The organism is Streptomyces herbicida (assembly GCF_032656585.1).
Lineage (GTDB): Bacteria > Actinomycetota > Actinomycetes > Streptomycetales > Streptomycetaceae > Streptomyces > Streptomyces herbicida.
Genome location: NZ_JAUYWJ010000012.1, coordinates 172,429 through 227,142 on the forward strand (window position 1 = coordinate 172,429; position 54,714 = coordinate 227,142).

Annotated in this window: 55 protein-coding genes and 1 pseudogene (2 of these 56 cut by a window edge); 21 read left to right on the forward strand and 35 right to left on the reverse strand. The window is 71.4% G+C overall.

What is annotated here, in order from left to right; all coding sequences use genetic code 11:
• Positions 1-767 carry the 5' portion of a bile acid:sodium symporter family protein gene (locus Q8A52_RS25330; protein ID WP_316755757.1) on the reverse strand. The gene continues 244 nt to the left of window position 1, outside the view, so the window shows 767 of its 1,011 coding nt (coding positions 1-767); its start codon is at positions 765-767; the stop codon falls past the left edge of the window.
• A 165-nt stretch (positions 768-932) separates the two neighbouring features.
• On the opposite strand from Q8A52_RS25330, the gene Q8A52_RS25335 reads away from it, so the two are divergent.
• The 3 genes from Q8A52_RS25335 to Q8A52_RS25345 all read left to right on the forward strand — a co-directional run bounded on the left by Q8A52_RS25335 (position 933) and on the right by Q8A52_RS25345 (position 4,627).
• Entirely contained in the window at positions 933-1,811 is an 879-nt protein-coding gene (locus tag Q8A52_RS25335; protein WP_316755501.1) for a LysR substrate-binding domain-containing protein, read from the forward strand.
• 428 nt (positions 1,812-2,239) lie between these two features.
• Positions 2,240-2,746 carry a hypothetical protein gene (locus Q8A52_RS25340; protein ID WP_316755503.1) on the forward strand — a complete coding sequence of 169 codons (507 nt, stop codon included), beginning with the start codon at positions 2,240-2,242 and terminating at the stop codon, positions 2,744-2,746.
• A gap of 54 nt (positions 2,747-2,800) precedes the next feature.
• A complete protein-coding gene (locus tag Q8A52_RS25345) occupies positions 2,801-4,627 on the forward strand; it encodes an AMP-dependent synthetase/ligase (RefSeq protein WP_316755506.1) in 1,827 nt (608 codons plus the stop codon).
• A 7-nt stretch (positions 4,628-4,634) separates the two neighbouring features.
• Here the strand turns inward: Q8A52_RS25345 and Q8A52_RS25350 are convergent, their stop codons facing one another.
• Genes Q8A52_RS25350 through pqqA form a run of 8 tightly spaced genes read right to left on the reverse strand, consistent with a single transcriptional unit; the run spans position 4,635 to position 16,287 of the window.
• Positions 4,635-6,665, reverse strand: coding sequence for a PQQ-dependent sugar dehydrogenase (locus Q8A52_RS25350; protein WP_316755508.1), 2,031 nt, complete (start codon positions 6,663-6,665; stop codon positions 4,635-4,637).
• An 11-nt stretch (positions 6,666-6,676) separates the two neighbouring features.
• The gene (locus tag Q8A52_RS25355) at positions 6,677-12,073 is read right to left on the reverse strand and encodes a glycosyl hydrolase family 28 protein (RefSeq protein WP_316755510.1); all 5,397 of its coding nucleotides are present in this window, start codon (positions 12,071-12,073) and stop codon (positions 6,677-6,679) included.
• An 11-nt stretch (positions 12,074-12,084) separates the two neighbouring features.
• Positions 12,085-12,870, reverse strand: a complete 786-nt coding sequence (locus Q8A52_RS25360; protein WP_316755512.1) for a heparin lyase I family protein — start codon at positions 12,868-12,870, stop codon at positions 12,085-12,087.
• 4 nt (positions 12,871-12,874) lie between these two features.
• On the reverse strand, positions 12,875-14,059 hold the full coding sequence (locus Q8A52_RS25365) for a glycoside hydrolase family 88/105 protein (RefSeq protein ID WP_316755514.1): 1,185 nt from the start codon (positions 14,057-14,059) through the stop codon (positions 12,875-12,877).
• Positions 14,056-15,138, reverse strand: a complete 1,083-nt coding sequence (pqqE, locus tag Q8A52_RS25370) for a pyrroloquinoline quinone biosynthesis protein PqqE (RefSeq protein ID WP_316755516.1) — start codon at positions 15,136-15,138, stop codon at positions 14,056-14,058. Before pqqE ends, Q8A52_RS25365 begins: the two co-directional genes overlap by 4 nt.
• Positions 15,135-15,389 carry a pyrroloquinoline quinone biosynthesis peptide chaperone PqqD gene (pqqD, locus tag Q8A52_RS25375; protein WP_316755518.1) on the reverse strand — a complete coding sequence of 85 codons (255 nt, stop codon included), beginning with the start codon at positions 15,387-15,389 and terminating at the stop codon, positions 15,135-15,137. Before pqqD ends, pqqE begins: the two co-directional genes overlap by 4 nt.
• Entirely contained in the window at positions 15,386-16,123 is a 738-nt protein-coding gene (pqqC, locus tag Q8A52_RS25380) for a pyrroloquinoline-quinone synthase PqqC (protein ID WP_316755519.1), read from the reverse strand. The genes pqqD and pqqC overlap by 4 nt, the downstream gene beginning before the upstream one ends.
• A 23-nt stretch (positions 16,124-16,146) precedes the next feature.
• Positions 16,147-16,287, reverse strand: a complete 141-nt coding sequence (gene pqqA / locus Q8A52_RS25385) for a pyrroloquinoline quinone precursor peptide PqqA (RefSeq protein ID WP_316755521.1) — start codon at positions 16,285-16,287, stop codon at positions 16,147-16,149.
• A 305-nt stretch (positions 16,288-16,592) separates the two neighbouring features.
• On the opposite strand from pqqA, the gene Q8A52_RS25390 reads away from it, so the two are divergent.
• Positions 16,593-17,429: an aldo/keto reductase gene (locus Q8A52_RS25390; RefSeq protein ID WP_316755523.1), complete on the forward strand. Its 837-nt coding sequence runs from the start codon at positions 16,593-16,595 to the stop codon at positions 17,427-17,429.
• A gap of 127 nt (positions 17,430-17,556) precedes the next feature.
• On the opposite strand, the gene Q8A52_RS25395 is transcribed toward Q8A52_RS25390, so the two are convergent.
• Complete coding sequence (locus tag Q8A52_RS25395) at positions 17,557-18,168, reverse strand: hypothetical protein (protein ID WP_316755524.1); 612 nt, start codon at positions 18,166-18,168, stop codon at positions 17,557-17,559.
• A 202-nt stretch (positions 18,169-18,370) separates the two neighbouring features.
• Between Q8A52_RS25395 and Q8A52_RS25400 the strand changes: the two genes are divergently transcribed.
• Positions 18,371-19,063, forward strand: a complete 693-nt coding sequence (locus tag Q8A52_RS25400; protein WP_316755526.1) for a glycoside hydrolase family 75 protein — start codon at positions 18,371-18,373, stop codon at positions 19,061-19,063.
• A 60-nt stretch (positions 19,064-19,123) separates the two neighbouring features.
• On the opposite strand, the gene Q8A52_RS25405 is transcribed toward Q8A52_RS25400, so the two are convergent.
• Complete coding sequence (locus Q8A52_RS25405) at positions 19,124-19,825, reverse strand: SDR family oxidoreductase (protein WP_316755528.1); 702 nt, start codon at positions 19,823-19,825, stop codon at positions 19,124-19,126.
• 72 nt (positions 19,826-19,897) lie between these two features.
• Between Q8A52_RS25405 and Q8A52_RS25410 the strand changes: the two genes are divergently transcribed.
• Complete coding sequence (locus Q8A52_RS25410; protein WP_316755529.1) at positions 19,898-20,311, forward strand: glycosyltransferase family 39 protein; 414 nt, start codon at positions 19,898-19,900, stop codon at positions 20,309-20,311.
• Between the two features lie 481 nt (positions 20,312-20,792).
• Positions 20,793-20,939, forward strand: coding sequence for a hypothetical protein (locus tag Q8A52_RS25415; RefSeq protein ID WP_316755531.1), 147 nt, complete (start codon positions 20,793-20,795; stop codon positions 20,937-20,939).
• A gap of 15 nt (positions 20,940-20,954) precedes the next feature.
• On the opposite strand, the gene Q8A52_RS25420 is transcribed toward Q8A52_RS25415, so the two are convergent.
• A complete protein-coding gene (locus tag Q8A52_RS25420) occupies positions 20,955-21,848 on the reverse strand; it encodes a class I SAM-dependent methyltransferase (protein WP_316755533.1) in 894 nt (297 codons plus the stop codon).
• A 125-nt stretch (positions 21,849-21,973) separates the two neighbouring features.
• Between Q8A52_RS25420 and Q8A52_RS25425 the strand changes: the two genes are divergently transcribed.
• On the forward strand, positions 21,974-22,744 hold the full coding sequence (locus Q8A52_RS25425; protein WP_316755535.1) for a phytanoyl-CoA dioxygenase family protein: 771 nt from the start codon (positions 21,974-21,976) through the stop codon (positions 22,742-22,744).
• A 24-nt stretch (positions 22,745-22,768) separates the two neighbouring features.
• Here the strand turns inward: Q8A52_RS25425 and Q8A52_RS25430 are convergent.
• Together Q8A52_RS25430 and Q8A52_RS25435 are read right to left on the reverse strand one after the other, a co-directional pair.
• A pseudogene (locus Q8A52_RS25430) lies at positions 22,769-23,329 on the reverse strand (glycoside hydrolase family 6 protein); the annotation flags it as partial.
• Between the two features lie 86 nt (positions 23,330-23,415).
• Positions 23,416-24,384, reverse strand: coding sequence for a helix-turn-helix transcriptional regulator (locus Q8A52_RS25435; RefSeq protein ID WP_316755537.1), 969 nt, complete (start codon positions 24,382-24,384; stop codon positions 23,416-23,418).
• Between the two features lie 40 nt (positions 24,385-24,424).
• On the opposite strand from Q8A52_RS25435, the gene Q8A52_RS25440 reads away from it, so the two are divergent.
• Positions 24,425-24,904: a hypothetical protein gene (locus tag Q8A52_RS25440; protein ID WP_316755539.1), complete on the forward strand. Its 480-nt coding sequence runs from the start codon at positions 24,425-24,427 to the stop codon at positions 24,902-24,904.
• Positions 24,901-25,368, forward strand: a complete 468-nt coding sequence (locus tag Q8A52_RS25445; RefSeq protein WP_316755541.1) for a hypothetical protein — start codon at positions 24,901-24,903, stop codon at positions 25,366-25,368. The genes Q8A52_RS25440 and Q8A52_RS25445 overlap by 4 nt, the downstream gene beginning before the upstream one ends.
• Here the strand turns inward: Q8A52_RS25445 and Q8A52_RS25450 are convergent.
• Both Q8A52_RS25450 and Q8A52_RS25455 read right to left on the reverse strand, forming a co-directional pair.
• Complete coding sequence (locus tag Q8A52_RS25450; protein WP_316755543.1) at positions 25,337-26,095, reverse strand: class I SAM-dependent methyltransferase; 759 nt, start codon at positions 26,093-26,095, stop codon at positions 25,337-25,339. The genes Q8A52_RS25445 and Q8A52_RS25450 overlap by 32 nt on opposite strands.
• 5 nt (positions 26,096-26,100) lie before the next feature.
• Positions 26,101-26,406 carry a 4a-hydroxytetrahydrobiopterin dehydratase gene (locus Q8A52_RS25455; protein WP_316755544.1) on the reverse strand — a complete coding sequence of 102 codons (306 nt, stop codon included), beginning with the start codon at positions 26,404-26,406 and terminating at the stop codon, positions 26,101-26,103.
• An 882-nt stretch (positions 26,407-27,288) separates the two neighbouring features.
• Between Q8A52_RS25455 and Q8A52_RS25460 the strand changes: the two genes are divergently transcribed.
• From Q8A52_RS25460 to narJ, 4 genes are all read left to right on the forward strand, one after another.
• Positions 27,289-28,137: a helix-turn-helix domain-containing protein gene (locus Q8A52_RS25460; RefSeq protein ID WP_316755546.1), complete on the forward strand. Its 849-nt coding sequence runs from the start codon at positions 27,289-27,291 to the stop codon at positions 28,135-28,137.
• Between the two features lie 96 nt (positions 28,138-28,233).
• A complete protein-coding gene (locus Q8A52_RS25465; RefSeq protein ID WP_316755547.1) occupies positions 28,234-29,097 on the forward strand; it encodes a helix-turn-helix domain-containing protein in 864 nt (287 codons plus the stop codon).
• A gap of 18 nt (positions 29,098-29,115) precedes the next feature.
• Positions 29,116-29,922 (forward strand): SAM-dependent methyltransferase, encoded by an 807-nt coding sequence (locus Q8A52_RS25470; protein WP_316755550.1) that lies wholly within the window; start codon positions 29,116-29,118, stop codon positions 29,920-29,922.
• Positions 29,923-30,048: 126 nt separating this feature from the next.
• Positions 30,049-30,525: a nitrate reductase molybdenum cofactor assembly chaperone gene (gene narJ / locus Q8A52_RS25475; protein ID WP_316755552.1), complete on the forward strand. Its 477-nt coding sequence runs from the start codon at positions 30,049-30,051 to the stop codon at positions 30,523-30,525.
• Between the two features lie 4 nt (positions 30,526-30,529).
• Here the strand turns inward: narJ and dnaK are convergent, their stop codons facing one another.
• The 6 genes from dnaK to Q8A52_RS25505 all read right to left on the reverse strand — a co-directional run bounded on the left by dnaK (position 30,530) and on the right by Q8A52_RS25505 (position 38,642).
• Positions 30,530-32,392, reverse strand: coding sequence for a molecular chaperone DnaK (gene dnaK, locus Q8A52_RS25480; protein WP_316755554.1), 1,863 nt, complete (start codon positions 32,390-32,392; stop codon positions 30,530-30,532).
• Between the two features lie 130 nt (positions 32,393-32,522).
• Positions 32,523-32,948, reverse strand: a complete 426-nt coding sequence (locus tag Q8A52_RS25485) for an OsmC family protein (protein WP_316755556.1) — start codon at positions 32,946-32,948, stop codon at positions 32,523-32,525.
• Positions 32,949-33,013: 65 nt separating this feature from the next.
• The gene (locus tag Q8A52_RS25490; protein ID WP_316755558.1) at positions 33,014-34,813 is read right to left on the reverse strand and encodes a vWA domain-containing protein; all 1,800 of its coding nucleotides are present in this window, start codon (positions 34,811-34,813) and stop codon (positions 33,014-33,016) included.
• A complete protein-coding gene (locus Q8A52_RS25495; protein WP_316755560.1) occupies positions 34,810-35,871 on the reverse strand; it encodes an ATP-binding protein in 1,062 nt (353 codons plus the stop codon). The genes Q8A52_RS25490 and Q8A52_RS25495 overlap by 4 nt, the downstream gene beginning before the upstream one ends.
• A gap of 79 nt (positions 35,872-35,950) precedes the next feature.
• Positions 35,951-38,071 (reverse strand): phage holin family protein, encoded by a 2,121-nt coding sequence (locus Q8A52_RS25500; RefSeq protein ID WP_316755561.1) that lies wholly within the window; start codon positions 38,069-38,071, stop codon positions 35,951-35,953.
• A 169-nt stretch (positions 38,072-38,240) separates the two neighbouring features.
• Positions 38,241-38,642: a hypothetical protein gene (locus Q8A52_RS25505; RefSeq protein ID WP_263214422.1), complete on the reverse strand. Its 402-nt coding sequence runs from the start codon at positions 38,640-38,642 to the stop codon at positions 38,241-38,243.
• Positions 38,643-38,727: 85 nt separating this feature from the next.
• Between Q8A52_RS25505 and Q8A52_RS25510 the strand changes: the two genes are divergently transcribed.
• The gene (locus Q8A52_RS25510; RefSeq protein WP_316755563.1) at positions 38,728-39,501 is read left to right on the forward strand and encodes an MBL fold metallo-hydrolase; all 774 of its coding nucleotides are present in this window, start codon (positions 38,728-38,730) and stop codon (positions 39,499-39,501) included.
• On the forward strand, positions 39,498-40,139 hold the full coding sequence (locus Q8A52_RS25515) for a DedA family protein (protein ID WP_316755565.1): 642 nt from the start codon (positions 39,498-39,500) through the stop codon (positions 40,137-40,139). Before Q8A52_RS25510 ends, Q8A52_RS25515 begins: the two co-directional genes overlap by 4 nt.
• A gap of 118 nt (positions 40,140-40,257) precedes the next feature.
• Here the strand turns inward: Q8A52_RS25515 and Q8A52_RS25520 are convergent, their stop codons facing one another.
• The 4 genes from Q8A52_RS25520 to Q8A52_RS25535 all read right to left on the reverse strand — a co-directional run bounded on the left by Q8A52_RS25520 (position 40,258) and on the right by Q8A52_RS25535 (position 44,795).
• Positions 40,258-41,340 (reverse strand): MBL fold metallo-hydrolase, encoded by a 1,083-nt coding sequence (locus tag Q8A52_RS25520; protein WP_316755567.1) that lies wholly within the window; start codon positions 41,338-41,340, stop codon positions 40,258-40,260.
• Positions 41,337-42,584 (reverse strand): aminotransferase class I/II-fold pyridoxal phosphate-dependent enzyme, encoded by a 1,248-nt coding sequence (locus Q8A52_RS25525; RefSeq protein ID WP_316755569.1) that lies wholly within the window; start codon positions 42,582-42,584, stop codon positions 41,337-41,339. The genes Q8A52_RS25520 and Q8A52_RS25525 overlap by 4 nt, the downstream gene beginning before the upstream one ends.
• 46 nt (positions 42,585-42,630) lie before the next feature.
• Positions 42,631-43,800, reverse strand: coding sequence for a hypothetical protein (locus Q8A52_RS25530; RefSeq protein ID WP_316755571.1), 1,170 nt, complete (start codon positions 43,798-43,800; stop codon positions 42,631-42,633).
• Between the two features lie 200 nt (positions 43,801-44,000).
• The gene (locus Q8A52_RS25535; RefSeq protein ID WP_316755573.1) at positions 44,001-44,795 is read right to left on the reverse strand and encodes an RNA polymerase sigma factor SigF; all 795 of its coding nucleotides are present in this window, start codon (positions 44,793-44,795) and stop codon (positions 44,001-44,003) included.
• 252 nt (positions 44,796-45,047) lie between these two features.
• Between Q8A52_RS25535 and Q8A52_RS25540 the strand changes: the two genes are divergently transcribed.
• On the forward strand, positions 45,048-45,428 hold the full coding sequence (locus tag Q8A52_RS25540; RefSeq protein ID WP_316755574.1) for a DUF2795 domain-containing protein: 381 nt from the start codon (positions 45,048-45,050) through the stop codon (positions 45,426-45,428).
• Positions 45,429-45,498: 70 nt separating this feature from the next.
• Positions 45,499-46,035 carry a type 1 glutamine amidotransferase domain-containing protein gene (locus tag Q8A52_RS25545; RefSeq protein WP_316755576.1) on the forward strand — a complete coding sequence of 179 codons (537 nt, stop codon included), beginning with the start codon at positions 45,499-45,501 and terminating at the stop codon, positions 46,033-46,035.
• 19 nt (positions 46,036-46,054) lie between these two features.
• Here the strand turns inward: Q8A52_RS25545 and Q8A52_RS25550 are convergent, their stop codons facing one another.
• Genes Q8A52_RS25550 through Q8A52_RS25560 form a run of 3 tightly spaced genes read right to left on the reverse strand, consistent with a single transcriptional unit; the run spans position 46,055 to position 48,748 of the window.
• Positions 46,055-46,354, reverse strand: coding sequence for a DUF6158 family protein (locus tag Q8A52_RS25550; protein ID WP_316755578.1), 300 nt, complete (start codon positions 46,352-46,354; stop codon positions 46,055-46,057).
• Positions 46,355-46,376: 22 nt separating this feature from the next.
• Complete coding sequence (locus tag Q8A52_RS25555; RefSeq protein ID WP_316755580.1) at positions 46,377-47,996, reverse strand: ABC-F family ATP-binding cassette domain-containing protein; 1,620 nt, start codon at positions 47,994-47,996, stop codon at positions 46,377-46,379.
• Between the two features lie 41 nt (positions 47,997-48,037).
• On the reverse strand, positions 48,038-48,748 hold the full coding sequence (locus tag Q8A52_RS25560) for a histidine phosphatase family protein (protein ID WP_316755582.1): 711 nt from the start codon (positions 48,746-48,748) through the stop codon (positions 48,038-48,040).
• A 69-nt stretch (positions 48,749-48,817) separates the two neighbouring features.
• On the opposite strand from Q8A52_RS25560, the gene Q8A52_RS25565 reads away from it, so the two are divergent.
• The 3 genes from Q8A52_RS25565 (at position 48,818) to Q8A52_RS25575 (ending at position 51,481) form a co-directional block, all read left to right on the forward strand.
• Positions 48,818-50,323: a bifunctional phosphatase PAP2/diacylglycerol kinase family protein gene (locus Q8A52_RS25565; protein ID WP_316755584.1), complete on the forward strand. Its 1,506-nt coding sequence runs from the start codon at positions 48,818-48,820 to the stop codon at positions 50,321-50,323.
• Positions 50,324-50,446: 123 nt separating this feature from the next.
• Positions 50,447-51,268, forward strand: coding sequence for a class I SAM-dependent methyltransferase (locus Q8A52_RS25570; RefSeq protein ID WP_316755586.1), 822 nt, complete (start codon positions 50,447-50,449; stop codon positions 51,266-51,268).
• 42 nt (positions 51,269-51,310) lie between these two features.
• Entirely contained in the window at positions 51,311-51,481 is a 171-nt protein-coding gene (locus tag Q8A52_RS25575; protein WP_316755588.1) for a hydrophobic protein, read from the forward strand.
• A gap of 19 nt (positions 51,482-51,500) precedes the next feature.
• Here Q8A52_RS25575 and Q8A52_RS25580 read toward each other — a convergent pair whose 3' ends face one another.
• The 6 genes in view from Q8A52_RS25580 to Q8A52_RS25605 are tightly spaced (at most 17 nt apart) and all read right to left on the reverse strand, a layout consistent with a single transcriptional unit that may run on beyond the window.
• Positions 51,501-51,764 (reverse strand): gas vesicle protein K, encoded by a 264-nt coding sequence (locus Q8A52_RS25580; RefSeq protein WP_408649246.1) that lies wholly within the window; start codon positions 51,762-51,764, stop codon positions 51,501-51,503.
• Positions 51,765-51,781: 17 nt separating this feature from the next.
• Positions 51,782-51,973, reverse strand: a complete 192-nt coding sequence (locus Q8A52_RS25585) for a gas vesicle protein (RefSeq protein WP_316755592.1) — start codon at positions 51,971-51,973, stop codon at positions 51,782-51,784.
• Positions 51,970-52,743, reverse strand: coding sequence for a GvpL/GvpF family gas vesicle protein (locus tag Q8A52_RS25590; RefSeq protein ID WP_316755759.1), 774 nt, complete (start codon positions 52,741-52,743; stop codon positions 51,970-51,972). Before Q8A52_RS25590 ends, Q8A52_RS25585 begins: the two co-directional genes overlap by 4 nt.
• A gap of 5 nt (positions 52,744-52,748) precedes the next feature.
• Complete coding sequence (locus Q8A52_RS25595; protein WP_316755594.1) at positions 52,749-53,096, reverse strand: gas vesicle protein; 348 nt, start codon at positions 53,094-53,096, stop codon at positions 52,749-52,751.
• Entirely contained in the window at positions 53,093-54,229 is a 1,137-nt protein-coding gene (locus Q8A52_RS25600; protein WP_316755596.1) for an SRPBCC family protein, read from the reverse strand. The genes Q8A52_RS25595 and Q8A52_RS25600 overlap by 4 nt, the downstream gene beginning before the upstream one ends.
• Positions 54,226-54,714, reverse strand: partial view of a DNA primase gene (locus tag Q8A52_RS25605; RefSeq protein ID WP_316755598.1) — the 3' portion only. It continues 177 nt past the right edge of the window; 489 of the gene's 666 nt are visible here — the last part of the coding sequence; its start codon lies beyond the right edge, outside the window — the gene reads right to left on this strand; its stop codon occupies positions 54,226-54,228. The genes Q8A52_RS25600 and Q8A52_RS25605 overlap by 4 nt, the downstream gene beginning before the upstream one ends.

The following is a 54,714-nucleotide window of genomic DNA, read 5'->3' on the forward strand; positions in this document are numbered from 1 at the left end:
TCCTCCCTCCCGAAGCGCAGCGCCTTGGCGCCGTACCAGGTCAGGGCGAGCATCACGGCGAGCAGCACGGCCTCGACGACGAGCAGTCCGCCCAGCCGCGCAGGGCTCACCCGGTGCCAGATCCCCTGGACCATGCCCTCGCTGAACGCGGTGTAGACGACGAGCAGGATCGAGCCGCGGTCGACCAGGCCGAGCACCTTCTTGTGGCGGGCGATGAAGTCGCCGATCCACGGGCGCAGCACCTGGCCGGCGAGGAACGGCACCAGCAGTTGCAGCACGATCTTGATCAGGGAGTCGGCGGAGAATCCGCCGCCGCTGCCGCCGAGCAGCGCCGCCGCCAGCAGCGGGGTGAGCACGATGCCGACCAGGGAGGAGAAGGAGCCGGCGCAGATGGCGGCGGGCACATTGCCGCGGGCGATCGATGTGAACGCGATCGACGACTGGATCGTCGAGGGCACGAGGGTGAGGAACAGCAGCCCCTGGTAGAGCGGCTGGGTGAGCAGCACGGGCACGAGTGCGCGGGCGGCCAGACCGAGCAGCGGGAAGATCACGAAGGTGCAGGCCAGGACGGTGACGTGGAGCCGCCAGTGGCGCAGCCCGTCGAGCGCCTCACGCGTGGACAGCCGGGCGCCGTAGAGGAAGAACAGGAAGGCGATCGCGGCGGTGGACGCGCCGGAGGCCACGTCGGCGGCCGTACCCCGGGCCGGGAAGAGCGCGGCGATGCCCACCGTCCCGAGCAGCAGCAGGATGTACGGGTCGATCGGCATCCGACTCGGCCGGCGCAGGCGTTTCACGGTGCTCCACTTGCAGTACGTCTCGTGAGGGTCCGGATCGGGGCCGCAGGGCCCTTCTCCATCGTCCTCTCCCGGCCGCCGATCGGGAATCCGGCATACCACTCTGACTGTCATCACGTTCCGCGATAGCCTGGGGGTGTGTACGACCCCTCCCAGCTGCGGACCTTCCTGGCGGTCGCCCAGACGCTCAGTTTCACTCAGGCCGCCAAGCGGCTCGGGCTGCGCCAGTCCACGGTGAGCCAGCATGTGCGCCGCCTGGAGGACGCCGCCGGGCGGCAGCTGTTCGCCCGGGACACCCACTCCGTGGAGCTGACCGAGGACGGCGAGGCCATGCTCGGTTTCGCCCGCCGGATCCTGGAGGTGCACGAGCAGGCGACGGCGTTCTTCACGGGCACCCGGGTGCGCGGGCGGCTGCGCTTCGGCGCGTCGGAGGACTTCGTCCTGACCCGGCTGCCGGAGATCCTGGAGGGCTTCCGGTACGACCATCCCGAGGTCGACCTGGAGCTGACGGTGGAGCTGTCCGGCACGCTGCACGAGCAGCTGACCGCGGGGAAGCTCGACCTGGTGCTGGCCAAGCGCAGGCCGGAGGATCCGCGCGGCGAGCTGGTGTGGCACGACGAGCTGGTGTGGATCGGCGCGGACCGGCTCCGCCTGGACCCCGACCGCCCGGTCCCGCTGATCGTCTATCCCCCGCCCGGCATCACCCGGACGCTGGCCCTGGAGGCGCTGGAGCGGCAGGGCCGGCCGTGGCGCATCGTCTGCACCAGCGGCAGCCTCAACGGCCTGATCGCGGCGGCCCGTGCGGGTCTCGGCGTGATGGCGCACTCCCGGGGACTGGTGCCGCCCGGCCTGTTCCGGGTGCCCGACCGGGCCGGCCTGCCGGAGCTGGGCAAGGTGGACTTCGTACTGGTACACGGCCGCCGCCGGGCCTCCGCGGAGGGCGCGGCGAACGCACTCGCGGCGGCCGTCCTGGCAGGCGGCGACCGCCTGCATCCGCGTCAGCGCGCCGGCCGCTGACACGTCAGCTGCCTCTGCCTGACGCGACGCCGGAAGGGCGTGGACTCACGCGATGGACCTCCAGGCGGCACGGGGGCCGCAGACGTAGGCACACGGGCGCGCCACGCTCCTGGGCGGCACCGTGACTGCATTGAGAACCTGCCGGTGAGCCTGGTGGCGGTGTGGCTGACGATACGGATGGTGCCGGAGTCGCGGGGGGCCGCGGGGCATGCGCGTCGACTGGGCGGGGACGGTGGCGTTCGCGGCCTTCGCCGGCGGGACGACGTACGCGGTGGTGCGGGCCGGGGAGGACGGCCGGATGGCGTCGGCGACGTTCGACTCGTTCGGGTTCGCCGCGCCGGCCCTGGTGGTCTTCGTGCTGGTGGAGCGGCGGGCGGCGCATCCGCTGCTGGATCTGTCGCTGCTGCGCAGGCCCGGCCTTCGGGGGCGTGAGAGCGGGCGCCTTCGCCTTCAACGGTGTGGCGGTCGGCGGGACGCCGTATCCGTCCCTGTGGATGCAGACCCTGCTCGGGATGAGCCCGGTGCGCGCCGGGCTGACGCTGCTGCCGCTGACGTTCGCCTCGATGGTGGTGGCGGTGCTGGTGGTGGCGGTGCTGGTGGGTCGGGCTGCTGCACGGGGTGCCGGCCGGGCTGACCATATCGGCGGCGGGCTGCTCCTCGTCGACTCCGGGAGCCTCTGCCAGGACGTGCTGGACGGGGGCGCCGACTGGACCGCGCTGGTGCTGGGCTCCCCTGCTACTGACCGCGCAGGGGCGGGCGTGCGCCGTAATCGGGTCGTACAGATTCAGTGGAGATTGCGACGCCGAAACTTACTGAAGCGTAAGTATTCTGTCCGACCCTTCCCCATGTGCGCGCATTTTCCAGACGTCGGCCGGACCATTCGTGAACATTGCTCGATTTCGCACCCCCTCCCATACCGCGTCCCCGTGGGGTAGCTTTCACGGCGCTACGCGGAGCGCGACTGAGGAGCGAGGAGCGGGGAGCGGGGTTTGCACGAGTTCACCAACCCTCCGTTGGCATCGCCGCCACCGGTGGGCGGTCTGGCCGACGCGGTCTTCGAGCATGCCCTCGAGGACCCGCTGCACGTCGCCCTGGGCCGCAAGGACGAGCTCGGGCAGTGGCGGGACGTGACATCCGCCGAGTTCCGGGACGAGGTCCTCGCCCTCGCCAAGGGGCTGCTCGCCCGCGGCATCAGGTTCGGCGACCGGGTCGCCATCATGTCACGCACCCGTTACGAGTGGACTCTCTTCGACTTCGCCCTGTGGACGATCGGCGCCCAGGTGGTGCCGGTCTATCCCACCTCCTCCGCCGAGCAGTGCTTCTGGATGCTGTACGACGCCGAGTGCACGGCCGCGATCGTGGAGCACGAGGACCACGCGATGACGATCGCCACCGTCATCGACCGGCTCCCCCAGCTGCGCCAGCTGTGGCAGCTGGACTCGGGCGCGGTGCAGGAGCTGTACGACGCCGGTGCGCACCTCGACGACGAGATGGTGCACCGGCACCGGCAGGCGGTGACCCCCGACTCCATCGCCACGATCATCTACACCTCGGGCACCACGGGCCGCCCCAAGGGCTGTGTCCTGACGCACGGAAACTTCATGTTCGAGGCGGACACGATGATCGGCCGCTGGGAGCCGGTGTTCCACTCGAAGAAGGGCGACGAGGCATCGACGCTGCTGTTCCTGCCGCTGGCGCACGTCTTCGGCCGGATGGTCGAGGTGGCCGCGATCCGCGGCGGGGTGCGCTTCGGACACCAGCCCCAGCTGAACGCCGCCGCTCTGCTGTCCGACCTGGCGGCCTTCAGGCCGACCTTCATCCTCGCCGTGCCGTACATCTTCGAGAAGGTGTTCAACGCGTCCCGCCGCAAGGCCGAGAAGGAGGGCAAGGCCGGGCCGTTCGAGAAGGCCGTCGAGATCGCGGTGAAGTACGCGGAGGCGGTGGAGGCCAAGGCCTGGGACACCGGGCCCGGCCCCTCGGCGGGTCTGCGCATGCAGCACCAGCTCTTCGAAAAGCTGGTCTACTCGAAGGTGCGCGCGGCGATGGGCGGCCGTATCCGCAACGCGATGTCCGGTGGTTCGGCGATGGACCGCCGCCTCGGCCTGTTCTTCGCGGGTGCGGGCGTGCAGATCTACGAGGGCTACGGCCTCACCGAGTCGACCGCGGCAGCCACCGCCAACCCGCCCGAGCGCACCCGCTACGGCACGGTCGGGCAGGCCGTCCCGGGCACGACGGTGCACATCGCGGACGACGGGGAGATCTGGCTGCACGGCGGCCATGTCTTCCAGGGCTACCTCAACAACCAGAAGGCCACCGACGCGACGCTGCACGACGGCTGGCTGGCGACCGGCGACCTGGGCTCGCTGGACGATGACGGCTATCTCACCATCACCGGCCGCAAGAAGGAGATCCTGGTGACCTCCGGCGGCAAGAGCGTGTCGCCCGGCGTGCTGGAGGAGCGGGTCCGCGACCATCCACTGGTCAGCCAGTGCATCGTGGTCGGCAACGACCGCCCGTACATCGCCGCCCTGGTCACGCTGGACACCGAGGCCGTGGAGCACTGGCTGCAGATGCGCGGCAAGCCGCAGCTGAGCGCGGCCGAGCTGGTGCGCGACGCCGACCTGGAGACGGAGGTGCGGCGCGCGGTGGTCGCCGCCAACACCCTCGTCTCGCAGGCCGAGTCGATCCGTACCTTCCGTATCCTGGCCCAGCCGTTCACCGAGGAACACGGCCTGCTCACCCCGTCGTTGAAGCTGAAGCGCAAGGCGATCGAGAACGCCTACGCCAACGAGGTGGAGGCCCTCTACCGGGCCTGACGCGCCGTCAGCCGATGGTCACGCGGAAGAGCTTGTCGGATCCGTCCGCCGCGCCTCCGTTGTTGTCGCAGTTGGTGGTCGACAGCCACAGCTGGTCGGAGCCCGGGACCTTGGTGACCGTGCGCAGGCGGCCGTAGGTGCCGACGTAGTACGCGGTCGGCGTGCCGACGCTCTCGTTGTCGCCGTTGATCGGGATGCGCCACAGCCGCTCGCCGCGCAGGGACGCCATGTAGATCACATTGCGGACGATCGCGATGCCGCTCGGCGAGGCCTCCGAGACGTTCCAGGTGGCCTTGGGGTTGGTCATGCCGGAGACGCCGCAGCTGCCCTCGCAGGTCGGCCAGCCGTAGTTGGCGCCCGGCTTGATCAGGTTCAGCTCGTCCTTGGAGCTGTTGCCGAACTCGGCCTCCCACAGCCGTCCGTTGCGGTCGAAGGCGAGGCCCTGCGGATTGCGGTGGCCGTAGCTGTAGACGTAGTTGCCGAACGGGTTGCCGGGGGCCGGCCTGCCGTCCGTCGTCATGCGCAGGATCTTGCCGTTCAGGGAGTTCTTGTCCTGGGCCAGGTCCGGCGTCTGGGCCTCGCCGGTGGAGACGTACAGATAGCCGTCGGGGCCGAAGGCGAGGCGGCCGCCGTTGTGGTAGCGGTTCTTCTTGATGCCCTGGAGCAGGACCGTGTAGTTGCTCAGCGAGCTGCCGTTGTACGTCATGCGGACGACCCGGTTGCCCTCGGACGCCGTGTGCATGAAGTAGACGTAGTGGTTGCTCTCCCACCTGGGGTCGACGGCGACCCCGAGCAGACCGCCCTCACCGTTGGTGGTGACGGCGTTGGGAACCGTGCCGACCTCGGTCTTCGCGCCGTCCTTGGTCAGCTTCCGGACGCGGAAGTCGTCCCGCTCGGTGACCAGGGCGGACTGGCCGTCGGGCATCCAGTAGGTGCCCCAGGGGATGGTCCAGCCGGTGGAGAGCGTGGCGATGGAGGACGGGACGCCGCCGTCGGTGGCGCAGGCCTTGGTGGTGAAGGTGACCGTGTTGCCCGGCTGGGAGACATTGCCGGCCGCGTCACGGGCGACGGCGTTCAGCGAGTACGGGCTGTTGCAGGCGAGGCCGGTGAGCGTGGTCGAGGTGCCGCCGGTGACCGTCTTGTAGACGGTGGACCCGCTGCGGATGTCGTATGCGGTGACCCCATGGTCGTCGCTCGAGGCGCCCCAGCTGAGGTCGACCGAGTTCGCCGTGACGTTGGCCGTGGACAGTGTGCCGGGCGCGGTCGGCGGTGAAGTGTCGGAACTGGGCTTCGTCGTGCAGTCGACGACGGGACTGGCCGGCGAGGTGTTGCCGGCCGCGTCCCGGGCGATGACGGTGAGGTTGTACGTGGTGTTCGGGGTGAGCCCGGTCAACGCCTTGCTGGTTACGCTCCCGGGGGCCTCACTGATCTTGTTGCCGTGCTCGTAGATGTCGTACGCCGCCACACCCACGTTGTCGGTGGACGTGCCCCAGCCGAGGGTGAGGCCGCTCTCGCCGATGTCGGAACAGCTGGGCAGGCCGGGGCGGGTGGGGGCCTGGGTGTCGGCCGCGGCGGCGAGACTGATGCGGTCGAGGTTGGGGCCGCCGTTGGCGGTGGTCGCGGTTGCGCGAATCTTGTTGGTCCCTGCCGAGAGGGGGATGCTGACGCTCCTGGTCGTCCAGGTGTTCCAGTCGGCGGTGGCCGGGAAGGAGACGCCGGACGCGACGACCGTGCCACCCACGGAGATGTCCATGGGCCGGTCGGTGGTTGTTCCGTTGGCGAAGCGCAGGGTGAGCGACGAGGTGCCCGCGGCGGCCGCGTTCACCGTGAACTCCACGTACGAGCCTTTGACGTTGGTGTAGTCGACGAAGCCGGTGCCGGTGTAGCCGGTGTGGTTGGTGGCCACGGTGCCCTGCGAGATCAGGGCGTCCTCCGCCTGGTGGTCGGTGGCCGCGAGGGCGGTGCCCTGGCTCAGCCCGGCAAGCGGCAGCGCGAGCGCCACGGTCAGGCCGTACGGCAGAACTCTCTTGAGACGCATGGGTGTTCCCCTCAGCCCGTGTACTGGGCGAAGACCTTCAGGTAGTCGTACGGCTGCTGCGACACGCCGCTGCAGGAGTCGCCGTCGGTGCCGGAGCCGCACGCGCGGTCGCGGTTGACGGACCAGTAGGTGAGGCGTGCGATGTGGTGCTGCTGGGCGTAGGCGAGCATCGTCTTGAAGTCGGCGACCCGGACGCGCTCGCCGGAGTCGTCCGTCTTCCCGTTCATGGACGACAGCCCCGTGTGGGCGTAGGCGGTGGCGTCGCCGTAGCCGTACGCCGCCTTGACCCGCGCCTTGAGGCCTTCCATGGCCCGGGTGGTGAGGGTGCCCATGTTGGTGGTGCCGCCGCCGAAGTCGAACGGCATGATGCACCAGACGTCGTTCGCAAGCCCGGAGGCGGCCGCCCGCTTGATCATGTCGACACCGGTGGAGTCGGGGCCGCCGGTCGTCGTGCCGAAGGTGATGACGGTCTTCAGGCCGGGGTTGTCGGCCTTGACCTTCTTCAGCGCGTCGACGACGCGTTGCCGCACAGTGGCGCTCGCCCACTCGGTGTTCTCGATGTCGATGTCGAGGGCCTTCAGCCTGTAGGCGTTGATGACCTTCTGGTACGCGCCGGCGAGCGCGGAGACACTCGAGCACTTCTCGCCGAGCTTGGCCCCGCTCCAGCCTCCGACGGAGACGATCACGTCGCCGCCTGCCGACCGGATCGCGTTGATCTTCGCCTGGTCGTCGCCGCCGGTCAGCGGGCGCGAGCCGTCCCACTTGGGGTTGCAGGTGCCGTCGGAGAGGACGAACGCCAGCGTGAACCACTTGACCCCGGTCGCCGACATGACCGCGGTGGGGCTGGGCGGGTTGCCCCAGCCGAGATACTCGTAGGGGGCGACCGCGAAGCCCGGTGAAGCCGCCGCCGTCCGCGTGGAGGCGACCGGTTCGACGCGGATCAGCCGGGTCTCGCCCGGGCGCAGGGTGGCGCTGTAGGAGTCGGCGATCGCGCCCTTGCGGGAGCCGGACCAGAGGTCGGTGACATCGCCGGAGCCGGTGAAGCCGACCTGGGACCAGTTCACACTGACCGTGACGCGGCCGGAGGTTCCGGTGTTGAACAGCGCCACCACGTAGTCACCGCTGTTCTCGCGTTTGCTCCAGACCTGCTTGACACCACTGTTCACAAGCCGTTTCGCGGCGACGCCGTCCTGGTCGACGCCGATGAGCCGGTCGTTGGTGAGCATCGCCTCGTCGACGGAGTCGAGGTGGGTGAGGTCGGTGCCGAGCAGCAGGGGCGCGCCCGCCATCGCCCACAGGGTGAAGTGCGAGCGCCGCTGGTCGGCGGTGAGCCCCACCTGATCGCCGTTGCCGATCTCCAGCGAGTCCAGATCGTTCCAGCCGCCGGGACCGGCGTACGGCTGCCAGTTGGCGGCCGAGGTGAAGCGGCCGGACACATGCGACCAGTCGGTGAGCGGGTAGCCGCTGCCGCTCGCGCCGGGCCCGCAGTAGCACTCCACGTCACCCTGGGTGCGCCAGCTGTTCGCCAGCTTCCGCCAGGTAGCGGCGTTCGCGATCGGCAGGTTGTTGGAGAGGGCGAAGGTGATGGGCCGCCCGGTGGCGCGCAGGGCCTTGTCCCAGGCCTGGACGTCCGGGACGTCCTGACTGCCCACGCCGTCGATCTTCAGATAGTCGACTCCCCAGGAAGCGAACTGCCGTGCCCAGGAGTTGACGAAGTCCTGAGCGCCCGGCTTGGAGTAGTCGATGTAGTACATGTTCTTGCAGTTGTAGTTCTTCTCCGTCTTCGAAGTGTCCGCAATGTCCTTCGCGTGATACGGAGTCCCTTCGATCGGCGTATTCGCGATGACCGCGTTCTTGGCGATGCCCGGGGTGACGTAGAAGCCGAACTTCAGCCCCTTGGAGTGGACGTAGTCCGCGAGCGCCTTGATCCCGGACGGGAACTTGGCGCTGTCCACGGCCCAGCGGCCGTAGGAATCGACGACGAAGCCGTTGGAGTCGCACTTCTGCCAGAAGTCGTCGAGGTTGACGTGGACAAACCCGTGGCCCCTCAGCCCGCTCGCCACCAGCGCGTCGGCCTGTGCCTTGATCTTCTCCTCGGTGGGCCAACGGCGCACGAAGCTCCAACTGCTCCAGCCCATGGCGGGTCGGAAGGACTGGCCGTTGTCCGACTTGGTGGTGAAGGCCGCCGGTGTGGCGTAGGCGGTGCCGATCCACGCCTCGTCGATCCGCAGCCGCTTGTAGCGGGTGGTGTCGGTCGAGGCGGCCCAGGTGGAGTCCACCTCCAGGCGTACATAGCGGGCATTGGCGGAAGTGAGGTCGATGCCCTGGATGCCGCGCCGGCTCGGGAGCTGCCCGGTCTTCACCGCGCTCCCCCAGGTCGAGCCGTCGTTGCTCAGGAAGACCTTGTAGTCCTTGATGCGGGCTGACTGCTCGGTGGCGGAGCGGGCGTAGGCGACCGAGTCCTCCCGCTGGTTGAGACCGATGTACTGCACCTTCTGTGCCGCGCCGAGGTCGCAGGTGAGGTTGACGGGCAAGGTCTTGTCGTTGTCCCAGTAGGTGGAGTGGTCGCCGTCGCCGGCGGCGGAGCCGGTGTGGCCGCTCGCCGAGGCGCCGGCGGAAACCTTGACACCCGTGAGGATGCCCTGGCGGCCCGCCGTGGTGACCTTGAAGACGGTGTCGTACGGGTCCCAGTTGCCGAGGCCGGTCAGGGTGAGCACGCCGCCGGACTGCGACCACGAAACCGCCGTTCCCGTACGGAGGTCGGTGACCGAGGCGATGCGGTAGCCGTTGTCGCGGATCCGCAGGGTGGCAGTGCTGGGCGGAGTCAGGACGTGGATGTACTGCCTGTTCTGGTCCGTCTTGGCGATCGTGGTCACGCCGTGCGCGCCGTCGTTCCAGAAGCCGGGTTTGAGGCCGCCGTACAGATAGCCGCCGCCCTCGGTGCCGTGCAGGGACTCCCAGATGGGGTCGAGATAGGTGTTCGCGAAGTTGTTGAAGGCGGCCTGGTTGGCCGGGAACTTGCCGTTGACCTGGGCGGTCTCGGCCATCAGCGCCTTCACCGACGAACCGGTGTTGGTGACGAGCCGACCGAGGGTGAGCATACGGTCGACCGAGGGGTTGGAGCCGTCGTACCACCAGGCGCCGGACGAGGGCAGCTTGAAGTCGGCCTCGGTCAGACGCGGTTGAGCCGTGTATACGGCCTGCGGGTAGTCATAGGCGGGCGTCATCCCCGTCTTCTGCTCATTGCTGATCATGTCCATGATCGGCGTGTCTTCGTTGTTGTTGCTGAGCGTGTAGTGCGGGCGCTTCTGATAGATCTGCGCGTAGAGGTTGTGGCTCTCCCAGTACGCGTTGTCGTTGTCGATCCAGAAGCCACCGAGGTCGGGATAGCGGTCCATGACCTCGAAGAAGTTGTCGTAGCTGAACTGCCCGAAGCCTTCGCGGGTGGTCAGGTCGACGTTCTTGCCCTTGTAGGCGGAGTAGGCGGCCGAGTCCAGCCACTCGTGGCCGCCCTCGTCGTGCCACTGGGGGTCGTCGGTCATATAGAGGATGACCTTCATGCCCTTGGCCTTGGCGGCGGTGATCAGCTCGCCGAGGAAGTCCCGCTTGGTGGAGCAGGAGCCGGGGATCCTGGACGGCCAGGGGCGGGCGTAGCCCAGTCGGCTGTGGAACGTGGCCAGGACGAGGTACTGCGTATGCAGCTTGCGCGCCTCGTTCACCCAGTAGTCCGGCGTCCAGCCGCCGCCGGTGGCATCGTGCTCCCAGGCGCCGCAACCGGTGTGGGCGGGAGCGGTGCGCAGGCCCCAGTGCAGGAAGAGGCCGCCGACCGAGTTGCGCAGGAAGTCCTGGCGGGGGTTGTCGAGGTCCAGGGGCCTGGCCGAGGCACCGCAGTTCTCGGTGGACCCGGCGGACGAGATCCGCAGCGCGCCGCCGGAGGTGTTGTGACTGCCCGTCAGACAGTAGCCGCTGACGTTCTGAAGGCCCGCGTCGTGCGGGGAGTTGCTGCCGCGCTGGGCGGTGAAGCGGGTGAAGCGGATGTTGCTCGCCGCGTTGGCGATGACCGCGGGACGGCCGTCGTTCGCGGCGAACTTCACGGAGCTGTCGCTGAAGGTGACGTCGTCCGCGTTGTGCAGGTACCAGCCGTAGGCCGGACGCGTGCCGATGGCCTTGGGGTTGTAGTCCTTCGGGTCGTTGCTCGGCACGCCCGTGGACATGGTGCCGTTGCCGCCGGGCACGGTGATGTCGACGTGGCGGAACGTGATGCCGCTGATCCGGTGGCCGTTCTCGCCCCACAGCGTCGGGCTGAAGGAGGGGCTGCTCCCGGTGGCCGTGATGTTGTCGTACGTCACGTTGCTGATCGAGCCGACGCCGGGGCTGTTGCCGCACCGCTTGCGTGTGCCGATCTTCTGCATGATCGGCGAGTGGACGTCGGTCATGGTGATGTCGCGGTAGTGGACGTCGGAGATCTTCGCTCCGTCCATGGACACCATGCCGAGCCCGGACTTGTCGGCGCCCTCGATGCGAATCTTCGCGAACTGGTAGTCGGTGAAGTCGCCGCAGGTCTCGGAGCCGAACATCAGGGCGTTGCAGCACCGCGCCGACAGAGAGGAATCGCTCACCCGCACATGGCCGTTGGGCAGCTTGGCGCCGAGGGCGTAGTCGCTCTTGAAGACCAGGGCGTCGTCATTGGCCTTGATGTCGGCGTTGGTGACCGTGACATCGGTGGTGGAGATGATGTTCCAGCCGTCGCGGTCGCTCGCGGTGTCGATGGTGAGACGGTCCGAGGTGACGTTCCTGCAGCCGTTGACGAGAGCCGCGAAGTGGCCGCCCCGACGCAGGGTGAGCCCGTCGCCGAGGCGCAGCCCGTCGCACCTCGTCAACGAGATGATCTTGTCGGCCTCGCCGGACCTCGGGTTGCCGGTGATCAGGTTGCCGGCCCCGTCGATGACCCCGCCGCCGACGAAGCCGATGTTCGTGAGCCGGTCGCCGTAGATCATCGCGTTGTGGAAGTGGCTGTGCCCGTAGTCCTGGTACTTGTCGTACGGGTTGGACTCGGGCGGGTCGTAGGTGTCCGCGGAGGAGCCCTGGATCGTGGCGCCCGTGTCGACCTGAAGCGTCACGTTGCTCTTCATGTGGATGGTGTTCTTGGACCTGTAGGTGCCGGCCGGGAAGCGGACGGTGCCACCACCGGCCGAATTGGCCGCGGTGATTGCCTTGTTGACGGCGGGGGTGTCATTGGCGGATCCGTTGCCCTTGGCGCCGTAGTCGCGCACGTCGAAGACGGCGGCCGCGCGGGACGACGGCTGCGGGGCCGCGAGGGCCGCGGGGTGGGCGAGGCCGAGGACCACGGCGAGGACGAACAGGACGATCGCCGCCGCACCTCTTCGGTGGGGGGTGCTGGAAGACATGTGACGGCTCCTCAGACGAGTTGGTAGCCGCGGAGTTTGGTGAGGAGCAGGTAGGTGTCCTGCAGGGAGCCGGAGGTGTCGCCGAGGGAGCGGTAGATGCCCCACTTCGGACGGACGCGGTCTGCGAGGAAGGTGTCGACGCCGGTCCTGGCCTTGTCGACGACGGTCGTGGAGCCGCTCTTGAGGATCCAGCGGACCGAGCCGGCCGAGCCGTTGCCGACCTTGATCCGGAAGTCGACGTCGGTCCATTTGTCGTGCAGCGGCGCGAGGTCGGCGCGGCCGACGAGGATGTCGTCGACGGCCAGCTTGAGCTCGATGGTCTGCACCCCGTTCACTCGGCGCAGGGACTGCACGACGATCGGCAAGGTGCCGTTGCCGGGCTGCTTCATCTGCATGATGTGGGTGAAGCTGGTGGTCGCCTTCAGCGAGGCCGGGATGTACATCGAGTAGGCGATCCGCCAGGTCTGGCCCTGGGTCCACTTCAGATAGCTGCTCGCGCTCGTGCGCAGTCCGGTGACCTCCTGGCGCTGGCGGTCGGTCGAGGTGTCGCGGTCGACCTTGTGCATGGTGAAGCGCCAGTTGTCCCCGGTGGTGTAGATGTGCGGCCGCCCGGCGGGGTGGGAGTCGGCCCGGTCGTCCTCGACGGTCTCGAAGGCGCCGAGGCCGTCGTGGCTCGCCGAGGGCGACCACTTCAGCTGCCAGGACGCGGCCGAGACGGGTGGGGCGGGCAGGCCGACCGCGGCTCCGGTGGCGCCGCCGAGTGCGGCACCGAGCACCGCCCTTCTGGATGTGCTCATGACACTAATCTCCTCGCAGTTGCTCGTTCATGATCAGAAAGGCCCCGAGGCCGTGGAAGTCGTTCGTGGCCCGGGTGCGGGCGACGTAGTACGCGTAGTCGCCGACGTTCGTGCCGATGGAGATGTCGGCGAGGTTCGTGCGGCCGTCCGCGCCGATCTCGACCTTCGCCAGCACGCCCTGCTGGCCGCGCCGGGCCACAGCCGCGAAGTGCCGGTCCAGATAGCCCTGTTGAGCGCCCCGGGACAACGCGTAGGTGAACATGCTGGAGCAGGACGTCTCGGTCCAGTTGTCGGCGCGTCCGCCCTTGTCGACCACCTGGAACCAGCGTCCGGTCGCCGGGTCCTGGTACTTCTCGAGACCGGCCGCGAGCCGCCGGAAGATGTCGAGGAGCTGGGGCCTTCGCGGATGGCCGGCCGGGATCGCGTCGAGCACATCGACGATCGCCATCGAGTACCAGCCGATCGCCCGGCACCAGTGCTCGGGCGCGAGCCCGGTGTGCGGGTCGGCCCAGCTCGCCGTCCTCGACTCGTCGTAGGCATGCTTGAGCAGCCCGTTCGCCACCTGGAGATGGCGGCCGTAGACGGCGAGTTGCCCCGCCGCCTCGTCGTTCGTGTACGTGCTGTCGCCGAACTCCCTGCCGTACTCGACGAGGAACGGGTTCACCATGTAGACGCCGTCGGCCCAGAGTTGATGGGCGCGGCTGCTGTTGTCGGCGTGCCAGAAGCCGCCGTCGGCGGTGCGCGGGTAGCTACCCAGGCGGTCGCGGATCTTCTTCGCCGCCTTGCGGTAGCGGTCCTGGCCCGTCTCGTGGTGCAGGATCACCAGCAGCCGGCCGGCCTGCATGCTGTCCAGGTTGTTGAAGGACTGGCCGATGGAGCCGTCGCTCTTCACGAAGCGGTCCACGTAGCTCTTCAGGTAACTGAGGTAGCGCGCGTCGTGGGTGCGCTTGTAGGTGAGGTACTGGCCGTAGAGGTAGAGGCCCACCGGGTACGACCAGCCGCCGAGGGTGGCCGGTGTGTAGCGGGCCATGGTGGAGTCGACCACGGCCCTGGACCAGTCGGTGGCGGCGGCAGGCCGGTGCGGGGCGGGGGCGGCGACGGCCGGGGGGACGGCGGCGGGCAGCGCGGCCAGGCCACCCGTGGTCAGCGCGAGTGCCGTCAGCACCGCCCGCAGACGTCGGCGTCTCATGTTCCTCCTTCGCGATAGGCGTATGCGAGGACTCGGCCTGCGTCCGCGAGACGCACGAGGTCGCGTACGAGGTGATGGTCGGGGGCGTGCCGACAGGCGGGGTCGGTGCGGGCGGCGTCGCCGGTGAGCGCGTACGCCTGGCAGCGGCAGCCGCCGTGGTCGGTGCTGCGCAGGGCGCAGTCACGGCAGGGATCCCGCATCCAGGACTCGCCGCGGAACGCGTTGAAGGCCGTCGACTGCCGCCAGATCCAGTCGAGCGGGCGGTCCTTCACATTCGGCGGGTCGAGGCCGGGGAGGGCGGCCGCAGCGGGGCAGGGCAGGGTCGTGCCGTCGGGGGCGACGGTGAGCGAGACCCTGCCCCAGCCGCCCATGCAGGGCTTGGCCGTGGCGTCCACGAGGTCGGGCGCGACCCATACCAACTCCGGACCGTCACGTAGCCGTTGACGCCAGTCGGCCACCGTGTCGCGGGCCCGCCGGGTCTGCTCGGGGGTCGGCAGCAGGACGGTCCGGTTGCGCAGCGCCCAGCCGTGGAACTGGGTGTTGGCGAGCTCGATCCGGTCCGCGCCCCAGGCCACGCCGAGGGCGATCAGGTCGTCGAGGGCGTCGAGATTGCCGCGGTGCAGGACGACGTTGAGCCCGAAGGGAACCCCTGCCGCCCGGATCAGCCGGGCGGCCCGCTCCTTGGCCGCGAACGAGCGGGCGCCCGCGATGCGTTCGGAGGCCACCGGGTCCGCGTGCTGGACGGAGAGCTGGACGCTGCGCAGTCCGGCCTCCACGAGTGCGGCCAGCCGCCGCTCGCCGAGTCCGAGCCCGCTGGTGACGAGCTGGGTGTACAGGCCCGCGGTGTCGGCGGCGGCGACGATGTCCGGCAGATCGCGCCTCAACAGCGGTTCGCCGCCCGACAGGTGGGTCTGGACGACACCCAGGGCAGCCGCCTGCCGGAACACGCCGGCCCATTGCTCCGCGGTCAGCTCTTCTGACCGACCGACCAGTTCGACGGGGTTGGAGCAGTACCCGCAGCGCAGCGGGCAGCCATGGGTGAGCTCCGCGAGCAGGGCCCACGGGGGATCCGGGGTCATGTCAGCCAGCCCTCCTTCCGCAACGCGGCGAGAAAGCAGGGGACTTCGACGGCGACCGGTGCCCCGGGGTATCCCCCGCGCAGTTCGGCGACGATCTCGCGCACTTCCCGGCTGCCGTCGCACAGCCGGAGCACGCCGCCCGCCCGGCCGTGCAGGACGACCACGCGTTCGGGCAGCAGCAGGAGATCGGTGCCGCGCACCCGGTCGTGGCGCAGCGTCACGCCCCGGGACAGGACGGGACGCCAGGTCATGGCCCGCCCCCGGTGCAGCTGTCTCCCTTGTCGACGGAGTCCAGCAGCGCCCACAGCACGTCGCACTTGAAGTCCAGTGCGGCCACGGCCCGTTCCTGCTGCTCACGGGTGCGGGCCCAGGAGTGGACGAGGGCGAGGGCCTCCTCGCCGTCGCGGGCGCCCTGGCCGACGCGGGTGCGGAAGTAGGCGAGGCCGGCCGGGTCGATCCACGGGTAGTGGCGTTCGAAGGCGGCGATGCGGGTGCGCATCAGGTCGGGCGCGGACAGCTCCGTCAGGGAGGCGGCGACGGCCTCCAGCGCGGGACGCCGACGGCAGAAGGTGACGTACCCCTCGACCGCGTGGCGCACCCCGGGCAGCACCCGGGAGGTGTCCCACAGTTCGTCCCGGGTGAGGCCGGCCGCCTCACCGAGCCGCAGCCAGCGTTCGATGCCGCCCTCGCCCTCGGCCGTGCCGTCGTGGTCGCGGATGCGGCGCAGCCAGGCGCGTCGGAGCGCGGGACGGTCGAGTTTGGCGAGGACGAGGGCGTCCTTGACGGGGATGTGCCGTTGGTAGTGGAAGCGGTTGGCGATCCAGCGGCGCAGTTCACCGGGGGTGAGTTCGCCGCGGTGCATCCGCAGGTTGAAGGGGTGGCGGTCGTGGTAGCGCTCGGCGGTGACGGCGCGCAGCCGCCGGGTGAACTCGGCGGCCGGCCACGGGGGCGCGGTGCCGTCGGCGCGTACGGGTGTCGCGGTCATGGTGCGATTCGCCGTGCCTCGGGTCAGCGGTCGCCGAGGGCGTAGGCGGTCACTTCGAGTGCGGTTTCCACGATGGTGTAGCCAGGGCTTTGCCAGACGTTTTCATCCGATGTCTCCTGAACGGTCCGTTCCGTCTGGCAGGCCTCGGGCAGGGTCTCGTTCATGTGTACGTACCTGCTTTCCTGAGGGTGGGGTTCTCAGTTGCGCAGAAAGGCGCCAATGGCGTCGATGTTCACATGCATGCACGCAGTTCATCGACACGTTCAACGGTGCGATACAGAGTCCCGGGATGACAGGCCGCGGTCAATGGTCCGGACCGATAACGTCGGATGCATTTCCAGCCATCCTCCGTCTCCGAAACTGACTCGCCGGTCAGTTCGGGCGGATTCGGCGGTCAGGAATGCATTGGGGCCCGTGATCGTTGACGATGGTGGTACCACCTGTCGACAAACCGAAGGATCAAGAGCTCGTGAGCAGCAAGGTCCCCCCGATCATCCTCAACAACGGCGTCGAGATGCCCCAGCTGGGCTTCGGCGTCTGGCAGGTGCCGGACGACGAGGCCGAGCGTGCCGTCGCCACGGCGCTCGAGGCCGGGTACCGCAGCATCGACACAGCGGCGATCTACGGCAACGAAGAGGGCACCGGCAAGGCGATCGCCGCCTCCGGCCTGCCCCGCGAGGAAGTCTTCGTCACCACCAAGCTCTGGAACAGCGACCAGGGGTACGACGCCACGCTGCGCGCCTTCGACGTGTCCCTGGAGAAGCTGGGTCTGGACTACCTCGACCTGTACCTGATCCACTGGCCGCTGCCGTCCCGGGGCAAGTACATCGAGAGCTACAAGGCTTTCGAGAAGCTCCTCGCCGACGGCCGGGTCCGTGCCATCGGCCTCTCCAACTTCCTTCCGGAGCACCTGGAGCGCCTGCTGGCCGAGACCTCGGTCATCCCGGCGGTCAACCAGATCGAACTCCACCCGCATCTGCAGCAGCACTCGGCCCGCGAGTTCCACGCGGAGCAGGGCATCCACACCGAGGCCTGGTCCCCGCTCGGCCAGGGCAAGGGGCTGCTGGAGGTGCCGGCGATCGTCGCCATCGCCCAGAAGCACAACCGCACCCCGGCCCAGATCGTGCTGCGCTGGCACCTCCAGCAGGGCAACATCGTGATCCCCAAGTCCGTGACCCCGTCCCGGATCAAGGAGAACATCGACGTCTTCGACTTCAGCCTGGACACCGAGGACCTCGCGGCGATCAGCGCGCTGAACGAGGACCGGCGGCTGGGTCCGGACCCGGCCACCTTCGACATGGGCTGAGGCCCGCCGTCGGCCCGGGCCGAGCCCCGCTTCCGTACGACCGTGTGCCCCGCCGGGCGGCCTTCTCCGCCCGGCGGGGCACACGCGTCACGAGGCGAGGCGCCGGTCAACCGCCCAGCACAGGGCCTCAGTCGGGGTGCACGTCCGCGTGGACGACCTCGAACTCCTCCAGCCCGGTCACGGTGACATGCGCCTTGGCCGTCCCTTCGTGCCGGGCCATCGCCTGGGCCGAGCGGGAGGCGGCCATGGACTCGTGGTCGACGAACAGGATGTGGACCATGCCGCGTCCGCGGTCCCGGTCCACGAACAGGGAGGCCCTGGCCAGCCCGTGGAGGGTCTCCATCCGGGGCAGCACACTGGCCCGGAACGTGTCGGCGACCAGGTCCGTGTCCGCGGGCTCGAACTCCAGCCTGGTGATGCGCAGTCCACCGGCCGTCCTCGGTATCTGCTGCGCGTGGAAGACCGCCACCTCGTAGTTGTCGACCGACACGGTCCCCGCGAACGGTTCCAGGAGGGAACCGCGCCGCTCGCGCATCACCTCGTTGCTGTTGCGCCTGGCCTCCTCGGAGTCCCACCAGCTCGCGGCGAAGAGCTTGCCCAGCTCCCGGTCCACGAAGACGCCCGCACCGCGGTAGCCCGGACGCTCTTCCAGCAGGTCCCGTCCCGCCGTGTTCAGGGCTCTGACGGCCGTATCGATCTTCGCGGGATCGCCGGTCACGTAGACGGTCCGTACGAACATGACGCCTCGCCTCCCAGAAGCCGTGTGCATGTCGGGCGCAATTCCGGAATGGCCGATATCGCCAGTGTTCTCTGGCGGGCAGATCACCGCAAACGGCACACGCAACACCCGTTCGCGCCACAGGACTTGACGGGGCCACGTAAAGAGCGCCAAGTTGTACGGACCCGGTAAGGAAAGTTTCCTAACAGAAGGGTCCCCCACAGTGCGCGTTCGAACACTGACCCTCGCCGCGGCCTCCGGGGCCGCACTGCTCGCCGCCGGTGTGCTCCCCGCAAGCGCCTCCGGCACCACCCCGAGGTCCGCCCAGGAGGGCTCGGTCAGCGCGGCCGATCTGCTCGCCAAGGTGAAGTCCTGTTCGCAGATATCCAACGGCAAGTACAAGACCGACGACGAGACCTCGGCCAGCATCCCCGTGTGCGGCAAGAACGGCGCGGTGTTCTGGAAGGCCGACATGGACATCGACTGCGACGGCCAGCGCACCACCAACTGCAACGAGGACCGCGACCCCTGGTACCAGGACGACACGGCCTTCCACCAGTCCAACGGCAAGCCCCTGAAGGCCGAGTCGCTGCCCTATGTCGTCGTGCCCAGCTCCAGCAGCATCTGGAACTACTCCAGCGCCGGCATCAAGGGCGGCGGAGTGGTCGCCGTCATCTACAACAACAAGGTCGAGTACGCGGTCGTCGGCGACACCGGCCCCACGAAGATCATTGGCGAGGCCTCGTACGCCACCGCCAAGGCGCTCGGCATCGACCCCGACCCGGCGACCGGCGGTGTGGACTCCGGCGTGACATACATCCTGTTCAAGAACTCCAAGGTCTCCCCCATCGAGAGCCACAGCGCGGCGGTGACTCTCGGCGACCAGCTGGCGAAACAGTTCCTGCAGAACAACTGAGCCGGGAGGGGAGAAGAGCCCGGTACCGCGCCTGGGGCGGTACCGGGCTTCCCGCGTACGTCAGTTGGGCTGCCCGACCGGCCGGACGACCACGGTGTTGACGTCGACGCCGTCGGGCCGGCGGATCGCCCAGACGACCGTGTCGGCGATCTGGTCGGCGGTCAGGAGGTGGCCGGGCGGAAGGCTGCCCAGGCCGTCCCAGAACGGGGTCTCCACCCGCCCGGGGGCGACCAGGGTCACGCCCACGCCCCACTCGGTGACCTGGCGCCGGGTGTTCTCGGCGAGGCCGGTGACCGCCCATTTCGTGGCGCCGTAGAGGTTGCCGGGCGTGTTGACGAACCCGGCGACGCTGCCGACGAGGACGATCCTGCCCCGGGTCTCCTTCAGAGCGCCGACGGAGGCCCGGATGAGGAGGGCCGGGCCGAGCACGTTGGTCAGCACCATGTCGGTCCACCCGGCGGGATCGCCCTCCGCGACCGAGTCGTGAGTGGCGGAACCCGCGTTGGCGACGACCGTGTCGAGCCGCCCGAACTCCTTCAGCGTGGCGGCGACGGCCGCCTGCACGTCGTCGTACTCGGCCGTGTTTCCGACGATCGTCAGCAGCCCGTCCGGGTTGCCGAGCCCCTCGGCGAACTCGCGCAGCCGCGGCTCGCCCCGGCCGGTGACGGCGACCCGGTGTCCGGCGTCCAGCAGCTGCCGGGCGACGGCTGCGCCGATGCCGCTGCCGCCGCCGGTGATGAGCGCGACCGGAGAGTCGGTCATGGTTACCCCCTGTGTTTCGGTGAACCAGGGGAGTTCATCATTTGGAGCGCTCTCGAAGTCAAGGGCGGCAGCTTGCGCGGTACGGCACCGACGGGAGGTACTGCCGAGGGCACGGCCGCCCTCCTCGGGCTGCGTGAACACGTCCTGCTCGCGCGGCTGTGCGCCAGGCGGCGAGCGGGACTGGCGGCCGGGCTGGTGTTCGCGGTCCTGCCGCCGGTCCAGCGGTACGCGCAGGAGGACCGTTCGTACGCACTGGTGTGCGCGCTGGTCCTGTGGGCGTCGTATCTGCTGGTCCGGGCGGTGGAATCCGGCACCGGGCGGGCCTGGGCCGCCTACGGCACGGTCGTGCTGTCCGCCTGTCTGCTGCACGAGTTCGCGGTTCTGGCGGGGCCGCGCACGCGGTGGCCGTCCCCCGCACGGCCCGCCGCGACTGGGCGTGTGCCGCGCTCTTCGCCGGTGCGGGCGTGGCTCCCCTGGCCGCGGTGAGCATGGGCCAGTCGGAGCAGGTGGCCTGGATAGGCGGCCCCCGGGCGGACGCGCTCGTGGGATTCGCCGGGCTCGCGCTGCTCGGGACGGGGCCAGGCGGGCACGGCGCTGCTGGTCGGCGCGGCGCTGGACCGACTGCTGCGTGCCCGAGGCCTGATCCGGGCCGGGGCGGCCCTCGCCGCGGGGGCCGCCGTCGTCGCGCTGCTGCCGGTCACCCTGAGTCTGCGCACCCCGCACAGCCGCGTCGACGACGTGACCGCCGTGGCCGCGGCCGTCCGCGCGGCGGGCGAGGGCGCCGACGGGATCCTGTACTCGCCGTCCCGGCGCCGGGTGTGGTCCCTGGTCGACCCGGATTCCTTCCGCGGGCTGCGCGATCTCGCCCTGGACCGCGGCCCGGCGGACTCGGGGCACGCTGTACGGCACCGAGGCCGCCCCCTCCGTCGTCCGGGCCCGCGTCCTCGCCGCCCGGCGGATCGTCGTCATGCGCGACCCGGCCGGGCAGCCGCTGGACACCACCGCCCAGGAGGAGACGAAGCGGCAGGTGCTCGCCACGCACGTCGACGAGTGCGGCACCCGGACGGTGCGGGGTGCGCGGGTGAGTGTGTACGCGCGCCCGGGGCGGTGCTGAGCCGCCGCCCGGCGACTACACGGGCCGTACGGCCGTGTGCACCGTGTACGCGGACAGCACGAACACATCCGGCCGCCGGTGCACGCCCGCCGGGTCGGCCGGGTCGAGGAGCCGGTCCAGCGTGGCACGGTCGTCGGCGTCGAGGGCGTCGGCGGCGGCCTCGCGGAAACGGGAGAGGGTCGCGGCGACGTGGGCGCGGGCCCGGTCCGAGGCGGGTGCGGGCAGGTCCAGCAGGAAGCTGCGGGTGCGGGTGTGTTTCAGACCTGCGGCCGCGAGCAGGGCGGGCCAGTCCTCGGTCTCGGCGACGGCGCCGGGCAGGTCGGCCCGCATCCGTGCGAACCACTCCTCCTCGAGCACATCGAGCCGCGCCTGCAGCCCCGGCCGCCCGATGCCGATGTCCCGGGGCAGGAAGCGGGAGGGCAGCCCGCCCTCCAGGAGGGCCAGGGTGCCGCCGGGGGCGAGCCGGGCGGCGAAGGCGGCGAGCCCGGCTCGCTGGTCGCCGAGGTGGTGCAGGCTGCGGCTCGCCCACAGCAGGTCGGCCGGGTAGTCCAACTCGTCCAGCACACCGGGGAGTTCACCGGCCAGGGTGCCGAAGCGGTCTCCGACGCCCTGGCGGGCGGCGCGGTCACGGGCCCGCTCCAGCAGCGGCTCGGCGCCGTCCACGGCCATGACCCGCGCGCCCGGGAACGCCTCGGCGAACAGACACGACACGACACCCGGCCCGCTGCCCGCGTCCACGATCAGCCCCGGCTCGGTCACCTCCTTCGCCAGCCAGGCCATGGCCCGCTCGTACACGGGGGCGAGCAGCTCCGCCTGCGCCTCCAGGTGCTGGGCCATGGCCGCCCAGTCGATGTAGGTGTCCTGGTGGCCGTGGCCGTGGTCGTGCTCGTGATGGTGGTGGTGCGCCATGATGGTCAGCCTCTCGTCCGGGGTGAGGCCAGCGTGCGCCGACGCACCGGACCGGGGCCAGCTCTGTTGCCGGGGCGGCAAAAAACGGAGTGCGCCCGGCAACGGGAGTCGCCGAGGATGATCCGATGGACAACGAGCTGGTGAAGCGGTTCCTCCAGGACGGGTTCGTGAAGATCGAGGGCGCTGTCCCGAAACGCGTCGCCGAGGACTGCACGGGCCTGCTCTGGCGGGAGACGGGGTACGACCCGGACGACCCCGGCACCTGGCAGGACCCGGTGGTGTGGGTGGCCGGTATGGCCCAGGGACCGTTCGCGGCCGCCGCCAACTCCCCCGTACTGCATGAGGCGTTCGACCTGCTGGTCGGTGAGCGGCGCTGGGCCCCGCGCTATTCGCTGGGGAGCTTCCCGTTGCGCTTTCCGCACGCGGCGGAGCCGGACGACGCGGGCTGGCACATCGAGGGCAGCTATCTCCCGGAGGGTGCCACCCTGTGGCACACCAACCTTCGCTCGAGGGAACGTGCGCTGCTGATGCTGTTCCTGTTCAGCGAGGTGGCCGAGGAGGACGCCCCGACCCGGATCAGGGTCGGCTCGCATCTCGACGTGCCGCCGGTCCTGGAGCCGTACGGCGATGCCGGCGCCTCGTTCCTGGAACTCGGACCGCAGGTGGCCGCGGCCTCCGCGCACCGACCGCTCACGTGCGCCACCGGCAGCCCCGGCGACGTCTACCTCTGCCACCCGTTCCTGGTGCACGCCGCCCAGCCGCACCACGGGACCCGGCCCCGGTTCATGGCTCAGCCGCCGCTGTACCTGGAGTCGCCGCTGGAGCTGGACCGACCCCACGGCGACCACTCGCCGGTGGAACTCGCGATCCGCCGGGGCCTGTCCCTGGAGGGCTGACCCCGGCGGATCACGGTCACCGCGTCACGGCAGCGGCGGGTAGGCGTTCTGCATCAGCTGCTGGAACTGGGCGCAGAACCAGTGCCCGGACAGCGGCGCGTTCGGCAGGGCGCCCGACATGTTGTTGCCGTTGCGGGCGTTGCCCGTGTACGTCGGGTCGCACATGCGGTCGAAGCCCTTGCCCTCGTCATTGGGGACGGCGGTGCTGGAGCCGTCGGACTCGCCCGGCGGCTTGATCCACACATAGGCGTCGATGCCGGTGGCCGGGGAGGCCTGCGGGCGCTCGCCGAGGCCGGGCGCCGGACTGGTTGCACCAGTTGCCCAGGTGGATACGGCGGTCGTAGCGGCCGCCGTCGACGTAGGCGTCCACGCTGGTCTTCGGGCCGGGTTCGGACGGACGCGCGGAGCCGCCCCAGCCGTTGCGGGAGGTGTCGATCAGCATGCTGATACGGAGTTGAAGCCGACCGAGACCAGCTTGGTGCGGAAGGCCTGGGCGAAGGAGAGCTCGTCGACGTAGCGGTTCCAGTCGACCCACTTCGACTGGCGGACGGTGTTGCCGTTGACCGTGTCGTCGACGGTGAAGTTGTTCTTGGTACCCACCGGCGCACTGGGAACCGCCTTCCCCCTCCCAGGAGAGGGCACCTCCCGACTCCGTCTACCGGAACGACTTCTCAGTCGCCGCCGTCCGCTCGGGAGTTGCCGTATCTCTCGGCCAGTTCGGTGACGGTCCGCGCGATGCGGTCGCGGAGTTCGACGGGTGAGAGGACCTCGATGTCCGTGCCCAGGCGCAGGAATTCGGCGTGGGCGTGGTCGACGGATTCGATGGCGATGGTGGTAAGGGTCCAACCTGTCGCGTCCGTACGGCCGTTGGCGTGGGCCGCATCGCCCGCCGGGCCGGGCAGCCGGGCGCCTGGGGCGAGTCGGACCAGCGCCTCTCCGCCGCGCAGCCGGTCGTGGAAGTCCCGCTGGTACGCCGTCCAGTATGCGGCCAGGTCGAAGGCCTCGGGGCGGGTGAACTCCTCGTCTGAGACGGTCAGTTCGAGGATCTGGTCGACGCGGAAGGTGCGCGGGCCCGGTCCGGCGACGACGTACCAGCGGCCCGCCTTCAGGACCAGTCCGTACGGCTCGAGGCGGCGCCGCACATCCGTGGGCTCGCGCCAGCGCCGGTACAGGACGTCGAGGACGCGGCCGTTCCATACGGCGTCGGCGACGGCGGGCAGATACGGGGTGTCGTCGGCGTCGGCGTACCAGCCGGGGGCGTCCAGGTGGAAGCGTCCGCTGATGCGGTCGGCGTGGGCGCGCAGTTCCGGTGGGAGCGCGGCGCGCACCTTCAGCTGGGCGGCGGCCAGGACCGGGCCGAGACCGAGGTCGGCGGCGGGTCCGGGCGCGCCCGCGAGGAAGAGGGCCTCGGTCTCGTCGGTGGTCAGACCCGTCAGGCGGGTGCGGTAGCCGTCGAGGAGGCGGTAGCCGCCGGCGTGGCCCGCGTCGCCGTACAGCGGCACGCCCGCCGCGCTCAGCGCCTCGACGTCCCGGTAGACCGTGCGGACGGAGACCTCGAGCTCCTCGGCGAGCTGGGCGGCGGTCATCCGGCCCCGGGTCTGCAGGAGCAGGAGGATCGAGACGAGTCGGCTGGACTTCACTGACACAGGATGTCAGTGAAGCGGGCCTAGCGTCCCGTGCATGGCCTTCAAGGAGAAACTGCTGACCGTGCTGCCGCCCATCGAGGTGGCCGGCCGGCACGTCAAGCGCTATCACGTCACCGCGGATCCGGCGGGCATCGCGCCGGAGGTGGAGAAGGCGGCGTACGCGATCCTGCCGCAGCTGCTGCCGGAGCCGGACGGCACGCCGCCCGCGACGTTCGTCGTCCTGCACCGGGGCGGGGACACCGGCGCCTATCTGAACGCGTACAGCTGGGTGTGGGACAACGTCCTGCACTTCCGGGGCGCCTCGGCGGGCCAGCCGGTGCTCGGCTGCCCCGACGAGGACCCGACGCACTTCATCCGGCCGGACCTGCCCTGGATCGGCTGCGTGTGGGAGCTCCCGCCGATCCAGCACGAACGGGACGCCTGGGTGCGGCATCTGCTCGCACCCGAAGTCCCGGACTTGAAGGCCTACTTGACCGACACCCTGTCCGAAGGAACCACGGGAGACCGTTCATGAGCAGCCCGCACGACTTCGACTTCTTCCACGGCGAGTGGGAGGTCAGCCACCGCCGCCGCACGGACTTCCTCGACCCCGGCAGCGACTGGGAGGAGTTCTCCGGCACCAGCAGCTGTCGGCCGCTGTTCGGCGGGGCCGCGAACATCGACGAGATCGACATGCCGCGCCTCGGGTACCGGGGCGCCACCCTGCGGCTCTTCGACCGGGAGACCGGCCACTGGTCGCTGAACTGGGCCTCCAGCCGCAGCAGGACGCTCTTTCCGCCAGTCTTCGGCCGGTTCACCGGCGACCACGGCGAGTTCTACGGCGACGACACGCACGACGGGAAGGACGTACGGGTGCGGTTCGTGTGGTCGGGGGTCTCCCCCGCCGCGGCCCGCTGGGAGCAGGCGTTCTCGGTGGACGGCGGGGAGACCTGGGTGACCAACTGGATCATGGAGTTCGGCCGGCCTGCGGCTTCCTGAAGGACCGCACGCGGAAACGGGGGTCGGGGCGGGGCCGGTCCTGGTCCGGGAGGGCCGCCAGCGCCTCGGCGAGCCGCTCCGTCAGCGGGTCGTCGGGCGCCAACAGGGTGAACCAGCCGCGCCGCAGATTGGCGATGGTGCCGCGGGGACTGCGGCCCTGTCCCAGGCCGGGGAAGGACGCCCGCCCATTGGGGAGGAGCCCGTGCTCCGCGGCGTGCGCCGCCACCGTGCCGGCCGCGTCGGGGGCGGGGCGGCGTGGCCGCGGGACGAGCGCGGCGTCGATGTCGCTGCCCACGTCGTGCGCCTCGGCCTTGTCGACCGTGGTGATGTACACCCCGCCCGGCCGCAGCACGCGGGAGCACTCGGCGACGATGGAGCCGACGTCGGCGGGATCGTCCATCAGGTGCAGCAGCCAGACGCTGGTGACCGCGTCGAACGTCCCGTCGGGGAACGGGAGTCGGCGGCTGTCGGCCAGGACGACCGAGCCGGGCAGGCGGGCCGCGGCCATCCGCGCCATGCCGTGGGCGAGGTCGGCGCCCGTGACCCTCATCCCCGGCCGGGCCGCCGCCAGCCGCCGGGTCACGATGCCGGTGCCGCAGGCGAGGTCGAGGAGGCGGCGGGTGCCGTCGGGGATCAGGCCGAGGACGGCGTCGGCGGCCGCCTCGGCCCGTGGTTCGCCGCCGCGTGAGGCGTCGTAGGCGGCGGCTTCCTTGTCGTAATCCAGCACGTACCTCAGTCTGCCCCGTGACCTGGGGCGATGTCCTCCACCCGGCGGGCGAGTCCGAAGTCCTTGGCGGTGACGGCACCGCCGGCGCTGTGGGTGTTCACGGACAGGGTCACCGTGTTGTAGCCGATGGTGAGGTCGGAGTGGTGGTCGAGCTCGTCCTGGATCCGGGCGATGTGCACGACCAGCGCCGCCGCCGCGAAGTGCGAGCCGAGCCGGTACGAACGGGTGATGCGGTCCCCCTCGAGCGACCAGCCCGGCAGTTCGGCCAGCCGGTCCTCGATCTCCTTCTGGGACAGCGGTTCGACGGGCATGGAACGGCTCCCTTCCTGGGGTCGCGTACCCGCTCAGCCTGCCACAGACGGGCCCGCTCAGCCCCTTGCGAACTCCGCCGCCAGCTCGTCCGCCGGCGCCGCGATCCGGGCCCGGCCCTCGACGCGTTCGACCCAGGCGTGGGGCAGGCCCACGTCGCCGTGGCGCGCCGGGCAGATTGCCGCAGAGGGAGCCGGTGGAGTCGCTGTCACCCGAGTGGTTGACGGCCAGCAGCAGGGCGTTCGTGACACGGGGCTCGGCCAGGGCGCCCGCCGCGTAGTAGCCGGTGGGGGGCCGTGGGTGATCCGGGCGCCGCGGGCGGCTATGGCGGAGGCCGCGACGGCGGGGTGACAAGGCCGAAGGGGGCCGAGCGCGCGCGTCACCGCACCGCAGCCCTTGGAGTCGGGGGTGACCCGTCCCGGCCTGCCGTCGAGCCGAGCCCGGGGTCGGGCGCGTACATCTGGGCGATCCCGGACAGGCAGGCGTGGCCCGGGGCCCGGCTGGGGGTGCCCCCCTCTGGGGGAGTACAGCCACGCCTCGGTGATCAGGCCGGCCGGCGAAGCGCCGCCCTCGGTGGGTGCGGCCCGGTCCGGGCCGGGCTTCGACTGGGTCTCCAGCCACCGCTCGTGGACCCGGCGCGGCAGCAGGGCCCAGCCACCGCCGATGCCCTTGGCCCGCTCCCGTGCGTGGGCCTGGACGAGGTCCTCGGCGGTGAACAGGGTCGAGGGCGTCGCCGAGCTCCCCCTGGCCCTCGGCTTCGCTCGAGCAGGGGGCCCCAGCGCCGAGAAGGCAGCCGCGGACCAGGGCCCGGTACACCGCCGTGCCCTCCCAGGACGGCTTCCAGGGCTCGTTCCTGCGCACACTCCTCGACTACGGTCGTCCGTATGACCAGTGCCGCGTCCGGCCCCGCACCGTCCGCCACCGCTACCGCCCCCGCCCTCGTCCCCGCCGACAAGGGTGTGGGTCCGCTGCTCCGTGCCTGGCGGGAGCGGCGCCGGGTCAGCCAACTGGAACTGGCACTGCGTGCCGACTCGTCGGCACGGCACATCAGCTTCGTCGAGACGGGCCGTTCGCGGCCGAGCGAGGAGATGGTGCTGCGCCTGGCCGAGCACCTGGACGTGCCGGTACGGGAGCGCAACGCGCTGCTGCTGGCGGCCGGTTACGCCCCGCACTATCCCGAGACCCCGCTGGACGACCCGGCGCTGGACGCGCTGCGGGACGGGATGGAGCGGCTGATCCGGGGTTACGAGCCGTATCCGGCGCTGGTCGTGGACGCCACGTACACGGTCGTCGCGGCCAACCGGGGCATCGCCATGCTGCTGGACGGCGTACCGGAGTCCCTGATGACGCCCGCGCCGAACGCGATGCGGCTGACGCTGCACCCGGAGGGCCTGGCGCCGCGCATCCGCAATCTGCGCGAGTGGCGCGGCCATCTGCTCGCACAGATGGATCGGCAGATCGCCCTTCATCGCTCTGACGTCCTGCGGGAGTTGTACGAGGAGGTGGCGGCCTATCCCGTCCCGGAGGACGCGCCCGCGGACGAACCGGCCGAGCCCGTCGCGTACTTCGCGCTGCCGATGCGGATCGAGCACGAGGGGCGGACCCTGTCGTTCGTGTCGTCGATCTCCACGTTCAATACGCCGATGGACGTGACGGTGGCCGAGTTGGCGATCGAGACGTTTCTGCCCGCCGACCCGGCTACCGCCAAGTACCTCCATTCGCTGGTGGGTTGACGGGCATGTGACGCTTGCGTCTGCATCGGGCACGTGTGCGAGACGGCATCGCGTGACACACTGCACGCATACTTCGGCGCGTAGGGGAGGCGTGGCGTGAGTGAGCGGCGTGCTGCGCCGACCGTGGGCCAAGTGGTGCTCGGCAAGCGGCTGCAGGAGCTGCGCGAGGCGGCCGGCCTCAAGCGCGAGGAGGCCGCCCATGTGCTGCGGGTGGCTCCGGCGACCGTGCGGCGGATGGAGATGGCCGAGGTCGCGCTGAAAATCCCCTACGTGCAGGTGCTGCTTTCGACGTACGGCGTCGCCGACGAGGAGGCGGCCGCGTTCGTGGAACTGGCCGAGGAGGCCAACCAGCCGGGCTGGTGGCAGCGGTTCCACGATGTGCTGCCGGACTGGTTCAGCCTGTATGTGAGCCTGGAGGGCGCCGCCCGGATCATCCGCTCCTACGAGCCGCACTTCGTGCCCGGTCTGCTGCAGACCGAGGAGTACGCGCGTGCGGTGATGGAGGCCGGGACGATAGGGACCTCCGGCCCGGAGACGATCGAGCGCCATGTGTCGTTGCGCATGGCCCGGCAGAGCCTGCTGGAACGGGAGCACCCGCCCCACCTGTGGGTGATCATGGACGAGACGGTGCTGCGGCGCCCGGTGAGCGTGCACGCCGAAGTGATGCGCGACCAGCTGGACAAGCTGCTGGAGTACGCGGAGCGGGACCGGATCACCCTCCAGCTCGCCGAGTTCGCCTCCGGCCCGCATCCGGGGACGTACGCTCCCTTCACGCTGTTCCGGTTCGCGGAGCCCGAACTGCCCGACATGGTCTTCACCGAGTATCTGACCGGCGCCCTGTACCTGGACTCGCGCCGGGAGGTCGGGGCGCACCTGGAGGTGCTGGACCACATGACCGCGCGAGCCGCGTCCGCGCGGCGCACCGAGAAGATCTTGCGTGAGTACCGTGAGAACCTCTGAGGACGGAGCAGACACCGCATGAGCGAATCCGAGGCCGGGCGCATCACCATCGACACGAGCAGGCCGCATCCTGCGCGGGTGTACGACTGGTGGTTGGGCGGCAAGGACAACTACCCGGTGGACGAGGAGCTGGCGCGGAAGATCCTGGCCGCGGACGGCACGGCGGTGCGCGGGGCGCGTGCCAACCGGCGGTTCATGCACCGGGCCGTCCGTACGGCGGCCGAGGCCGGGATCCGTCAGTTCCTGGACATCGGCACCGGCATTCCCACCGAGCCCAATCTGCACCAGGTGGCGCAGGGTGCGGCTCCGGAGTCGAAGGTGGTGTACGCGGACAACGACCCGATCGTGCTGCGGCACGCCGAGGCGCTGCTGAGGGGCTCCGCCGAGGGCAGCACGAACTACGTCCACGCCGACGTCCGCGACCCCGACACCATTCTGCGTCTGGCGGGTGAGTCCCTGGACTTCGGCCGCCCGGTCGCGCTGTCCCTGGTGGCGCTCACCCACTATCTGGGTGAGGAGGACGACGTGTACGGCCTGATCGAGCGGTACGTCGCGCGGCTCGCCCCGGGCAGCCATCTGATCCTCTCCCAGGTCACGCAGGATCTCAGCCCCGAGGGCGTGGCCCGGGCGGCGGAACTGTTCCGCAGGAGCGGCACGCCGTTCTATCCCCGTACGCTGGCGGAGTTCTCCAGGTTCTTCGACGGCCTGGAACTGCTCGGGCCCGGTGTGATCCCCGTCTACGGGTGGCGGCCCGATCCGGAGGACGTGGCGGCACAGGCGGAGGGCATCGTGCCCGTGTACGCGGGGGTCGCGCGCAAGCCCTGACCCGGACGGGTGCGGCAGACAGGTGCGCATCCCTTCTCGCCCCTAGGTTGGAACCAAGGGCAAGCAAGGGAGCGCACGCGACCGACCGCGAGGGCGGCCGGCCTCCGACGACGCGAAGGAGGCCGGATGCCCTCGGACGCGGTCCTTTACCAGGCGGCTGCGCTGTGCCTGACCTATCCGGACGACGACTTCGTCGCCCGGCTGCCGCTGCTGCGCGAAGCCGCGCCGCAGCTGCGGGAGTTCAGCGACTATGCGGCCGTGACCCCGCTGTGCGAACTGACCGAGCACTATGTGCGGGTCTTCGGGCTCGGGCACCGGCACGGCCTGTACCTGAGCCGATGGAACAACGGCTGCATCGGGCGGCGGGGCGGGTCGCTGGTGCGGTTCGAGGACGTCTACCGGGAGCACGGCCTGGAGTTCAGCGGCGAGGAACTGCCGGACTTCCTCCCGGCGGTGCTGGAGTGCACCGCCCGGACCGGCAGCACGGAGCTGCTCACGGAGCACCGCGACGCGTTGGAGGGGCTCCGCTCCCGGTTGACGGAATTCGGTACGCCCTACGCATCCGTACTGGACGCGGTCTGCGCGACGCTGCCGACGACATAGGCGGCTACGCGGCACCGCCCTTCTCGTCCCGTTCGTCGTCGACGATCTCCGCGTCGACCACGCCCTCCTCGTCCTGCGGCGGTGCGGCGCTCTCCCCGGCAGTCGGCGTCTGCTGCTGGGCCTGGGCGTACATGGCCTGCCCCATCTTCTGGCTCACGGTGGCGAGTTTGTCGACGCCGGTGCGCAGAGCGGCCGTATCGGCATTCTGCTCAAGGAGAGTCTTCACCTCCCCGGCCGCCGCCTCGACCTCGGACTTCGTCTCGGCGGGCACCCGGTCCTCGTTGTCCCGGATGAACTTCTCGGTCTGGTAGACGAGTTGTTCGGCCTGGTTGCGGGTCTCGGCGGCCTCGCGGCGCTTGCGGTCCTCCTCGGCGTACTGTTCGGCCTCCCGCATCATGCGGTCGATGTCGTCCTTCGGGAGGGCCGAGCCCCCGGTCACCGTCATCTTCTGCTCGCGCCCGGTGGCCAGGTCCTTCGCCGAGACGTGCATGATCCCGTTGGCGTCGATGTCGAAGGCCACCTCGATCTGCGGGACTCCGCGCGGGGCGGGCGGCAGGCCGGTGAGGTCGAAGACGCCCAGCTTCTTGTTGTAGGCGGCGATCTCCCGCTCGCCCTGGTAGACCTGGATGCCGACCGACGGCTGGTTGTCGGTGGCCGTGGTGAAGATCTCCGAACGGCGGGTCGGGATCGTGGTGTTGCGCTCGATGAGCTTGGTCATGATGCCGCCCTTGGTCTCGATGCCCAGGGACAGCGGGGTGACGTCCAGCAGGAGCACGTCCTTGACGTCGCCGCGGATCACGCCCGCCTGCAGGGTGGCGCCGACCGCCACGACCTCGTCGGGGTTGACGCCCTTGTGCGGGTCCTTGCCGGTGAGCTCCTTGACCAGGTCGGTGACGGCGGGCATCCGGGTCGAGCCGCCGACCAGGATGACGTGGTCGACCGCGGAGAGCTTCACGCCGGCGTCCTTGACCGCCTGGTGGAAGGGGGTCTTGCAGCGGTCGAGCAGGTCGGCGGTGAGCTCCTGGAACTGGGCGCGGGTCAGCTTCTCGTCCAGGTGGAGGGGGCCTTCGGCGGAGGCGGTGATGTAGGGGAGGTTGATCGTCGTCTCGCTCGAGCTGGACAGCTCGATCTTGGCCTTCTCGGCGCCCTCGCGCAGCCGCTGCAGCGCCATCTTGTCGTTGCCCAGGTCGATGCCGTTCTGCCCCTTGAACCGCTTGACCAGGTGTTCCACGATCCGCTGGTCCCAGTCGTCGCCACCGAGGTGGGTGTCGCCATTGGTGGCCTTCACCTCGATGACGCCGTCGCCGATCTCCAGGAGGGAGACGTCGAAGGTGCCGCCGCCGAGGTCGAAGACGAGGACGGTCTGCTCCTCGCCGCGGTCGAGGCCGTAGGCGAGGGCGGCGGCCGTGGGCTCGTTGATGATCCTGAGCACCTTCAGACCGGCGATCTCCCCGGCCTCCTTCGTCGCCTGCCGCTGGGAGTCGTCGAAGTACGCCGGTACGGTGATCACCGCGTCGGTGACATCCTCGCCGAGGTAGGCCTCCGCATCCCGCTTCAGCTTCTGCAGCACCCGCGCCGACAGCTCCTGGGCCCGGTAGCGGGTGCCGTCGACGGAGCCGCTGTCCGGGAAGCGCCAGGCCGCATCGCCCATGTGCCGCTTCACCGAGCGGGCGGTGCGCTCCACGTTCGTCACGGCCTGTCGCTTGGCGACCTCGCCCACCAGCACCTCGCCGTTCTTGGCGAAGGCCACGACCGACGGCGTGGTCCTCGCCCCCTCGGCGTTGGCGACGACGGTGGGCTCGCCGCCCTCCAGGACGGCCACCACCGAGTTCGTCGTGCCGAGATCGATCCCGACCGCGCGTGCCATTGCTGTCCCCTTCCGCCCGGCGTTTCCCCGACTCCAGCACAAAACTTGAGCGGGCTGTTGTCAATGCCGGGTACCCGGAAACGGCGATGCCGCGCCCTGCGGGACGCGGCATCCGGGAAGGTGGTGCGGGTCAGGCGAGCTTCGCCGACAGAGTGATGGTGGTGCCGGTCAGGGCCTGGCTGACCGGGCAGTTCTTCTTGGCGTCCTCGGCGGCCGCGGCGAAGCCCTCCTCGTCCAGGCCGGGGACGGTGCCCTCGACGGTGAGGTGGATGCCGGTGATGCCCTCACCCGGCTGGAAGGTGACGTCCGCCGAGGTGACGAGCTTGGTGGGCGGGGTGCCGGCGCCGGTCAGGCCGTGCGACAGCGCCATGGAGAAGCAGCTGGAGTGGGCGGCGGCGATCAGCTCCTCGGGGCTGGTCTTGCCGTTCGCCTTCTCCGCGCGCGACGGCCACGACACCGGCTGCTGGCCGATGCCGGAGGAGTCGAAGGTGACGACACCGTTGCCCTCGATCAGGTTGCCTTCCCAGACGGTGTGTGCGGTGCGCGTGGTGGCCACGGTTGTTCCTTTCGCGTGGGAGCCCCATTCCGGGTTCTGCGAGTCCCATCCGATCACATTCGGACTCACTGCACCTTGAAGACGGGCCCACGCGGGGTGAACGGCAGCCGGCCGCCCTGCGGGATCAGATAGGCGTGCTCGCGCCGTACGCGCAGCACGTCGCACCAGCCGTCGGTGATGACCAGCACCGGGGCGCCCGGCGGGAAGTCGTCCGCCCGGTGCAGCAGGTCGATCCCGGGCTGCAGGACCGTACCGCCGCGGCCGTGCACCCGTACCCGGCCGGCGATCTCGGTGACCGGCAGATAGCCGGCGTCGTGCGGCGCCGCGTCGCAGAAGACCACCCGGGCGGCGGGTACGTCGCGGGCCTCGGCGTACGAGGCGATCGCGCCCAGCGCCTTGCCGAGCAGCGTGCGGTCCATGGAGCCGGAGGTGTCGAGGACGACGCCGAAGGTGCAGCGGGCGACCTCCTCGGGCGGGAACCAGCGGCCCGCGCGCGGGATGTCGGGGGTGGCCGACTGCCGGCGCGAGGGGCGGCCGTACGACCGCACCGCCTCCGGACGCGGTACGAACTCGTCGAACCAGCGGGCGAGTTGTGCGTCCCAGGGCATCGGCGGCTGGCTGAGCGCGCGGATCTCCTCGACCAGGCCGCCGGGCAGGAAGCCGCGCTCCTGCGCCTGGTGCAGGTCCAGGCCCCGGGCGAGGCCCCGGCGGTAGAACTCGTCGAGGTCGACGTAGTTACGGGGCGGGCCGAGCGGGGCGCCGAGCATGTCGCCGAGGCCCTTGCCGCGCAGGGTGGCCAGGCGCCGCATCCGGCGCAGGTCGCCGGCGATCCGGTCGTACACCTCCTCGGCGGACAGGCCGGTCAGCTCCGGGTCGTGGAGCGCCCCTTGGGGCATGGTGCCGATGCCCATCTCGCCGAGCCAGGCGTTGATGACGTAGTCGCAGGCGATGTTGAACAGGTAGTGGTCGCGGGTGCCGCAGCGGTCGCCGTGGCGCAGGGCGGCGTGCAGCATCTCGTGGGCGAGGACGAACCGCCACTCCTCGTCCTCGAGGGTGCGCAGCGGGTTGATGTAGATCTCGCCCGCTTCGGCGTTGACGGCGGCGACGGAGATGTCGTGGGCGCGGGCGAGTTCGGCGTCGGCGACCAGCTTGATGCCGGCCGCGATGCCGCCGAGCAGCGGGTAGGAGGAGATGAACCAGCTCAGGGCCTTCTCCCAGGGGCGCAGCGGGGTCGGGTCGCCGGACATGGCGTCACGGCGGCCGCCCGCCATGTCCATCGCCGTGGCCATGGTGCGGGTCAGGGCGTGGGCGAAGGCGAGCTGCCAGTCCGGGAGCTGTCCGGCCCACTTGTTCCAGGACACCAGCAGCTGGTCGGGGTCGCCGCCGGCCGTGCCGCAGCGCTCGTACGCGGCCGGCACGCCCGTGCGGCGCCACTGTGCGGCGAGCTGCTCCTCGTCGCCGTCGGGGTACGCCGGCGGCAGATGCTCCGGTGCCTCGCCGACGGGGAAGGTCTGCAGGAACCGGTTGACGACGGCGCAGCGGGCGGCGAGGTCGTGGCGGTCGGGCTGTGTGCGTTCGCCGGTGGCGGACGGGAGGTGTCCGAAGCCGAGGTGGATGGTGGCGTGGGCGAGGGCCCAGGCCCATTCGGCGGGCTCGGCACGGCGGGTGGGGTGGGCGTGCAGCACTCCGTCGGAGTCGGCGCGGACGAGTCCGGCGCGCGGCGCGAGTCCGCAGTCCGGGTGGCGGCAGATGGTGAACTCCACGGCGCGCAGGGCGGGGTTGGCCCGCATCAGCGCCACGCCCGCCGCGAACTCCTCCGCGGCCGGGTCCTTCTTCTTCGGCTTCGCCCCGCGGGCACGGCTCATCGGCGCGCCTCCACCAGCCGGGGCATGTCCCGGGCCGCCTCGATCAGGAACCAGGCGGGCAGGACGGGGTTGCCGTCGGCGTCGGCGGCGATGACGCTCTGCGCGACCTCGACGGAGATCTCGGCGAGCTGCACGAGCAGGGACTTGGCGCGGTACGCGGTCTGCCGCCCGTTCGCCGACATGTGCTCCTTGCTGACGGGCAGTTCCTTGACGAGGCGGCCGCGGAACGACTCCGCGAGGTAGTACAGCAGGTCGCGGTCCTCGATGCGGTGCGGCCAGCCGGCGTCGCCCTTGAGGATCGCCTCGATGCCGAAGCGGCTGCGAACGATCTTGACGTAGCCGCAGAAGGCGGTCGCGTGCGTCGGCGTCAGCGTGCCGTGCGCGAGGACCTTGAGGGTCTCCTCGTCGAGGTCCCGGCCGAAGGAGTGCAGCGCGTCGGAGAGCATGTGCCAGGAGCGCGGGGTGGAGAACGGCTCCTCGGTCTTCGGCGGCCTGGACCACAGATGGTCGGGCCGGTCGGTGACGTGGTCCACGATCCAGGGATGGATGCCGTTGCCCGCGGCCCAGGCGAGCCAGTCCCGGGCGGATGCCTCCAGGTGGACGTGGGCGAGGCGGTTGACGAGGGCGCTGGCGATGGGGCGGGCGAGGGCGTTGTCGGTGGCGCGGTTTCCGGCGCCGACGACGATGGACCCCTTGGGCAGCTCGTAGTTGCCGATACGGCGGTCCAGGATCAGCGAGTAGAACGCCTTCTGCACGTCCGGGGTGGCCGCGTTCAGCTCGTCCAGGAACAGGCAGTACGGCTCGTCGCGGGCGATCGCCTCCGGCGGGCAGAACACCGACCGTCCCTCGCGGATCTGCGGGACGCCCATCAGGTCCTCGGGGGCGAGCTGGGTGCCGAGCAGGCTCACGCACTCCAGGCCCAGCGATTCGGCGAACTCCCTGACCAGGGAGGACTTTCCGATGCCGGGGGCGCCCCAGATGAAGACGGGCCGGACGGTGGCGAGGCCGAGCAGCAGCTCGGGGAGACGGGCAGGAGTGACCGTGACGGCAGCCTGCAAGACCAGGACTCCTTGGGGATGTTCGAGGATGTGCGACTCGAACAGTGTGGGTGCGCGTCCCCTTGGGCGCAGCCGAATTTCAGGCGGCCCGCTCCGCCTCGGTCTCCGGGGTGAGCGGCACCTGGGGGCCGTTCGCCTCGCGCAGCCAGCGGCGCAGCACGCGGTGCACCTGCTCGGCGCCGGCCAGGTCCTGCCCGTCGGCGGCGGGCGCGGACAGGGCGAGGGGCGACAGCAGGAACGGTTTCGCCTGGGCGCCGCCGAGTCCGCCGTGGGAGCCGATCTGCTCCTCGAAGGCGAGGACTTCGCCGTCGGCGGGGTCGTACCAGGAGTTGACCATGATGTCGGCGGTGTGCGGGAAGGAGTGCGTCCGGCGGACGGCGTCGGCGGCGCCGGGACCGAAGCAGGCCAGCGGGCCGGGGTGACCGTCGAGCCGGTCCAGCGGGATCTCCGCGCCGTTCGCGCCGAGGACGAGACCGCCGTGCCGCTCGCTGCGCACCAGCAGGAAGCCGATGCCGGGGTGGTCGGCGAGGGTGGCCAGCAGGGCGGGGTGACGGGCGTCGATCTCCTCCCTGGTCATGCGGTGCGGCACGTCCGGGAAGGAGACCAGGCCGAGGTTGCCGGAGGCGAGCACGATGGGATCCGAGTGGCGGCCGGTGGGGCGGTGACGTTCGCCGCGTTCCTCGACGGGCCGGCGCAGGGCCGCCCGCACGGCGGCTCGTGCCTCGGCGCCGGTTGGGGTCTGCCCTGCTCGAGCGAATCCGAGAGCTTGGGGAAGGGTGCGTTCGGCCCTGCGGGGTACGGGCAGTGCGCAGCCGGCGCGGACCAGGTCGCCGAGGCTGAGGCCGTAGCGGGCGTGGAAGGTCTCGCCGGGGCTCTGGCCGTGGTCGGAGAGCACGACGATCCGGTAGGGGCGCGGGGCGTGTTCGGCGACCTTCTCGATGAGGGCGAGGGAGCGGTCCAGCCGCTGCAGCACCTTCTCTGCGTCGCGGCTGCGGGGCCCGGAGTGATGGGCGACCTCGTCGTAGGCGACGAGGTCGGCGTAGACGGCGGTGCGGCCGGCGAGCAGGTCGCCCATCACCGCGGCGACGACGACGTCGCGTTCGACGACGGTCGCGAAGGCTCGGACGAGGGGGTAGAGCCCCCCGCGTTTGACGCGTGGACGCTGCCCCCGTGCCCGGGCCCGGGTGGACTGGCCGATCTCCCGGCAGACCTCGGCGGTGAAGGAGAGCGCGGTGCGGACGGCGTTGGCCGGGTCGGAGAAGTAGGCGAAGTAGCCGGCCCGGGAGCGGTTCTCGCGGCCGCGCCTGCGGGTGGCGATGGACAGCACGAGGGCCTGTTCGCCTGCGCCGCCGCTGAACAGGTTGCCGCGGCTGGCGCCGTCCGCGGAGAGCAGTCCGCCGTCGCGGGTGCGCTCGACGGCGCGGCGCTGGAGCTCGGCGGCGCTGGTCGGGCGGTTGCAGACCATCACCTCGTGGCTGTCCTTCTCGTACCAGCGGAACGCGGGGATGTCGAAGTTGGAGCCGTGCAGGATGCCGAGCTGGCTGGCGCCGGTCTGGCTGGACCAGTCGGTGCGCCAGGGGGTGAGCCGGTGGGTGGGCCGCCGGCCGTCGGCGGCGCCGGTCCAGCGGGCGACGGTGGGCATGAGCCCCTTGCGGACGGCGTCGGTGAGCACGTCGTGGCCGACGCCGTCGAGTTGGACGAGGACGGTGCCGGGGGCGGCCGGGCAGGGCGGATGGGATCTGCGGCGGCGGTCGGCGAGCCGGTAGAGCCTGCGCCGGTAGGCGTCGTCGTCGCGGACGGCGAGGGCTGCGCCGGTGGCGGAGGCGACGGCGGACATCACGGCGGCCACGATGACGGCGGTCTCGGGGGCGGCCTCGCTGCTTCCGGAGGGGTTGATGCGCAGCGCGACGAGCAGCAGGGAGCCGTTGAGGAAGAAGACCAGCAGGCCGAGGACGAGGGCGGGCACGAGCAGCAGCAGCCGTACCAGGAGCGGCCAGACCACGGCCGACAGGACGCCGAAGGCGCCGGCGCCGAGGGCGGCGGTGACGGCGATGCGGGTGGCGCTGTCGCCGTCGGCGGACTGGAGCTGGAAGTCGGGCAGGAGTCCGGCGAGGACGAGCATGGTGAGGGTGGAGACCGCCCACACCGTGACGCTCCGCCCGACCTGACTGGCGATCCGCCGCCAACGCCCGCCACGCACGCCCCGTACACCTCACGTCCCGGCCCGTCGCCGGCGCGGGCCTGGGTCCACCTTGTCACAAGGAGCGGGCCGGACATCAAGGACCAGGGCCGGTCCGGCGGATCAGGCCGCAGACGGATCGCAGGCCGTTTCTTTCCTGCGACCTGATCCGCGGGACAGGCCGTAGGCCCTAGCGGCCGTCGTACCCCGCGGTCGGCATGGACAGGCGCCGGTGGACTCGGGCCTTCATCTGGGCGTCGTACAGCGGCTCCGCGCAGCCGACCGTCTCGACCCGCACCCCGCGCCGGGCGCACTCCGCGGTGAACTCGTCGGCGGAGGACAGGGCGCTCTCCAGCACCCGCCGGCTGGGCGCGACGAACAGGTCCACCCCGGGCCGGACCCCGTCCCACAGCACGCAGTGGTCGGGGCGCAGACCGCGCACCAGCAGCTCCCGTGCGACGACATAGCCGCGCTCGGCGGCCCAGCGGGCGCACATCGCGTGCTGACTGCGGGAATCCACGAGGAAGGGATCCGCCTCCAGCTCCTCGAGCGGCGTCAGACTGGCGATCGCCGTGACCCGAACCGGTCCCATGGTGTCCCCCCTCACCTCCGGGTTTCGCCGCCGACCCTACTCCTGCCCGTAGGCTTCGGGGAGTCGCACGAAGGAGGCGAAGAGGGTGCCGGTGGAGATCACCTGGTGGGGTCACGCCACCTGCACGGTAGTGGACTCGAACATACGCGTGCTCACCGATCCTCTGTTCGTCGGCAGGCTCGCGCACCTGCGCCGCCGCCGGGGTGCGCTGCCCGCCCCCGGCGCCCGCCGGGCGGACCTGGCACTCGTCTCGCATCTGCACGCCGACCATCTGCATCTGCCCTCGCTGGCCCGGCTCGCCCCGGGCACGCGCCTGCTCGTACCCCGGGGCGCACCACGGGCGGTACCGGGACTGCGCCGGCTCGCCCATCTGCGCATCGACGAAGTGGCCCCCGGCGACGAGACCGTGGTCGGTGACCTGGTGGTCCGGGCGGTTCCCGCGCGGCACGACGGGCGACGGCTGCCGATCGGCCCACACCGCTGCCCCGCCCTGGGGTACGTCGTCGAGGGCGAGGCACGGACCTACTTCGCCGGGGACACCGGCCTGTTCGACTCGATGGCCGCAGAGGTCGGGCCGGTGGACGTGGCGCTGCTGCCGGTCGGCGGCTGGGGGCCGTACCTCGGCCCGGGGCATCTGGACGCGGGACGGGCCGCCCAGGCGCTGGCCCGGCTCGCGCCGCGCAGCGCGGTGCCGGTGCACTACGGGACGTACTGGCCGATCGGCATGGACGCCGTGCGCCCCCATGAATTCCATGCGCCGGGTGATGAGTTCGTGCGCCTGGCCGCCGAGTACGCGCCTCAGGTGACGGTGCACAAACTCGGGCACGGGGAGGGTGTGCGACTGGAGGTCGCGCGGTGAACTGGCTCGCCGACGCCGCGAGGGCGGCCGTGCCGCCGGACTCCACCCAGCAGGCGATCGGCTATCCGACCCTGTTCATGCTGGTGCTGATCGGAGCACTGGTGCCGGTGGTGCCGACCGGGGCGCTGGTGAGTTCGGCGGCGGTGGTGGCGTTCCATCAGACCGCGCCGTTCTCGCTGGCACTGGTGTTCGTGACGGCGGCGGTGGCCGCGTTCCTGGGGGACGCGGCGCTGTATCTGCTGGGGCGGCGCGGGATGGGCTCGAAGAACGGGTCGCGATGGCTGGCCGCGATCCGGGCGCGGGCACCCGAGGACCGGCTGACGCAGGCGCAGGGGAAGCTGGCGGAGCACGGCGTGGCGGTGCTCGTGCTGTCCCGGCTGGTGCCGGCGGGCCGTATCCCGGTGATGCTGGCCTGTCTGCTGGCCGACTGGCCGCTGCGCCGCTTCGCCCGCGGCAACCTGCCGGCCTGTCTGGCCTGGGCGGTGACCTACCAGCTGATCGGGATCCTCGGCGGTTCGCTCTTCGCGGAGCCGTGGCAGGGCGTGGTCGCGGCCGTTGCGCTGACGCTGCTCATCAGCGTGACGCCGAGCGCCTGGCGGCGCCTGCGGAAGGCTTCGCCGGTTCAGCGGTCGGGGTGAGGACACCCGCCCCGGAGGGCGGGGTCACGCCCCGCGCCCCGGGTGGGTGCGCCGGCCGGCGCGGTACCGCCACTGACTAGGGAGACCCCGCGATGCCGGGATGATCCGAACGTCCCCCCTAGTCCAGTACCCGTGAGCCTCCCACTGGCAGGTCCCACAGGTTCTCGCGGTCCAGGCCCGCCTTCGCCCAGGCGGCCTGCACCCGGGTGAGCGGCTCCAGGACCGGCTCGGCGGAGAGCACGAACGTGCCCCAGTGCATGGGCGCCATACGGCGCGCGCCGAGGTCGCGGGCGGCGCGGACGGCCTCCTCCGGGTCGCAGTGGACGTCGCTCAGCCACCAGCGCGGGTCGTAGGCGCCGATGGGGAGCAGGGCGAGGTCTATGCCCGGGTAGCGGCGGCCGATGCGGGAGAACCAGTGGCCGTATCCCGTGTCCCCGGCGAAGTAGACGCGCTGCCGGTCCGGGGCGGTGAGCACCCAGCCGCCCCACAGGCTGTGGCAGGTGTCGGTGAGGGTGCGCTTGGACCAGTGGTGGGCGGGCACGAAGTCGAAGCGGACGCCGGACAGTTCGGCCGCCTCCCACCAGTCGAGCTCGGTGACGACGGTGAACCGGCGGCGGCGGAACCAGCTGCCGAGGCCGGCCGGGACGAACACCGGTGTGTCGCGCGGGAGCCGGCGCAGGGTCGGGGCGTCCAGGTGGTCGTAGTGGTTGTGGCTGATCACGACGGCGTCGACGCGCGGCAGCGCCTCCCAGGCGACGCCGACGGGGGTGACCCGGGCCGGGGTGCCGAGGATCCGGCGGGACCAGACCGGGTCGGTGAGGACGGTGAGCCCGCCTATTCGCAGGATCCAACTGGCGTGGCCCGCCCAGGTGACGGCCACCGTGCGGGCGTCGGTGCGGGGCAGCGGGCCGGGTTCGAAGGGGAGGTTCGGGATGTCGGCGAGGCCCGCGGGTCCGGGCCGTACGGAACCCTCTCGGGCGAAGCGGGCCATGGCCTTGAAGCCGGGCAGGGGGGCGGTGAGCCGGTCGTGGAAGGTCCGCGGCCAGAACCGGAGTTCGCCCAGGGGACGGGGGTCGGCGAGGGGCGGGAACGGAGGCGCGAAGGGGCTGGGGGCGGGCGGGGCCGCCGGGGCCGGCGGAATGTCGGCTTCCCTGGTCGTCGTCGTGGTGGTGGACCCGGGCGGCTGCGTCTGCTGCGTCATCGAGGAGGCTCCCATCGCTGAGCGTCGTCGCGGAGATCGTCGAAGACCGACCTCAAGGAGATCAACGCGCGTTGCACGTGTGGCAGTTCCAACGGTGAGGGTGACATGAGGCATTCCGTGCGTTCCTCGTCGGTCCCGCCCAGCAGCGGCCCGGTGGCCAGCCGCACGCGCAGCGCCCCCAGGTCGTCGCCGAAGCGGTGGCCGCCGGGCGCGGGCATGCCGAGCCCGGCGGTGAGGAAGTCCTCCAACTCCTGTGCGTCGCCGACGTCGTGCGCGCCGAGCGCGGAGCGCAGCTCACCGAGGTCGACGTACAGGTGGCGGCCGGCCTGCGGCGGACGGGACAGGGCGCCCGCGGCGACGACCGCGGCATGCACGGCGGCGGCCACACGCGCGTGCAGGCGAACGGCGGCGTCGCGGCGTACGGTGACCGGCTCGGGTTCGCCGAGCGCATACCCGCCGGCTGCCGCGACCGGTCCGGCGACGCGCGCTCCCAGTGCGGTGAGCACGTCCAGCACGCGCGCGTGCAGCACCTCCCCGGTGTCCCCCTCGGGAAAGCGGGCGATGGCCGCGGGCCAGCCCGGCGGGAGCAGGGCGCCGGCCAGGTCGGTGACGACGGTGACCCGCTCGGGGAGCATCTCGGCGGGGCTGAGCAGCACGGTGTCGTGCGGGTCGTGCAGGGTGTCGCGCCAGGTCTCGTCGCTGACCAGGTGCAGTCCCTCGCCCTCGGCGGCCTCGACGGTCTCGTGCAGCAGCTCCGGCGGTGCGACGGTGGCGGTCGGGTCGTCGGCGACGGAGAGCACGAGCAGCCGCGGGTCGCCGCCCTCGGCGCGGACTCGGCGCACGGTCTCCAGCAGGGCGTACGGATCCGGTACGCCGCCGCACTCGGCCGGTGTGACCACGTGGAAGACGGGTCTGCCCAGCAGGCGGGCGTACGGTGCCCACCAGGCCGCGCAGGGCCTGGGCACCAGGACGTCACCGCCGAGCGCGGCGGTCAGGGCGAGCAGCAGGGACGGCGCTCCGGGACCGGCCGCCACGCGGTCCGTCCCGGTGGGCAGTCCCCGCCGCGCCCAGTAGCCGGCGGCCGCCTCCAGGAGCGCGGGGCCGCCGCCGACCGGCTCCTCCCCGGGACGGTTCGCCGCCGCGGCGAGCACGGCGGAGAGCTCCGGCAGGACGGGCAGTCCGTCGTCGGGCAGGGGCGGCCCATAGCGGACGGGACCGTGGCCTTCGGGGTGCGTCCGCCGCATGTCCGCCTCCGCGCAGTCCGTGGTGCCGTGTGCCGTCCCCGTGCGCCTACCGCCGCCGTACCATCCGGTGGGCGGCGGCAGCGAGCGCGCCCGCGATCAGCAGGCCGCCGGCGATCAGAGCCGGAACGGACCCGTTGAAGGCACCGCCCTCTCCAGCATGTGCGCCGCGCTGGACGACTGCCGGGCTGCAGGTGGAGCCGTTCCGGGACGCGGAGCACTCAGGGCCGTCGTCACAGGATGCACCCCGGGACTCGTCGCAATCCCGGCCATGGCCCTGATCGCACGGCCGGGACCCGCCGCATTCACGGCCGTCACCGGAACCCTGTGAGTCACCGGAACCGTGCGAGTCACCGGAACCGTGCGAGTCACCGGATCCCTGCGAGTCACCGGAACCCTGCGAGTCACCGCACCCCCGCCCGTGACCGCTCCCGCATCCCTGTGCCCCATCGCAATCGCGCCCCTCCCCGCACGCCGGGGACGCGTCGCAGGACCCCGAGTCGGCACACGGCCGGTCGTCGACGACCTCGAAGCCCACGCTGGTGCCGGGCCCGGTGCCGGGGTCGGTCCCGGTGCCATGGTCGGTGGCCGCGTCGGGGTCGATGGCGGCGTCGGGGTCGGCGGCGCCGTCCTCGGCGATGAAGGCGTCGTCACCGATGACGGTGCCCGCATCGGCACCGGAGTCGGCGGCAGCGTCGGCGGGGTCGGCGCCGACGTCAGCGGCGGGCTCGGCGGCGGCGCGCGGTACCGAGAACCCGGCGCTCCAGGGGCTGCCCTGCGCGCCGGCCGCGCCGGGGCAACTGCCGCCGACCGTCCACACGCCGTCCTGCCCGGCCGCGCCCGCATCGCTCTGCCCGGCCGCGCCCGCGCCGTCCTGCCCGGCCGCGTCCGGATCACCCTGGGCGTCGTCGCCGGAGGTGATCCGCGCCGTGCCGCGGTAGGCGGGCGCGGACGTCCGGCCGTTCCCGGCGGTGACCCGGCGCAGTCGCACGGTTCCGCCCTCGAAGGCCGGTGAGGAGGCGTCGATGGTCTCCGGTACGGACCCTCCGGTCGCGCCGCAGGTGACGGACACGGTGAGGCTGCCGCCCGGCTGGACGGTGCCAGGAGTGGCCTCCGCCACGGGGTTCCCGACGGGGTCCGCGGAGGCGGCCGGTATGGCGATGCCGAGGGCGGCCGCCGCCAGGACGGCGGCGGCCAGGGCGCGAGCGGTGCGTCGCATGGGACGGGCTCCTCAGAGGGGCGGCTGCGGGAGCACGGCGGTCGTGTCTCCGCAGCCATCACAGCCCGCCGTACCGCACCCCGCGCGCGGCCGGACCCCATTCGCGGGAACGTCAACGGCCTATCGGGTGACGCCGGAGTATCGCGGGCATACGCCATATCCGCGCTGCACCGCGCCCGCCCCACTGCACCGCCCCCGCCCTACGCCGCGTCCCGCATCACCTGGTCGCGCAGCCGCTCGCAGCACCGGCTGATCAGCCGGGACACGTGCATCTGCGAGATGCCCAGCTGCTCGGCGATCCTGCTCTGTGTCATGTCCCCGAAGAACCGCATGTAGAGGATGACCCGCTCGCGTTCGGGCAGGGCGGCCAGCCGGGGTTTCACGGCCTCCCGGTCCACGACCGTGTCGATCGCGGGGTCGGCCGAACCGAGGGCGTCGGCCAGCGAGTACCCGTCCCCGCTGCCGGGCAGCTCCGCGTCCAGCGAGAGCGCGGTGAAGCTGTCCAGCGCCTCGAGCCCCACCCGGACGTCCTCCTCGCTCAGGTTGGCGTACTCGGCGATCTCCGCGACGGTGGGCCGCGGCCCCGCGCCGGTCTGCGACAGGTCGCGGCAGGCGAAGCGGACCCGGTTGCGCAGGTCCTGGACCCGGCGTGGCACGTGCAGGGTCCACATGTGGTCGCGGAAGTGCCGCTTGATCTCGCCGGTGATGGTGGGCACCGCGTAGCTCTCGAAGGCCTTGCCGCGCTCGGGGTCGAACCGGTCCACGGCCTTGACGAGGCCGAGGGCGGCGACCTGGCGCAGGTCCTCGAAGCTCTCGCCACGGCTGCGGAACCGTCCCGCGATCCGGTCGGCCATGGGCAGCCAGGCCTCGACGATCTCGTGGCGAAGCCGGTCGCGCCGAGGCCCCGAAGGGAGCGCGGCGAGTTCGCGGAACGCCTGTGCTGTGTCGGGTGCGTCGTCGTGCGGATGGTGCTTGGTGCTCGCTCGATTCGGCATGGTGCGTCGCAACTCCCCTGGACTGCTGGGTCGGACGGTCACCGTGGGAGTGCTTGTGCGGCCCGGACGGACACACCCGTGGCGACTGGTTCGCCGCTCCCACGGACGTGCCTCCTGTCCGAAGCACTGACTGTGCGCCTGCCCCTCGCCTCCGGGGGCAAACACCCGTCTTCGTGTGGTGTCGGCGGCCGGTGTTCGGGTACGCGGAGCGCACTCCCTGAACACGCACCCCCTGTACCCCTGGAGGGAGCCATGCAGCGAGGCAGTGCCCGGCTGAGCGTTCACCGGGACGACGAGATGAAGCACGAGCTCCAGGACCTGCTCAGGTCGAGGCACCCCACCCGGACCGAGGAGTGGCAGGACCCGGAGCCCCCCGCCGAGGACGACCCCGAGATCTGGCGCGGTCCGGTGGTGCCGGGCAAGAGCGAGCGGCCGCCCCTGGAGACGGTACGGCTGGACCTGGCCCGGCATCTGGGGCGCGGGGCCTTTCCCGCGGCACCGGGCGAGCTGGCCGGCGCCCTGCACCGGGGACAGGCGCCCGACGCGCTGATCCAGGCGGTGCGACGGCTGCCGCGCGGGGCGCGCTACGCCAATGTCCAGCAGCTGGCCGAGGCCCTGGCGGGCAGTCCGTGAGCCGGCGTCGGCAAGCCGGACCTGCACGCCGTAAGCACGTGAAAAGGACGTCGGAAGGACGGCGACCGACATGCGCATCGCATTTCTCACGGCGCCCGAGGGCGTCGAGCAGGTGGAGCTGACCGAGCCCTGGAAGGCGGTCCTGGACGCGGGTCACGAGCCGGTGCTCGTGTCGACGCGGCGCGGTGAGATCCAGGCCTTCGACCACCTGGACCGGGCGGACCGGTTCCCCGTGGACGAGGTGGTGGCCGAGACCTCGGCGGACTCGTTCGGCGGGCTCGTCCTGCCGGGCGGGGTGGCCAATCCGGACTTCCTGCGGATGGACGGCAAGGCCGTGGCGTTCGTGAAGGAGTTCTTCGACCTGGGCCGTCCGGTCGCCGCGATCTGTCACGCCCCGTGGACCCTGGTGGAGGCCGATGTCGTGCGCGGGCGGACGCTGACCTCCTGGCCGAGTGTGCGGACGGACATCCGCAACGCGGGCGGCACCTGGGTGGACGAGCAGGTCAGGATCTGCGAAGAGGGGCCCAACACGCTGGTCACCAGCCGCAAGCCGGGTGATCTGAAGGCGTTCTGCGAGGCGTTCCTCGACGTGTTCGCCGCGGCCTGAGCCCCGGCGCGAGAGCGCCTCAGGCGCCGGGAATCGCCGCTCCGCCGCAGCCGCGCTCGCGGGCTCCCTCGCGTGTGCGGCCGGCGGCGACCGGGCGGCGCGGATTGCGGCGCAGATACTCGCCTTCCAGCTGCGCCATGCGCTCGTTGTGGGCCCGCAGTGCGTCGTTCGAGCCGTACAGCAGGGTGTCGTGGCGCGTACGGTGGATCGTCTCCAGCTCCTTCATGAGCTGCTGGTCGTCCAGACGGTCCGGGTCGACTCCGGTCATGATGGTGCCCCGCTCGTCGTGGTCGCTTGTCTGCCTCCACTGTACGAACATTCCGGCCCCCGGGCCTCCGTGGCTACCGGACGCGCTCCACTCGGCGCTCGTCCCACACCGGCTCCGGTGTCTCCCGGACCCGGCCGTCGCTGCCGAAGACCAGATAGCGGTCGAACGAGCGCGCGAACCAGCGGTCGTGGGTGACCGCCAGCACCGTGCCGTCGAAGGCCTCCAGGCCCTCCTGAAGAGCCTCGGCGGACTCCAGGTCGAGGTTGTCGGTGGGCTCGTCCAGGAGCAGGGCGGTGACGCCCTGGAGCTCCAGCAGCAGGATCTGGAACCGGGCCTGCTGGCCGCCGGAGAGGCGGTCGAAGGGCTGCTCGGCCTGGCCGGTCAGCTCGTAGCGGCGCAGTCGGGACATGGCCGCGCCCCGGTCCTGGGAGTGCTCCTTCCAGAGGATGTCCAGAAGGGTGCGGCCCTCCAGTTCGGGATGGGCGTGCGTCTGGGCGAAGTGGCCGGGGACGACCCGGGCGCCGAGCTTCCACTCCCCCGTGTGCGCCACGTCCTCGCCCGCGAGCAGACGCAGGAAGTGCGACTTGCCGGAGCCGTTGGAGCCGAGGACGGCGACCCGCTCGCCGTAGAAGACCTCCAGGTCGAACGGTTTCATCAGGCCGGTCAGCTCAAGTGCCTTGCAGGTGACGGCCCGTACGCCGGTGCGGCCGCCCTTCAGGCGCATGGTGATGTCCTGCTCGCGCGGCGGCTCGGGCGGCGGTCCGGCCTCCTCGAACTTGCGCAGCCGGGTCTGGGCGGCCTGGTAGCGGGAGGCCAGCTCATGGCTGATGGAGGCGGCCTGACGGAGGTTCAGCACGAGCTTCTTGAGCTGGGCGTGCTTCTCGTCCCAGCGCCTGCGCAACTCCTCGAAGCGGGCGAAGCGTTCGCGCCGGGCCTCGTGGTAGGTGGCGAAGCCGCCGCCGTGCACCCAGGCGTCGGCGCCGGCCGGACCGGGTTCGACGGAGACGATCTTCTCGGCGGCGCGGGCGAGGAGTTCGCGGTCGTGGGAGACGAAGAGGACCGTCTTGCGGGTCTCCTTCAGGCGCTCCTCCAGCCATCGCTTGCCGGGCACGTCGAGGTAGTTGTCCGGCTCGTCGAGCAGCAGCACCTCGTCGGTGCCGCGGAACAGGGACTCCAGGACCAGCCGCTTCTGCTCGCCGCCGGAGAGGGTGCGCACCTGCCGCCACTGCGCCCGCTCGTAGGGCACGCCGAGCGCGGCCGTGGTGCACATGTCCCACAGCGTCTCGGCCTCGTAGCCGCGCACCTCGGCCCAGTCGGCGAGGGCCTGCGCGTACTGCAGCTGGGCGGCCTCGTCGTCGACGGTCATGAGCGCGTGCTCGGCCTTGTCGACGGCCCGTGCGGCCTCGCGGATGCGGGGCGGTGCGACGGACACGAGCAGGTCGCGTACGGTCGTCTCGTCCCGTACGGACCCGACGAACTGGCGCATCACGCCCAGGCCGCCACTCACGGTGACCGTGCCGCCGTGCGGTTTCAGCTCGCCGGAGATCAGCCGCAGCAGGGTGGTCTTGCCCGCGCCGTTGGGGCCGACCAGGGCGACGGCGGCGCCTTCGCCCACCCGGAAGGACACATCGCCGAGCAGGGCCCTCCCGTCGGGGAGGTAGTACTCGAGGTGTGCGGCTTCCAGATGTCCCATGGGGACGCATTCTGCGGGGCGCCCCCCACCTGCGCAAACCGTTATCCGGCCGCGCTGCCTCGCGTCGGCCGGTGCGCCCTGGGGGCACCCCGGCCGGTCCCGCTCAGCGGCTGCGGCCGCCCCGTCGGGCCGCCCTCCCCCGCCGGCGCGACGACCGCACCCGCCCAGGACAGGGCCTTCCAGCCGTCGGACGGGGAGCCCTCCAGGACCACCACACCGGTGTTGTCGAGCGGGCGGGCGGCGGCGAAGGAGATGTCGACGTTGTCGGCGCGGGCGGCCGTCCACATCCGGATCGCCGCGCCGTGGCTGACCATGGCCACGGTGGAGGCGCCGCTCCCCGCGGCCTCGGCGATCACGGCGTCGTAGCGCCCCAGGGCCTCCGTGCCGCGCTCGCCGCCCGGCATCCGCAGCCCGGTGTCGCCGGCCGCCCACGCGAACACGGTCTCCATGTAGAGCCGGCCTCGCTCCGAGTCGCCGGGAAGCATCTCCAGGTCCCCGGCGGACACCTCGCGGATGCCGTCCCGGACGAGCACGTCGAGACGGCGGGCGGCCGCCAGCGGGGCGGCCGTCAGCTGCGTACGGATCAGGGTGGAGGCGTAGACGGCCTCGATGTCCTCGTCCGCGAGGGCCTGGGGCAGGGCGGCGGCCTGCCGCTCCCCGAGCGGGGTCAGACCGGGTCCGGGGACGGCGGTGTCCAGCAGGAAGTCGACGTTGGACGGGGTCTGGCCGTGGCGGACGAGGAGCAGGCGCATTCGGGCTTCCTCTCACTCGTTCGCACCGCCCGCGCACGGAAACGGCGACTTCAGGGTACCCGCCCCGGCATGAGCCCAGACGTCGATCTCACTGTCCCGAAGCCCGGCCGGCACGCCCTGCGCGACCGGCTGCTCGGCCTCGACTCCCGCCTCTTCGAGAGGGCCGCCGAGTGGCACTGGCCGGGTGCCGAGCGCGTGCTGCCGCGGCTGAGCCGGAGCGCGAACCACGGGGTGCTGTGGTTCGCGACCGCGGCGGCGATGTCGGCGGTCCGCACACCGCGCGCCCGCCGGGCGGCCGTCCGCGGGGTCGCCTCCCTGAGCCTGGCCTCCCTGGCCATCAACACCCTCGGCAAGCGTTCGGTGCGCCGTCCCCGGCCCGCCCTGGATCCGGTCCCGCTGGTGCGGCAGCTGAAGCGGCAGCCGATCACCACGTCGTTCCCGTCCGGGCACGCGGCGTCGGCGGCCGCCTTCGCGACCGGGGTGGCCCTGGAGTCCCCGGCCTGGGGCGCGGTGATCGCGCCGGTGGCGTTCTCGGTCGCCATGTCCCGCGTCTACACCGGCGTCCACTTCCCGAGCGACGTCCTCGCGGGAGCCGCCCTCGGCGCGGGCGCCGCGTTCGCCGTACGGGGCCTGGTGCCGACGCGCGCGCAGCTCACCCCGCCGGCCCGGCCGCGTGCGGACGCCCCGGCGCTGCCCGACGGCGACGGCCTGGTGGTCGTCGCCAACCGGGCCTCGGGCACCGCCGACCGGGTACGGGCGCTGCGGGACGCGCTGCCGAAGGCGGAGGTCGTCGAGTGCGAACCGGAGGACGTGAGTGCCGAGTTGGAGAAGTCGGCCGCGCGGGCCCGGGCTCTCGGGGTGTGCGGCGGTGACGGCACGGTGAACGCGGCCGCCGCGGCCGCCCTGCGCCACGGCCTGCCGCTCGCGGTGCTGCCCGGCGGCACGCTCAACCACTTCGCCTACGACCTGGGCGTGGAGGACGTACGGGACCTGGGGCGGGCGGTCCGCCATGGTGAGGCCGTCCGGGTGGACGTGGGCCGGTTCGCCTCCGGGCGCCAGGAGGGCATCTTCCTCAACACGCTCAGCCTGGGCGTCTATCCGGAGCTGGTGCGCGAGCGGGACAAGTGGTCGCACCGCATCGGCGCCTGGCCCGCCGGGGTGCTCGGCGCGCTGCGCGTGCTGCGCGCGGACCGGCACCCGCTGGAGGTCGAACTCGGCGGCCGGACCCGGCCGTTGTGGCTGCTGTTCGTCGGCAACTGCACCTACCACCGCGTGGGTCTCACGCCCGGGCGGCGCGTGGATCTGGCGGACGGCCTGCTGGACGTGCGCGTGGTGCACGGCGGCCGCAGGCCCGCGCTGCGCCTGCTGGCGGCCGCCGTCGCGGGCCCGCTGACCAGCTCCTCGACCCACCGGGCGGTCAAGCTGCGACGGCTGCGCCTCGCCGGTGTCACACCCGGCACTTCCCTTGCGTACGACGGTGAAGTCACCTCGGTGGCAGGCGAAGTGGTGGTGGAGAAGCTGCCCGTAGGACTGACCGTGTACCGCCCGGTGCACCCGGGGTGGCCTTGGACCTGATCATCCGTCAGTCCATATCACGAAACGCAGGTCTCATCATTCGGCACTCGCGCTTACCGTGGTGCGTACCGCAGGACGGGGCCTGCCGCCCCGTGCGCCGGTACGACGAGAAGGGGTTGAGCCATGCCGAAGCCGCGGGAGACCGCCGTCTACACCCACGGGCACCATGAGTCGGTGCTGCGTTCGCACACCTGGCGGACCGCCGCCAACTCGGCGGCGTATCTGCTCGGTTCGCTCAAGCCCCATATGAAGATCCTGGACATCGGCTGCGGCCCGGGGACCATCACCGGCGACCTGGCGGCGCTGGTCCCCGACGGGCATGTCACCGGTGTCGACCATGTGCCGGGGATCCTCGACCGGGCCAGGGCCACGGCCGCCGGACGGGGCCTGTCGAACGTGGACTTCGCGGTCGCCGACGTGCACGCCCTGGACTACCCGGACGACACGTTCTGCGTGGTCCATGCGCACCAGGTGCTGCAGCACGTCGGCGACCCGGTGCAGGCGCTGCGCGAGATGCGCCGGGTCACCAGGCCCGGCGGGTTCATCGCCGTCCGCGACTCGGACTACGCGGCGATGACCTGGTACCCGCAGGTGCCGGGGCTGGCCGACTGGCTGGACCTGTACCGCCGGGTCGCCCGCGCCAACGGCGGTGAGCCGGACGCCGGCCGGCGGCTGAAGTCCTGGGCGCTGGCCGCCGGGCTGACGGACATCACGGCCACCTCCAGCACCTGGACGTTCGCCACGCCGCAGGAGCGCGCGTGGTGGAGCGGTCTGTGGGCGGACCGCACCGTCGCCTCCGCGTACGCGGACCGCGCGACCGAGGGCGGTCATGCGACCGCCGGGCAACTGCGGGCCGTTTCGGAGGCATGGTGGGAATGGGGAGAGCGGGAGGACGGCTGGTTCGCCGTCCTGCACGGAGAAATCCTCTGCCGCAAGGAGGCCTGATCCGGGGCTTTGGGGACACCCGGAGTACAGGAGGTTCACATTATGGTTCCCATCCTGTTGGTACTGCTTTTGGCGCTCATTCTCTTCGGGGCCGGATTCGCAGTGAAAGTTCTCTGGTGGATTGCCCTTGCGGTGCTCGTTGTATGGCTGCTGGGATTCCTGTTGCGAGGCACCGGCGCCGCCGGGGGCAGGAGCCGCTGGTACAGGTGGTGAGCCCGTACCGGCGATGAGTTCACTGCCGCGGAAGCAGCGGCCCGAGCGGCCCGAGGTCCAGGTTGAGGTCCTCGGGCCGCAGTCCGTAGCGGTCGCGCAGCTCGGCCATGCGGTCCTCCAGGAGCATCAGGGTGAGCCCGATGCGCTCCTCCTGCTCCTCGGTCAGCTCGCCGGTGTCGAAGCGGCGCAGCGCCTGCCGTTCCATCAGCTGACGCAGCAACTCGACCAGGGTCAGCACAAGTTTGACCAGGTCGCGCTCGACCGTGTCCGGGTCGAGGTCCATCCGCTTCCTGCGCTCCGTCACGACGTCACCTCCGGCCACGGGGCGGGCACCTGCTCGCTCACCGAGCTGATCAGGGCGTTCAGGTCGATCCGGACGAGGTCCACGTCGGCGATGCGCAGCGTGATGTCCCCGGTGATGACGACGCCCCCGGCGAGCAGCCGGTCGAGCAGGTCCACCAGGGCGACCTCCCGGCGTTCGACGACGGTCACCGCTCCTCCTCCGACAGGTCGCCGGTGAACGAGTACGCCGCCCAGGGGCCGGTGAGTTCCACCCGCATTCCGGGTGCCTCGTCCTTCGTACGGTCGACCAGTTCCACGAATTCCTCGGACCGGGCGCGCGGCACCAGATAAGCCCCGTTGAGCACATTCACTCCCTGGGCACCGGAAAGCGCCGAATTCTGCGGAGCGTGCAGCCGGGATTCCTCGGCGTGCCGGGAAAGCAGTGTGTGGAGCCGGTTCGCGAATTCCTCGGCCGTCTGCCACCTGTCCTCGTGGGAGCGGGCATGCTGCCGGCGCTGCCGCAGATAGTCCCGGCCGCTGGCGGCCTGCGGCGCGGGACGGGCGGCAGGCTCCTCCGGCGGCTCCGGCTCCAGAAACACCTTGACGCCCCACTCCACCCGGCCCTCCAGCCGGTCGAGGGTGCGCCGGAAGTCGTCCTCGCGCTCCTCGATCATCACGCGTACGGCGCTGTCGTCCCGGAAGACGGTGGCGAGCCGGAGCGGCAGGGGCGTGGTGACGGTGGTGAGGGCGTCGATCACGCCCTGATGGGCGCGGGCGGTCGCGCTCAGCCAGTCCAGGTCCTCCAGGTGTGCACGGAGCGGCCGCTCGGCGAAGTCCCCCTCCGGGACCGTGCTGACGACCGCGACCAGGCCGTGGTGTCTCAGCAGCCCCGGCGGGGCACCCCCGACGCCGGTCAGCTGGGACTGCAGGGCCGAGTCGAACGGGCGGCAGACGGCGTAGACGTACCGCAGACCGGTCATCCCGCTCATCGGGCCTCCTTCCGGTCACGGTCCGGCTCGAGCCGGGCACGGTCCGGCTCGAGCTCGGCCAGTCGTTCACGCAGCTCGGCGTTCTCCCTGGTGAGTTCGTCGCGGCGGGCGCGAGTGGACAAGGCCGGGTCGCTCTCCCACCAGTCGATGCCCATCTCCTTCGCCTTGTCCACCGAGGCGACGATGAGCCGCAGTTTGATCGTGAGCAGTTCGATGTCGAGCAGGTTGATCCGGATGTCGCCGGCGATGACGATGCCCTTGTCGAGCACCCGCTCCAGGATGTCGGCCAGGTTGGCGCTGCTGCCCTGGCCGTACGGCTCCGGCAGCCTGCTGGGCATCGTCATCGACGGCTCCTGCTCCCGGCGTACTCGTCCTCGGGCTCCTCTTCGGACTCGTACTCGTCCTCATCCTCGCCCTGGTACTCGGCCTCCGGCTCCTCCTCGTCGTACTCGTCCTCGGCTTCGTCCTCCTCCGGCTCCTGCTCGTCCTCGGCCTCGTACTCCTCGGCTTCGTTCTCCTCCTCGTCCTGGCTCTCGTCCCCATTCTCGTCCTCGGCCTCCGGGCGCCGCTCTTCGTCGGACTGTTCCTCCTCCTCGGCGACGGCGTCCTCGTGGCTCTGGACCACCTCGCCGTCGCGGATCTCACCGCGCCAGCCGTCCTCGGCCTCGCCCTTGAGGGTGATGAAGCGGGCGAAGTTCTTGAGGTCGAGCCGGGCCCGGCGGCCCTGGGCGCGCCAGATGTTGCCGGTCTTCTCGAAGAAGCCCTTGGGGTAGTACTCCATGACCAGCAGGACCCTGGTGAGGTTGTCCTCCAGCCGGTGGAAGGAGACCACGCCCTTCGTGGTGCCCTTGGCTCCCTCCGACGACCACTGGATGCGGTAGTCGGGGATCTGCTCGGTGGTGTGGGCCTTCCAGCCGCGGTTGGACCAGAAGACCTTGAGCTGCCAGTCCGAGTGGGTGTCGTCGGTGCGGCTCGCACTCTTGACACCCTTGGCGAAGGTGCTGAAGTCCTGGTACTGGGTCCACTGGTCGTAGGCGGTGCGCAGCGGCACGCCGACATCGATGTACTCGATGATGACCGTGGGTTTCTGGCCCGCGCCGCCCTTGCGCTTGCCCTTGCCGCCGCCGAGGTTCTTCAGGGCGCCGACCACGTTGTCCTTGGCGTGTGAGAAGCCGAGCTCCACCGCGGAGCGCACCGGCCCCTTGCCCTCGGCGACCTTGCGCCCGGCGTCCAGGGCGAGCTTGGCGAAGCCGGGGCTCTTGCCCTCGGCGATGTCGTTGAGCTTGCCGGTGGTTTCGCCCAGCTTGCGGCCGACGCCGACCAGCATGCGCTCGGCCTGGGCGGCGAGGTACTCCTGCACCTCGGCCTTCAGCCGGTCGGCAGCCTCGCTCTCCGCCAGCCGGCCGAGCGCGTTGTCCTTGGCCTGTCCGGCCGCGGACGACGTCGCGGACCGCGCGGATCCGAGGGTGTCCGTCATGACTCGTCGCCTCCCTTCGGAAGCCGGGTCCGGGCGCCTCGTGCGGCGCTCCCGCCCGTGGCCCTCGTCTTCTTGGCAGCCGTGTCCTTCGCCCCTGCCTTCTTGGCGGGAGCCTTCTGGCCGGTCTTCTTCGCCGGTGCCTTGTTCGCCGCCCTCGCGGCGGAGGGCGCCTTCCTGGCGGGGGCCTTCCGGTCCGCCTCCCGCGCCGGCTCCTTCTCGGACCGCCCGGATCCGGCCTTGCGCTCGTCACGAGCCTCTTCGGTCTCCTCCTCGTCGGCGGAGGCCTCCGGCTCCTCGTACTCGTCCTCCTGGTCCGCGGAGCCCTTCTGCGGACCGAGCTTTCCGAGCCCGGTGAGCTGGTCGCGCACATCGGCGGTGCGCCCGTGCAGGCGGTCGGCCAGGGCCTCCATCTGCCGCTCGACCATGGCGCCTGAGGCCGCCTGGCCCACGCCGCGCAGGTCCTCGCGCAGTTGGTCCCCGATCTC

Bases quoted from the DNA above. Each gene is read 5' to 3' on its own strand.
- Q8A52_RS25420 (WP_316755533.1), bottom strand. From the start codon at position 21,848: ATGGCGCACCACCACCATCACGAGCACGACCACGGCCACGGCCACCAG.
- Q8A52_RS25355 (WP_316755510.1), bottom strand. From the start codon at position 12,073: ATGTCTTCCAGCACCCCCCACCGAAGAGGTGCGGCGGCGATCGTCCTG.
- pqqE (WP_316755516.1), bottom strand. From the start codon at position 15,138: ATGACCCCGGATCCCCCGTGGGCCCTGCTCGCGGAGCTCACCCATGGC.
- Q8A52_RS25535 (WP_316755573.1), bottom strand. From the start codon at position 44,795: ATGCCGAATCGAGCGAGCACCAAGCACCATCCGCACGACGACGCACCC.
- Q8A52_RS25440 (WP_316755539.1), top strand. From the start codon at position 24,425: ATGGCCTTCAAGGAGAAACTGCTGACCGTGCTGCCGCCCATCGAGGTG.
- pqqA (WP_316755521.1), bottom strand. From the start codon at position 16,287: ATGAACGAGACCCTGCCCGAGGCCTGCCAGACGGAACGGACCGTTCAG.
- Q8A52_RS25460 (WP_316755546.1), top strand. From the start codon at position 27,289: ATGACCAGTGCCGCGTCCGGCCCCGCACCGTCCGCCACCGCTACCGCC.
- Q8A52_RS25540 (WP_316755574.1), top strand. From the start codon at position 45,048: ATGCAGCGAGGCAGTGCCCGGCTGAGCGTTCACCGGGACGACGAGATG.
- Q8A52_RS25595 (WP_316755594.1), bottom strand. From the start codon at position 53,096: ATGACGATGCCCAGCAGGCTGCCGGAGCCGTACGGCCAGGGCAGCAGC.
- Q8A52_RS25505 (WP_263214422.1), bottom strand. From the start codon at position 38,642: ATGGGACCGGTTCGGGTCACGGCGATCGCCAGTCTGACGCCGCTCGAG.
- Q8A52_RS25445 (WP_316755541.1), top strand. From the start codon at position 24,901: ATGAGCAGCCCGCACGACTTCGACTTCTTCCACGGCGAGTGGGAGGTC.
- Q8A52_RS25565 (WP_316755584.1), top strand. From the start codon at position 48,818: ATGAGCCCAGACGTCGATCTCACTGTCCCGAAGCCCGGCCGGCACGCC.
- Q8A52_RS25350 (WP_316755508.1), bottom strand. From the start codon at position 6,665: ATGCGTCTCAAGAGAGTTCTGCCGTACGGCCTGACCGTGGCGCTCGCG.
- pqqD (WP_316755518.1), bottom strand. From the start codon at position 15,389: ATGACCTGGCGTCCCGTCCTGTCCCGGGGCGTGACGCTGCGCCACGAC.
- Q8A52_RS25365 (WP_316755514.1), bottom strand. From the start codon at position 14,059: ATGAGACGCCGACGTCTGCGGGCGGTGCTGACGGCACTCGCGCTGACC.
- Q8A52_RS25545 (WP_316755576.1), top strand. From the start codon at position 45,499: ATGCGCATCGCATTTCTCACGGCGCCCGAGGGCGTCGAGCAGGTGGAG.
- Q8A52_RS25395 (WP_316755524.1), bottom strand. From the start codon at position 18,168: ATGTTCGTACGGACCGTCTACGTGACCGGCGATCCCGCGAAGATCGAT.
- Q8A52_RS25575 (WP_316755588.1), top strand. From the start codon at position 51,311: ATGGTTCCCATCCTGTTGGTACTGCTTTTGGCGCTCATTCTCTTCGGG.
- Q8A52_RS25530 (WP_316755571.1), bottom strand. From the start codon at position 43,800: ATGCGACGCACCGCTCGCGCCCTGGCCGCCGCCGTCCTGGCGGCGGCC.
- Q8A52_RS25560 (WP_316755582.1), bottom strand. From the start codon at position 48,748: ATGCGCCTGCTCCTCGTCCGCCACGGCCAGACCCCGTCCAACGTCGAC.
- Q8A52_RS25550 (WP_316755578.1), bottom strand. From the start codon at position 46,354: ATGTTCGTACAGTGGAGGCAGACAAGCGACCACGACGAGCGGGGCACC.
- Q8A52_RS25570 (WP_316755586.1), top strand. From the start codon at position 50,447: ATGCCGAAGCCGCGGGAGACCGCCGTCTACACCCACGGGCACCATGAG.
- Q8A52_RS25520 (WP_316755567.1), bottom strand. From the start codon at position 41,340: ATGACGCAGCAGACGCAGCCGCCCGGGTCCACCACCACGACGACGACC.
- narJ (WP_316755552.1), top strand. From the start codon at position 30,049: ATGCCCTCGGACGCGGTCCTTTACCAGGCGGCTGCGCTGTGCCTGACC.
- Q8A52_RS25555 (WP_316755580.1), bottom strand. From the start codon at position 47,996: ATGGGACATCTGGAAGCCGCACACCTCGAGTACTACCTCCCCGACGGG.
- Q8A52_RS25590 (WP_316755759.1), bottom strand. From the start codon at position 52,743: ATGACCGGTCTGCGGTACGTCTACGCCGTCTGCCGCCCGTTCGACTCG.
- pqqC (WP_316755519.1), bottom strand. From the start codon at position 16,123: ATGACCGCGACACCCGTACGCGCCGACGGCACCGCGCCCCCGTGGCCG.
- Q8A52_RS25490 (WP_316755558.1), bottom strand. From the start codon at position 34,813: ATGAGCCGTGCCCGCGGGGCGAAGCCGAAGAAGAAGGACCCGGCCGCG.
- Q8A52_RS25525 (WP_316755569.1), bottom strand. From the start codon at position 42,584: ATGCGGCGGACGCACCCCGAAGGCCACGGTCCCGTCCGCTATGGGCCG.
- Q8A52_RS25405 (WP_316755528.1), bottom strand. From the start codon at position 19,825: ATGACCGACTCTCCGGTCGCGCTCATCACCGGCGGCGGCAGCGGCATC.
- Q8A52_RS25470 (WP_316755550.1), top strand. From the start codon at position 29,116: ATGAGCGAATCCGAGGCCGGGCGCATCACCATCGACACGAGCAGGCCG.
- Q8A52_RS25455 (WP_316755544.1), bottom strand. From the start codon at position 26,406: ATGCCCGTCGAACCGCTGTCCCAGAAGGAGATCGAGGACCGGCTGGCC.
- Q8A52_RS25580 (WP_408649246.1), bottom strand. From the start codon at position 51,764: ATGGACCTCGACCCGGACACGGTCGAGCGCGACCTGGTCAAACTTGTG.
- Q8A52_RS25600 (WP_316755596.1), bottom strand. From the start codon at position 54,229: ATGACGGACACCCTCGGATCCGCGCGGTCCGCGACGTCGTCCGCGGCC.
- dnaK (WP_316755554.1), bottom strand. From the start codon at position 32,392: ATGGCACGCGCGGTCGGGATCGATCTCGGCACGACGAACTCGGTGGTG.
- Q8A52_RS25425 (WP_316755535.1), top strand. From the start codon at position 21,974: ATGGACAACGAGCTGGTGAAGCGGTTCCTCCAGGACGGGTTCGTGAAG.
- Q8A52_RS25360 (WP_316755512.1), bottom strand. From the start codon at position 12,870: ATGAGCACATCCAGAAGGGCGGTGCTCGGTGCCGCACTCGGCGGCGCC.
- Q8A52_RS25415 (WP_316755531.1), top strand. From the start codon at position 20,793: ATGCGCGACCCGGCCGGGCAGCCGCTGGACACCACCGCCCAGGAGGAG.